Below are 56,878 nucleotides of genomic sequence, written 5' to 3' on the forward strand. Positions count from 1 at the left end.
CCCCTGCAGCCGCACCGCCCAGCATCGTTCTGCTCGTTTTCACCCGAAGCTGATCTGCTGCGAAAAACCACATTTTTTATCTTGTCATGGGTAGCTCGTCGAAGTATGGAGGACAGGCCTCTGCACACGAGTCTTCGACAGGCTCAGACTGACAGTCCCTCTTTGTCATCTCACCTTCATAGTTCATGGATTTAATCACTCAGCATGACGGCGTAGATGCGTCATTTCACCTTCAAGCATTTATAATTTGCTATATCAAACAACCTCAATGGTCACGGTACCTCCTGCCTTAAGGGCCTCAAAAATCTTTGTGTTGAGTTTAGCTGTAGCCATTGTACTATGCAGAACAGCATCAACGCCTTTATCTTCACCAGGGAGAAGGCAGCCGTCGGTGTCCCTGGCAAAATTGCCCACATGGATCTCAATTCCGGCAAAACCGGGTACATTCTCTAATAATGGCAGGTTTTCGTTGTGTTTGGGGCTGAAAAATTTGACTACATTATAAGTTCCTGTAGGAATGGCTGTTTGCGTTTTAATTTTTATTGATGCAATTTGAGCAAGGCTCATACCGCTATTTAGCCCTCTATCTACGTCCTCCAGGATAAAACATTCGAAGGCGCCATTTATTGATAGTTCGCCAATGGTTGATTGTTTGGTTTTGATTTTTCTTTCGAGTTTTAAGTTTAGGTTCATGATACCGGTTTTTAATTGCTAATATTAGCAATTAAAAATCTAATTATCAATAGATTATATCGATAAAAGTAAATTTATCTTTGAAGATTATTCTTCCTTTGATTTATAGAACCTGTTATCGAAATTAACCAAAAACAGTTCGGTAGTGGCTCGGGTAAGAGCTGTATAAAACCACCGCAGAAAATCCATATTGATCATTTCATCGGTTACATACCCCTGATCAACAAAAACTGCATCCCATTGGCCGCCCTGGGCTTTATGGCAGGTAATGGCATAGGCAAATTTAATTTGCAAGGCATTGTAATAAGGATTGAGCTTCAGCTCATTGTGCATGGCCCTTTTATTAGGTAAATGTTCATAATCCTTCATTACTTCCTGGTAAAACCGTTTCTGATCGTCCTGACTTAACGCGGGCGAATCAGCATAGAGCGTATCAAGCAAAACCTTACAATCGAGGGTTGGGTCTTCGGCATAGTCAATAAATTCCAGCTGCACATCGGCAAAACGAAAACCATACATCTCTTCGGTGCGGCGTACTTTTACTATGCGGGCAATATCGCCGTTGGCAATAAACGCGGTACTATTTTCATCTTTATCCTGCAGCCAAAAGTAATTGTTCTTTACTATCATGATCTGATCGCCGCCGGTAAGCTCCTCCTCCCGGTATAAAATGCGGTTTCGAATTTGTCCGTTATACAAATTGGCATTTTTGTTTGAGCGGCAAATGATAAGTGTGCGGTCATAGCCGTATTTACGGTAAGCGTACTCTAACCCTTCAGGCAATCGCTCACCGGTCATCCTGAAAACATCCTTAAAACCTTTGGTTACAATTTTAGGGATCTCTATCATCTCCTCACGGATCAGATCGCGGATATTGGTGGCATTATATAAGATACCCGAATTCTTTTGCTGGCGCAAAACCTCGGTAAGTTCATAACTGAATATCGACAGCCCAAATTTATCACCCATAAGCTGCACGTCGAGCGCAGGACTGTCGTCGGCACCTACAGGCGGTAACTGGGCGGTATCGCCTACCAGTATCAGCTTGCAGTTTTTATCGTTATAAACGTATCTAAGTAAGTCAAATAATAAAGAGACGTGATTGCTGCCCATTGCTTCATCCGAAATCATGGAGGCCTCATCAACAATAAAAAGGGTATCGCTGGCCAGGTTATCGGCAAGGGCAAAACCATCATCGATAGTTAAGGCCGATTTTTTACGGTAGATGCGCTTATGAATTGTAAAAGCTTTGCGCCCGGAGTAGTTGGTAATGACCTTGGCGGCGCGGCCTGTTGGGGCCAGCAGCACTGCTTTATAATTATAATGCCTCAACGCTTTTACCAGCGCGCCCACAATGGTTGTTTTACCGGTGCCGGCATAGCCTTTCAGAATAAAGCATTCGTCGCCTTCGGTACTTTTTAAAAAGGCATGCAGCTTGCTAAAAAGTTCCGTTTGCTGGCCTGTTGGCTCATGCGGAAATGACTGGCGGATATGATCGGGACTTAACACCCTGCAAAAATGATGATAAGTAATTTAATTCAGTAAGATTAGTTTTACATTTGGGCCATGGAATTTGACGAAAACAAAGAGGACGAAAAATACAGCGAAGATGATTATGTAGATATTTACTCCAAAAGGGCGATATTTTGGTTTTCGTTTTTTAACCTGATATTTGGCGGGGTGCTGCTGGTTATCAATTTATACAATGCAGGTTACAGAAAGGCAGTTCCGGCGGTGCTGGCCTTTGTATTATTTTTTTCCTATCTCTCCTACTTTGTTATCATGCATTCTGGCGTCAACCTGCAACAGGTTGTTGATGCTATGAATGTAACGGCCAAAGGCGGCCAGCCAACACCAGCGCAGGTTACAGCAATGCTTTCGGTAGCAGGCCTTAACATAGGTTTTGGGCTGATTGGTGCTTTGATTCTAAGCCAGTTTTTTTTCAGGAGATATTTTCCGGATAATGATTATTATCCTAAGCCTGTAGGGTTGCCGATTTTGATATTTATCATCCTGATGATATTAACCCGTATTTTATAACAGCATACCAATTTGGACCGCGGTAATTACTGTATCTGCCAAAAAATATTACTTTTGTTAAAACCGGTATGAACGAACACAATTATACTTACCACGATGATAACTTTAGTTTAGATAAAACTGAGGATTATACTTTATTAATACAGGTTGAAGACAAATCGTTTTCGTACGCCATAAGTAATAACGGCAAGCTAATAGCCTGGGCCGAAAATTATCCGTTTGATGAGCTAAGCGATCCGCAGGAATTGCTTGACCTTCTGTCGGCCAAGTACGGGCAAATAATTATCGGTTTACCTGCTCACAGCTTTACGCTGGTGCCGGCAGAATTGTTTAGCGGTGAGCGCCTGCCGAACCTGGCCCGCTTCCTTAATGTAAAAGACGACGGCAAAGTTATAGCCCAGGTATTAGACAAAGAAAATGTCATCGTATACAATACCAGCGAAACAATTGTGAGTGCCGCAGAAGAATTTGGCATCCATAATACCGTTTTTACATCAAAAGGCTGGTTAACTGCCATTGCCCAAAACAATCCCGGCAACGACTGCCTCTACCTCAATATCGAAAAAGAAAAGGTGGAGATAGCTCATTTTGCGTCCGGCAAACTGCGTTTCTATAACTCATTTGATTTTATTGGCGATGATGAACTGGTTTACTTTACCGTGCTGGTTGCTAATGAACTTAACCTCGAAGCTAAATATACCAACTTATATGTAAGCGGTAACATTGATGTCGACAGTAAAGGACTAAGTCGCCTGGCCGAATTTTTCAAAGTGGCCGAAGTCAATAATTTACAGGTGTTACAATTACCCGCGGAGGTTGTAGCTCACAGGGTGTTATCAATAGCGGCTCTTTCATTATGCGCATTATCGGAGGCAGTTTAAAAGGCTTAAGGCTTAATCCGCCAAAAAATCTTCCTGTTCGTCCTACAACCGATTTGGCAAAAGAAGCTTTATTTAATATCCTGCTTAACCAAATTGAGTTTGAAGGCATTAAAGTGCTTGACCTGTTCAGCGGCACCGGCAACATCTCGCTTGAATTTGCTTCACGCGGAGCTTCAGAAGTTATATCTGTCGACAGGAGTATTCATTGCGTTAATTATCTTAAAGATACCTCGCGGCAGCATAAGCTTACACAAATTAAAACTTACCGCGAAGATGTATTTAAATACCTGAATATTGAAACGGAACAATACGATCTGATATTTGCCGACCCGCCCTATGACCTGAACAGGATCCCCGATTTGCCAAAAGTTATTTTTGAAAAGAACCTGCTTAAACCTGATGGCCTGTTGATTGTTGAACACCAGTCCCTGCAAAATTTGAGTAATCATCCTGCTTTTGTTGAACAAAGAAAATACGGACATTCGTCATTTTCGTTTTTCAGACCGGTTTAGATATCCGTCTTTAAAATAACTATCCCGCTTTTTTTAAATCCCTTTAACCGCTCAGGATCTGCATCGGTAATGATCGCGTTGATGATATCTAAGCCTGCAAAATTAAGGTAGGTTTCCTTGCTTATTTTACTGGCATCACACAGAATGTAGGTAAATGCGCTGTTTGCAGCGAAGGCTGTTGTAATGGATGCTTCATGTTCACTATTGGCGAACAATCCTGCTTCCGAAATACCGTCAACGCCCAAAAAAGCTTTGGTTGCACGGTATTTTTGAATATGCTCAATGGCAGTGGTGCCATGTACAGCCTGTCGCTCTTTATCCAGCTCCCCTCCTATTATATTAACACTAACAGCGCTATCCTGAAGCTCATATACTACAGGTAATGAATTTGTTATCACCTTTATCTTCTTGTTTTTAATGAACTGGCATAACCTGAAAACAGTACTCCCACAATCCATAAAAATAATATCCCCATCGGTAATTTGTGATGCGGCCCTGCGGCAAATGGCATCTTTAACGGATGCGTTTTGAGCGCTTTTATTAACAAAGCTATGTGGCTTTTCGTGGGGATTAACTTTTGTTGCTCCTCCATGAGTACGGTAAAGCAATCCATCGGCTGCTAACTGGTTCAGGTCGCGGCGTGCTGTAATTTCTGAAATGTTCAGTTCGGCAGCCAATTGCTTTATATCAACCTCTCCACTTAGACTGAGCTGCTCAATTATTTTTTGTTTTCTTTTTGGAAAGTTCATTTTATTAATCCTATTTTCGTTCAAAAATAATCATTATTAATCATAAATGATCAAATAAAAATGAATCAAATCAAAATACTTAATACCGATATTTTATCAGATAACTGGTACGTCCTTAAAAAAGTAACTTACGAGGTTACGGAAAAAGACGGTAATACCGCTGTGCAAAGCCGTGAAGCTTATGACCGCGGCAACGGCGCAACCATTTTGCTTTATAATAAAGCACAGTCATCTGTAATATTAACCAGGCAATTCAGGCTGCCAACCTATATCAACGGAAACCCCGACGGAATGCTGATTGAATGTTGTGCCGGTTTGCTTGATAAGGATAATCCGGAAGATTGCATCCGTAAGGAAACAGAGGAAGAAACCGGCTATAAAATAACCGATGTTAAAAAGGTTTTTGAAGCCTATATGTCGCCGGGATCTGTTACCGAAATTCTTTACTTTTTTGTTGCCGAATATGCCAAAGAAATGAAAGTTAGCGATGGCGGGGGGCTCGCCTACGAAAATGAAAATATTGAAGTTTTAGAGCTGCCATTCAGCGAAGCCCTGCAAATGGTAAAGACCGGGGAAATAAAAGATGGCAAGACAATTATGCTTTTGCAGTATGCTCAGTTGGCTTCGCTGGTTTAGTGTTGATTTTGTTGATGAGGTGAATGGCGCATTTTGTCAGATATAAAGTCGCGCATCAAAAAATGCTGATAAAAGGCAAAAAACAATCGTTCATTTAAACAATCCAATCAACTATTCATTAATTTTACTGCATGAAGACAGCCCTTTTTCCAGGTTCATTTGATCCGCTCACTAAAGCTCATGTTGATATTGTGAAACGATCTGTCGAGCTTTTTGATAAGCTTTACATAGGTATCGGCGTGAACAGCAGCAAAAAGGGGTTGCTGAGTGTTGAACAGCGCGAACAAATGATCAGGGCCGTTTTCGCGCATGATGAACGGATCCATGTGATAGCCTATGAAGGCCTTACTGTCGATTTTTGCAAAAGCATAGGCGCCGCTTACATGATCAGGGGCATCCGTACCGTATCAGACTTTGAGTATGAAAAAGCGATTGCCCAGATGAACCATTCGCTGGCACCCGACATCGAAAGCATATTTATCGTAAGCAAACCCGGCTATTCATCCATCAGTTCAACCATTGTGCGCGAAATCATCCGCTATAATGGCGATGTAAGCCAGTTTATTCCGAAAGAGGCATTACCTTATTTGTAACCAGCTTTTCCTTGTGCAACACATCCATAATAGATGGAAAGGTGTTTTCAATTATCGGTTCAATATGGTGATGTTCAAACCAGCGCACATCGGTAATACCCTCTTCTTTTTGAGGTTTCAGCTTTTCTTTATTCTTACTTGTCATGGCAAACCAATGCGTTTTCTTAAGCACTACCTCGCCGCGGTTTACATATACATGATATGTTTTACAAATTTTTTCTCCCAGTTCGCTCACTTTTATACCGCACTCCTCCTCTACCTCGCGCACTGCCGCTTCTTTTACCTTTTCGTCTTTTTCTATTTTGCCTTTGGGCAGATCCCATTTATCATTACGATAAATGAATAAATATTGCCCCTTAGTGTTCATAACCAGGCCGCCTGCCGCTTCAATAAGTGTAATATTCTTTTTAACAGCTTTAAAATACACCTTAGCATTGGCTGTTTTTATGTAGAACAATTTATTGGGATTAGCGAGGATCCAGGTATATATAATTTTCAGGTCAAAGGTCTCTGCATCAAGCCTTTCAAAATTATCTGCATGCTTCGGTTCAGATTCTGTGAGCAGGATAACCTTTTCGTTAATATAAATTCTGTATTTTTGAGCCATGTTTACTAATAATGAGATCGAACAACAAGTAGCCGAATTCCTGCTGCAAATTAAAGCAATTAAATTACAACCCAATAATCCTTTTACATGGGCATCGGGCTGGAAATCTCCAATTTACTGCGATAACCGCGTTACACTTTCTCATCCAACTATCCGCACTTACATCAGGCAGCAATTAGTGGCAGCCATACAGGATAAATTCGGGTCGGTTGGCTGCATTGCAGGTGTAGCAACTGCAGGTATACCGCAAGGTGCATTAGTAGCCCAGGAATTAGGCCTTCCATTTATTTATGTACGTTCAAAACCTAAAGAGCATGGCACAGGCAGCATGATTGAAGGCGATGCCGCTACTACTTCAGGCAAGCGGGTTGTGGTTATCGAAGATCTGCTTTCAACCGGTAAAAGCAGCCTGCAGGCTGTTGAAGCGCTCCGTACAGCAGGTTATGATGTTGCGGGCCTGGCAGCTATATTTACTTATGGCTTTGATATTGCTGACGAAAACTTTAAGCAGGCCAACTGCCCATACGTAACCCTGTCAAACTATAACGCGCTTATTAAATACGCGGAAGAACATCAATTCATTAATGAAAAAGATGTAAACCTGCTCAAGCAGTGGCGCGAAAACCCATCAACCTGGGGCGAAATGGCTGCAAGTTAAACTGCTGAGTTTTTGATTTCGATGAAAGAGCTGATTGATGATTGGCTATAATTCATCTCAAATCTCAAATCTAATATCTCACATCTGTAATGAATATATTTACCAGTACCATAAGTATTAACAAGTCTTTAACGGAGGTTTACGATTTCCTGGCCGATTTTAATAATCACCGGCAACTGATGCCCGATAATATCCAGGAATGGACATCCACCCGGGATGAAGCCCGTTTCAGTATCCAGAATATGGCCAGGCTTGCTTTGAAAATTGAGGAGCGTGTGCCCGGTCAGCTGATAAGGATCATACCTGCTGAGAAACCGCCGTTTAACCTGGAACTAAAATGGTCGTTATCTTTCAATAACGACCATACTGATATTTTATTCACCATTGGCGCAGAGCTTAGCATGATGATGAAAATGCTGGCATCAGGTCCGCTTCAAAAATTGGCCGACCATGAAACCCAAAGCTTATTTAATATTTTAAACTAAGCATAGGGCGTTGCCCTAAAACTTATATATTAATATATTTTTAATATACTTTGCGCTTTTGTGTATTGTTGATGGCTATTACCACATTGATGATAATTAAACCTATAATTAATGCTCCCATGACCATTGTTAAATAATTTAAATAAATTGTTATACTGTATGTTAGTCAAAGGCTGTACCATTATATTATAACTGGTTAGATATAGCAATTAAACGTATTAAATATACTTTTAGTTTACCGTCCATTATCATTTCTGTGTAATTGTATACCCATGGATTTAATTTATGGGGAAAAATTGCTGCTCAAAAAATCCCCATCCATAATATCAGCACCATATATCGTTAAAATGAAGATTTTACCGTACTTTTGCGCCAAATTAGAGGTGCAGCATGATCACGGTATCCAATCTTTCTTTACGTTATGGTAAGCGTACTTTGTTTGAAGACGTAAACCTGAAATTTACACAGGGCAACTGTTATGGTATTATTGGCGCCAATGGCGCGGGTAAGTCCACATTCCTGAAAATTCTTTCGGGCGATATTGACCCAACCAGCGGCTCGGTGAGCTTTACTCCCGGCGAACGTATGGCTGTTTTGAGCCAGAACCATTATGCTTTTGACGAATTCACAGTTCTTGAAACCGTAATGATGGGCCATAAGGAAATGTATGCCATTATGAAGGAGAAAGATGCCATTTATCTTAAAGAAGATTTTAGCGATGCCGACGGCGAACGTGCCGGTGAATTGGAAAACCTTTTTGCCGAAATGGACGGCTGGAATGCCGAAAGCAATGCCGCTACCCTGCTCAGCAACCTTGGCATTAAAGAAGAATTTCACTATCAACTGGTTAAAGACCTTGATAACACCCAAAAAGTACGTGTTTTATTAGCCCAGGCACTTTTTGGCAAACCAGATATCCTGCTGCTGGATGAGCCTACCAACGATTTGGACATCCATACCATTAGCTGGCTGGAAGATTTCCTTGCGTCATATGAAGCTATTGTACTGGTAGTATCTCACGACAGGCACTTCCTGGATACTGTATGTACCCACGTAGTAGATATTGATTTCGGTAAAATGACCATTTATACCGGTAACTATACCTTCTGGTACGAATCGAGCCAATTGGCCCTTAAACAACGTGCCGAACAAAACAAGAAAGCCGAAGATAAAGTTAAAGAGCTTCAGGAGTTTATCCGCAGGTTTAGTGCTAACGCGTCCAAATCAAAACAGGCAACCAGCCGTAAAAAAGCATTGGATAAAATCAACCTGGATGAAATTCAGCCATCAAACCGCAAATATCCGGGTATTATATTCAATAACCTGGGCCGTGAAGCCGGCGATCAGATCCTGACCGTTGAAAACCTGGGCAAAACCCTTAATGGTGAGGTGCTGTTCAACAACATCACCTTCACTGTAAACAAAGGCGATAAAATTTCCATCCTGTCGCAAAACAGTTTGGCAACTACCGCTTTCTATAATATTTTAACAGGCCGCGATAAAGATTTTACAGGCACCTTTAAATGGGGTGTAACCATTAACGCGGCTGATATCCCTAACGACAGCAGCGAATACTTCGATGGCAAAAGCGACAACCTGATTGACTGGCTGCGCGAATATTCACCGGGCGAAAAAGACGATCAGTTTATCCGCGGCTTTTTAGGCCGGATGCTGTTTTCGGGCGAAGAAGTTATGAAAAAATGCAGTGTACTATCGGGTGGTGAAAAAATGCGCTGCATGTTTAGCCGTATGATGCTGCAGCAAGCCAACCTGCTGATGTTTGATGAACCAACTAACCACCTCGACCTGGAATCGATCACAGCGCTTAACAATGGTATGAAAGATTTCCGTGGCACCATCCTGTTCACCTCACGGGATCATGAACTGGTTGAAACGGTAGCCAATCGGATTATTGAGTTAACACCAGGTGGTTACATTGACAAACTCATGACCTACGATGAATACATCAACAGTCCCGTAGTGCAAAAACAACAGGAAGATTTATACGCCGCTGTATAATAGCGGGCAAGGAGTATATGAAGCCTGGTAGTATAATACTACCGGGCCTTTATATTTATAACTTATAATAAGTTAAACCCGGAGGCCTGCGTTTCAAGCTGATTAATAGTAGATTCGTCGCTAAATAGATAAAAATGATCTTTAGTGTACGAATATTGAACATTTAAGCCGTTTTGGGCAATAAAATCTTTAACAACGCTTTCATACAGCAGCTTGTTAATTTTGAGTAATTTTCTTTTTTTCATGAGAGATAGATATTAAGTTTTACAATTTAAGCAGCTTTTGTTAAAATTCAAACAAAAAAATCAACATTTTGTTATGAAGTTGCTATAATTGACTTTTTTTACCCGAGCCTGGGGATGAAATGAACACCAGGAAGATGAAAAGGAGGTTATTACTCTAACCGTTAAGTTTACATAAGCAGATTAAAATAATTGATAACTATGAATAATTCAGCCTGCTGAAAAAGAAAATAATTTGCATATTTGCAACCCGGCAAAAGCTGGTACATATGACTCCGTAGCTCAGCTGGTAGAGCAAATGACTCTTAATCATTGGGTCGAGAGTTCGAATCTCTCCGGGGTCATCTTTTTAGGCAAGTTGTCAATTTTATTGGCAACTTTTTTTATGGCTTCACAACCGATAAACATGTTGGTTTAGCTTAAAGAAATATTTTACATGAGCCCTGACTTTAATCAATAACCCATTGAATTTGTATCAATATTTTCTTAGGTTTGAGAAAGCGATAAACTACCTAAACTCACTTGATGCCCTTTACACTCCATTTTACATTTTATTACATTGCGTTTTTAGGTGCTGTATTTATCAGCTTAACGCTATCACTATTTTTATGGATATCCCCAAAGGAGAACCAGTCTGCAAACCGTTGGTTGGCAATTTTAATGTTCGCTGTTGCTTTATGGATAATCCGGATTTTAACAATTGATGTTGGCCTTGTGACGTGCATTCCATTATGGAACCGTCTGAACATTTGGCTGCCAATTACTTTTGGCCCTTTGATCTACTTTTACGTGCGTCAGATAACCCGGCCCAGGTATATCTTCAAACGCAGGGATTTGCTGCACTTCATCCCCTTGGTGCCTGAATTGGGTGCTCAGGTATTTGCTGCAATACAAAACATTGAGACGGGTAACGTTATTTACAACAACGTTAACTCAATCTTACAATTATTGGCATTCCTGTCAATTACTGTCTATTTATTTCTCTGTTATGTACAAATTGATTGTTTTTACAAGGAAAAACAATTTCAAACGGGAGACCGCTACCGCAATGAGTTACGCTGGTTGGATCGCTCACTTGCCGGAGTCCTTATCTTATGGTTATTATGGATACCGTTTACAGCTGTTAACTATTTTTATTACCGTTATGAGCTAAGCATACACTATTACTATTCCCTATACCTGCTTTTAATATCCATTATCATTTGGATTGCAGGCAAGAGTCATTTAAAAGCAGAAATTATTGATGCAAATGATCATCAAGCAAAACCATTATTACCGGCAGATCTGAAACAAAAAGGTTCCTGGTTAAAAATGGAAGTTAAGGAGAAAGGATATTACCGTGACGCAGAATTAAGTCTGAGCTCGCTTGCTGAAAAGCTCGGCTTGCATACGCATGAATTATCCCGGATCATTAATACGGTCTTCAAAAAAAGCTTCAACGATTTTATTAATGAATACCGTGTCCGCGAGGTTGCGCTTAAAATGCAGGATTCCTCATATGACCATATCACCCTGCTCGGCCTCGCCTACGGGTCGGGCTTTAATTCACAAAGCAGTTTCCATCGTGTTTTTAAGCAATTTACCGGTAAAACCCCTCTGGAGTATAAAAATCACCTTCAAAAAGTTATGCCAACTTATAACTTGGGAGGTTTTACCCGAACTATGCCGTTAATATTGAACCACCTAAGCCCTTCGGGGTGGGCGCGTGAAACATTAACCAGCAGTCATATGATAAAAAACTATTTTAGAATTGCATTCCGCGGATTTCGGAGACATAAGCTATTTACACTGATAAATATTGTTGGTTTATCCATCGGTATAAGCGCTTTCCTGGCCATTTACTTTATTGTACACTACGATTTTACGTTTGATAAATTTCACAAAAACAGTGACCGGATTTACCGCGTTGTGATGAACATGTCATTTCAGGGGCATAAAAACTATTCGAGTGGTGTACCTGGCCCGTTGGCCGAGGCGATTAAGAGCCAGGCTGCAGGAATAGAAAATATAACGCCACTTTATACTCTGTGGCCTCATTTTGTTTATATCGACAAAGATAAAAATACACAAAAGCGGTTTAAAGACCCGGACAGGATAACACTTGCCGATCAGCAATATTTTAAAATTTTTAATTATGTATGGCTTGCCGGATCATCGCAACACGCGCTTGATGCGCCCGGCCAGGTAGTATTAACATCCCAGCAAGCCAGGCTTTACTTCCCGTCGTTGTCATATCATGAGATGATTGGTAAAGTAGTTACCTATGATACCCTTAAGATAACCGTTAGCGGGATAGTTGAAACGTTTACTAAAAATAGCGACTTCATCTTTCATGACTTTATTTCTTTTAGTACCGTCACAACTAATAGACATTTAGGTGATGATCTGCATATAAACAATTGGGGTAGGATATCTTCGGCATCGGAGATTTTTATAAAGCTGGCACCTGGCGTTCCTGTACCTGGGGTTGCAAAACAGATCACTACTATTTTCAGAAAAAACAATCTGCCGCGTGCCGAACAAAAAATGCCTGCCCCCATCATTGATCTGGCCTTGCAGCCATTGGACGATATTCACTTCAATTCCGACTATAATATTTTTAATTTCTCGTCGCCAGCCAGCAAAACAACACTTTACGGATTATTGGCCAGCGCTATCTTTTTGTTATTGCTGGCCTGTATCAATTATGTGAATTTAACTACCGCCCAGGCCGCCCAAAGGGCAAAAGAAATTGGGATCCGCAAAACTTTAGGTAGCAGCCGGATGCAATTAGTAATTCAGTTTTTAAGCGAAACTTTTTTTATAACATTCTTTGCGGTTTGCATATCAGTGTTGCTTGCGCCAATTATTTTAAAAATGTTTGCCGACGTTATATCCCCCGATATTCATGCAAATATTCTGCAGCCGGATGTCATACTCTTCCTGCTGATTTTAACTATTGTGATCAGTATTTTGTCGGGTTTTTATCCCGCAATGGTGTTATCAGGTTACAAGCCTGTATCGGTGCTAAAAAACCAGGTGCAGGATAACAGCAATAAAACACGAAACGCGTGGCTCCGTAAGTCGCTTACAGTTTCACAGTTTGTTGTAGCCCAATTTTTCATAATGGCTACCATTTTGGTAAGCCAACAAATTTATTACGCCCTACATAAAAACCTCGGGTTTAAAAAGGATGCTATCCTCATTATTAATACACCCTGGAATACCAGTAAGGCCAGCACCAACCAGGTACTGCTGAACGAATTCAGGCTGATGCCGCAGGTTGCCCTTGCGGGTTTAGGTAATGACCCACCTTCGGCTGATGCATTTAACAGGACGCGCATGACTTATGACGACGGAAAAAAACAAATTACAACAGAAGAAATAATAGTTAAGTCTGGCGATGAAAACTACCTCAAAATATACCAGCTGAAATTGCTTGCCGGCAGAAACATAACCGAAGCAGACACCGGGAAAGCTATTATCATTAACAATACTTACGCTACATTATTAGGATTTAATAACCCGAATGATGCTATCGGCAAGCAATTGAATTGGTTTGATGGTCGAAATATTAGTATCATTGGCGTAGTCGCCGATTTTAATCAGCGGTCACTGCATTCTGCCATTTATCCATCAATCATAACATCAGGCAGTCCAATCCCCCGCCCAATGATGACGTTACATATTAGTTTGAAACCTGAAACCGCCGGAGGTAACGAGTGGAAAACCGCCATTACAAATATGGGAAAAGCCTGGAAGAGAGCTTATCCCGATGATGATTTTGATTGCCATTTTTATGATGACACGATAGCCAGATTTTACGACGAAGAACAACACACCTCAATCCTGCTCAACTGGGCAACAGGTGTCTCGATATTGATCAGTTGCCTCGGGTTGTTAGGTCTTGCCGTTTACACCACCAATCAACGAACAAAGGAAATTGGTATACGAAAAGTATTTGGTGCCAGTGTTGCGCAAATAGTAATCCTCCTATCAACCGAACTGGTATCGCTTATTTTACTCGCTTTTATCGTCGTAACGCCGATTGCATGGTACGCAGTTAATAAATGGATGGAAGGCTTTGCCGACCATGTAGCTATCAGCTGGTGGGTATTTGTTATCAGCGGTGCTGGAATGCTGCTAATAGGATTATTTACCTTAAGTTTCCGAACCATTAGGGCTGGCATGGTGCCTCCGGTGAAGAGTTTGCGAAATGAATAACAGCATATCACTGCTTTCATTTAACAAGTTGCAAAAAAAAACATTATATATTATCTGGCGAAGGTGCCCGAATATTATAGTTACTTTGGGGTTATAAGTCTTAATCCGCAAATAAACGTAAATCAAATAGAAAATAGTTCGAGATTTATAAAGTAGGGATGACTTTTTTAAGCAAGTTGTCAATTTTATTGGCGACTTTTTTTTATTTTCATAACCCTGATTGAAGCTGTTTACTTCGGTACTTTATTTACTTCCAAAGGAGACTAAAATATCTCTATAGAGCTTGTCTGCTAATGCATTAATCTCTTTACAATCTTTACTATATCCACCTATGTTTTGTTTTTATCATAAACATCAACAAGGATAATAACAGTTCTTGTTTGATTATTATTGAGGTCTGCTTCGCATTTTAAGTTATATTCGATATCTTCTACTTCAATATTCATATAGATAGCAAAGCATCTTTTCCATTACCTGTAATATCTTTAATTTTAAATTTTACACTATTATCGATTATTTCTGATTACGTTGATTTCGCTGATTTTTATTGCGAGGTTTTACCGATTATTTCTTGATTTCATCGATTTTGATTAGAAGCACATCTTATCATTAAACCAATTTGCCCGTTTTAACGGCATCTTGCAGGTTACGTACTTTAAATTTGGGGGTGTAACAGTATTGGGCCAGTTGTTTAACCCATGTTGTATTATAGCCAAACATCAGTTTAATAACTTTTACCCGGGTTGAGCCTTTGGGATAGCCATATTTATACCAACTGAATTTAGATGGATCTATATTGAACTGTTCGGCAAAATCGGCGAGAAAAAGGTCTATCTCAATGTCAAAAATATCCAGATCAAGATCGATACTGGTATCGAGGCTCAGGCTGAGCGGATCAACCTTATGTATCTTATACCTGTTGCAATAATCAACTATAAATTCTTTTAAGGGTGGCAGTATCTCTTCCATTTAAACGAATGTTAATTTGACCATTTAAGTTATGAGACGTAGCTTTTGAAATAAGGTTGCATACAAATTTACTTTATTTTTAAATCGTTTAAATTGAACCTGATAGTTAATAAATGTTAAATATTTATTACTGGATAACGGTGCCTTATACTACTAAAATCAACCTGATGTATTATTATTGTACCAGGTAAACCAGATACTCAAATGAACTTAAAAGTAATTGCCTTTGATGCCGACGACACCCTTTGGGTAAATGAACCTTACTTTCAAGCCACCGAAGAAAGGTTTTGCAGCCTGCTCGAAAATTTTTCGCCACAGCACACTATTTCCAAAGAGCTTTTCAAGGTTGAGGTTGATAACCTCCCGCTTTATGGCTACGGGATAAAAGGCTATATCCTCAGCATGATAGAAGCAGCATTGAGCATTTCTGAAAAAAATATCAGCGTTGATGTAGTGGAAACCATAATACAATATGGTAAGGATATGCTTAATCAACCGATAGAGTTACTGAACGAGGTAGAAGATGTTTTATCCTCATTAAAAGATCATTACAGGCTGGTGGTAGCTACCAAAGGCGATCTGCTTGACCAGGAGCGGAAGCTCAAAAAATCAGGGCTCGCACATTACTTTCACCATATCGAAATTATGAGTGATAAAAAGGAGGATGACTATATCAAGCTGATCAAACATCTTGACATCAATCCCGATGAGTTTATGATGATCGGCAATTCCTTAAAATCAGATGTAATGCCCGTGATCAACATTGGCGGGCATGCTGTTCACGTACCCTATCATACAACATGGGCACACGAACATGTCGAAACCGTTTTAACGCACAAAAACTTTAAACAGGCGGATAAGATCAGTGAGGTGTTGGAATTTGTGAAGTTCTAAGTCCTAAATCTTGAATCCTAAGTCGATTATACCAATTTAACTTTTGACTTAGGACTTAAACGCTCTTCTCCATTACAATCAGCTCAATATGCTGCTTGGCATCCCCAAAACGGCCATGTGCATGAAAAGGCTGAATTTCGCCGGTTGGCTTGTAGCCGCGGCGCTCATACCAGCTTATCAGTTCGGAGCGGATGCTGATTACCGTCATAGTCAAAGTATTGCAGTTATATTTACGCGCGTAAACTTCAGCTTCTTCTATCAGCGCGCGGCCCACACCTTTATTCTGCAAAAATGGCGATACACTAAACATGCCAACATACAACTTTGGAGTTCTGACTTCAAGATAAACAGTACCTGTAATATTGCCTTCCTCATCAGTATGCTTTAAAATGATGATATTTTCATCATTCATATACCCCGTCAGAGTTTCTTCATCAATGCGGGCACCACCAATTAAGTCGGCCTCAGTTGTCCAACCCCGTTTGGAGCTTTCACCACGGTAAGCGCTGTTTACTAAAACATTAAGTTCGGGTACGTCGGTAAGGGTAGCTTGGGTTATTACAGGCATATGATTAATTTAAGGAGGCCAAAGGTAGTATTTGCGAACTTTAAATAAAAGGTTATAAGCCATATTTTTAAAGTCTGCGCACTATTATCAAATGACATTAAAAAAGCCATAAGTTTTAAAACCAAGCTGTATATTTAGTAGTTAATAACACATCTGTTTATATTAAATCCCGCCATGGCTTTTATAGATTACTACAAAGTATTAGAGCTCGATAAAAATGCATCCGAAAAGGATATTAAAAATGCTTACCGTAAACTGGCCCGCAAATATCACCCCGATCTTAACCCTAACGACGAAGATGCCCACAAAAAATTCCAGCAGCTAAACGAAGCAAATGAAGTATTAAGTGACCCGGAAAAGCGAAAGAAATACGACAAATATGGCGAGAACTGGCAGCATGGCGAAGCATACGAACAACAGGCGCGCCAACAGGCTGGCGCACAGGGAGGTTTTGGTGGGTATGGGGGCTTTACCGGAGCCGAAGGATTTGGCAGTGCCGAAGGGTTTGGAAGTGACGATTTTTCAGATTTCTTTCAATCGATGTTTGGCGGTGCAGGAGGCGCGCGTAGCGGCAGGCAGGCAAAATACCGCGGGCAGGACTATAACGCCTCGTTAAGTTTAAACCTTCAAGACGTTCTTGAAACACATAAGCAAACCTTGACTGTCAATGGCAAAAACATCCGGATAACCATACCCGCAGGTATTGAAAACGGGCAAACTATCAAAATAGCCGGGCATGGAGCCCCGGGTGTAAACGGCGGTCCCGCCGGAGATCTGTATATTCAGTTTAATGTTGCACCTGATACAAATTTTAAGCGTGATGGTAATAATTTGTACACCACCTTGAAACTTGACCTGTACACTGCAGTTTTAGGTGGAGAAATAACTGCCGATACATTAAACGGCAAAGTTAAGGTGAAAGTAAAACCCGAAACTCAAAACGGCACTAAAGTAAAGCTCAAAGGCAAAGGTATGCCCGTTTACAAAAAAGAAAATGAATTTGGCGATCTGTACCTGACCTATGATATCCAAACTCCTACCAACCTCACCGAAAAACAGAAACAATTATTTGAAGAACTGGCAAAATCCTCAACCTAAATTAAAATCATTATGAAAACAGCAGAATTAATAGCAGCAAACGATTTTTGTGTATATCATAATGTTGAATACACGTTCATTACATCTTTACATGAAGCGGGCCTGGTTGAGGTAACCATCATTAATGAAATCGTCTTCATCCCTCAAACTGAGCTTCAAAAGTTGGAAAAACTGGTGAGCCTGTACGAATTGGATATTAACGTAGCCGGCATTGAAGCTATCTCCCACTTGCTTGACCGGGTGGAAAAATTACAGGAAGATATGCGGTATTTAAAAAACAGGTTGAGCTTATATGAATAAGAAAGCTATCTTTTCAGTAATGCTTAAACCAAATATTTATTCATCATCCGCTCGCTTACAATATTAGCTTCATCGATAACACGTTCTGGATATCCCATGGATTTGAGTATGGCGATTCCGTTAGTGTTTTTAAGCAGGCCTTGCTTCAGGATATAGTCAAATACCAGTATGCGCCCATCTTTTGATTCTGAAAAGGAATATACAACAAAATCTTCGTCGAGCAGTTCGGCCAGCTCAAGGTCATGGGTTGATACAAAAACAAAATTTTGGTTAGCGGTAATGTACGAAAGCACAGACTTAGCCGCCGCTATACGTTCGATGGTATTGGTACCCCTGAAAATCTCATCGATGATCACCAGGCTTTTTACATCTTCTTTCTGAGAACTGCCATCGATGATATTTAAAATAGCTAAGGCCTGTGCCTGGAAATAACTCTTGTGCTCATCTATGTTATCGCTGGTTTTGATGCTGGTTTGTATTTTGAGAAAAGGAGCCTTATAGGCCTTTGCACAACTTGTAAATATGGTTTGCGACAGTAGCGTATTTAATGCCAGCGCTTTAATAAATGTAGTTTTGCCAGACATGTTTGACCCAGTGATCAATGCCCCCCTGTCCGCATCAGTTGTATAAAGGGAATTGGTTACACAGTTAGCTACCAATGGGTGAAAAAGTTCGGTAATCTCTATTTTGCCATCAGCACCCGTAAACGCGGGCTTTGAAAAAAAAGGCATACCGTCGCGTACCGATTGTATGGCTATCAGCGTATCGGCCCGGCCAATAAATTTATACACTTCTTTAATATCGTCGCGGTATTTACTGACTTGTTTTAATGATGATATATAAGTATTGGGCTCAATCACAAAAAGCAGTTTAAACAAATGGAAGACTGCGTAAGCAATATCACTTTTACTGTTCACGAAGCCACTTTCTATATTTACAAACTTAAGCGCTCGTTTTAAACCCCTTAGGCTGGTCAGAGACTGCTTTACCTCGGGTACCTGACCAAATTTTCCGCTTTTAACTAACGCCACTGCAACTTTATGCATAACCAGCAATTGTGGTAACGACTTGGTACACCCTGAAATAGCCTTGCGGTTGCTGAAGTAAATAACAATGTTGTACGCAAACAACAATAGCAAAAAGATAAAGCTGAAAATGTTAGGAATAACAATCAGCGATAATAACGCAGCTAGGATCAGAAAAGGTGAAACCTTTATATAAAAATTAATTACCGATGCAAATACTGGTGCGTGTGTCTTGAGAAAAAGATCGGCTATAAAATAAGCATCGGGGTGGTTAAGTTTTGACAATTCCACTTCAAGCAGTTCGCGGCCGGGTATATCCATATTAAGATCCTCAATATCATTATCAAGGTCATGCAAAACATCAAGATCGGTTGTGGGGTGATGTACTAAATTAAACAGGTATTGTTTGCCGGGCTTACTGTTTGTTCTGTCGATATAATTGAAAACACTTATCAGGTCAAGATCGTCAGCTGTTTGAGCCGAAAGCTTGTTTTTACTATCTGCCGAATCCAGGTAAATCTTTATTAAGTCAAAGTTTCGGCGGGCGTTAACAGGTTGGCCCCACTTCTCCTGTATTTTTATCAGCCGACTTTTTGCCCAGCGTAATTTATCATAATATGACTTAATATAAAGCACTCCGGCTATGATAATGATAACTATAGCAGAAAAAACAAAGTAATACATGTTTAAAAATATAAAATTTTAATTAAACCAACTCAACCATCGCCAGTCATAATTATGTATTACAATTGAGGTATTAACTAAAATTTATGACCATGAAATTTATCCGATTTTCAATAATAGCGTTTGTGGTGATGTTTTCATTTCAACTTGCAAAAGCTCAAAGCATAAGTATAAGCGCACATTTTGGCCGTCCTTATCATAGGGTAGTTTACACAAGCGGATATTACGGAACTCCTGTTTACTATGGCAGAGACGTCTATTATGACCGTCCTGTTTATTATGGTCGTCCGCGCTATTACGCAACAAGATATTATGACGCGCCAGTATACTATCAAAGGCACTACCGTGTTCATCGTTACTGCAGGCACTGGTAAAGTATAAAGCCTCCGTATTGCCGGAGGCTTTCTTATAATAAGAAGTAACTATGCCAGTATAAAATAGCCACATGGTTTAACCAATACTATTCAAATGCACAATGTTAAAACCCGCTAAAAATGACAAGTAGCTGATGTATTGTGTGAAAATGCCGGAAATCATTGCTCAAATGTTACTTTGATCTATCCTTAAAAAAAGAATGTAATGCCTGTTGCGTAAATTCCGATAAAACCAATTCACCGCTTATAGCCGCACGTTGTTTAAGCAAATCATCCCAATTAGCAGTTCCTTCCCAAAGCACTTGTTTTAAGCCTGCAAGTGCTGCCGGGTTATATGAAGCTAATTTTTGAGTAAGCTCATATACAGCGGCATCAAGGCTTGGGGTATCTTCATAAACCTCATTATACAAGCCATTTTGTTTTGCCCATTGGGCAGTTTGAAAATCTGAAGCCCTGATCGTGAGTTGGGAAAATGCCGATAACCCTATTTTACGGATCACAGCGGGGGCTATCACAAAGGGGCCAATACCTATGGTAAGCTCGCTTAACTTTATTGATGCCGCCTCGCTGGCCAGGCAATAATCAGCAGCGGCGGCAAGTCCAACCCCTCCTCCAACTGCTTTACCCTGCACCCTCGCAATTATTATTTTAGGACATTTGCGGCAGGCACTAATCACGTTGGAAAACCCTTCAAAAAATAAAGCCCCGGCTTCCCTATCCTTAATTTGCAACAGTTCGTCAAAGCTTGCACCTGCGCAAAAAGTACGATCTCCCGCGCTCTTTAAAACAATGACTTTTGTTTCCGGGTTATTACCGGCACTGAATACCGCATTGGTAAGTTGTTTTAACAGCGCCGAGGGCAGGGAGTTTTGTGCCGGATGATAAAAACAAATGGTGGTTACACCATCAGGCTCATTTGTAAGGGATATATTTTCGTTTTCGGCAGACATATTTATTTTTCTATATAAGATGGCTTTCTAACCAATATCAGAAGTATTTATGTCAACTGCAATTTTGAACCGAAATTAACAATGTTTAATTTTCAAGCAAATGCAGTTCAAAATAAAAAGTAGCGCCTTTGCCAAGCTCGCTTTCAACCCCTATAGCACCGTTATGATTATTAATGATCTCAGCCGAGATATAAAGCCCCATGCCAAGGCCGCTCGTCATAAACTTTTTATCCTCTACACGATAAAACCGCTCAAAAATATGCTCGATCTGTGCGGCCGACAATCCGATGCCAAAGTCCGTTACTGATACACGCACTTTTCCGTTTATATTCCGGGTTTCAATAATGATATTTTTATTCTCGGTTGAATATTTTACAGAGTTGTTAATGAAATTTACGAGTACCTGTTCCAGTCGCCCGGCATTTCCCTCTATAAAAAAATCATTTTCCGATTTATTGATAAAATTAAATTCAGGGTATAGGTGGATGGCGTTTTCTAAAGTTGACGCTACCAGGTCACGAAGATTTACTTTCGCCATGGCATATTCAAGCCCTCCCGCATGAATCTTGCTTACATCAAGCAAATCGTTAACCAAACGCTGAAGCTTATTTAAAGCAGTCCCGGCCTTTTCAATATATTGTTTTACTATTGAGGGTACTTCCTCTTTTTTATAAGCCGAAATAAGCTGCAAATAACCTTTTAAACTGGTTAAAGGTGTTTTAAGTTCATGGCTGGCCACACCAATAAACTCATCCTTCAAATCAAGCTGCTTTTTTTGTTCTTCGATATCTGTCGCGGTACCTACCCAAAAAAGAATTTCTCCGTTATCATCTCTTAGCGGCACTGCCCGGTTAAGGTGCCAGCGATAAGTATTATCCCATCGGAGATACCTATTTTCCAGTTCAAAAATACTCCCGCTTTGCAAAGATTCGAGGTAAGCACTCATTGTTTTTTGCAGATCATCGGGGTGTACAATCTGTTGCCAGCCCCAGCCTGCTGTTTCTCCATATCGCCTGCCCGTATAATCAAACCAGCGCTGATTATAAAAATCAACTTCGCCACCCGGCAAATTTGTCCAGGTCATTTGAGTAATGTTATTAGCCAGCAGCTTAAAATGTTCCCGGCTGATAAGCAGATCATTGGTACGCTCCCTTACAGTATCTTCCAGATCATTATTCAGCCTTTCGGCAATATTCTGGGCTTCTTCCAGCTGATCATTTTTAATCTTCAGTTCCCACTCGGTTTCCTTTTGAGCAGTCAAATCGGTCAGGATCAAACTCAACGCCGTTCCTTCATCAAGGTCAAGCGTGGTACATGATAATAAACACGGCGTTAGTTTACCATCCCGATTTGATAACAAAACCTCGCCCTTGCAATCGGCATTCCAGCCATCCCTGATTATCTGCTTATACTTCTCAACGGAAACTTCGGCTACAAAAATTTCAAAATTCAGGCCGATCACTTTTTCCAACGGTTCATCAACCATAGCCGCAAAGCTCGAATTGCTATATAATATAGTACCCTCACCATTCAACGTAACCGCTCCTTCGTTCATTTTTTCAATGAAAACGCGGTAGGTTTGATCGGCCGTTTTCAGTGTATAAAGCTGGTGGCCTTCATCATCTTTAACTATAAAGGCATCAACCTGACCATTACGAATAGCAGAAATGGTGTCGGTAGCTTCTTCTAACTGATAACGAAGCTTATTGTTTTCCGCAAGCAACTGCTCATATGTAAGTTTGTCCGGCTCCATAATTAGCTTTCTGTAAGTATTCCCAGTCCTTTTAAAACTTTGTCTGTGTTTGACATATCTCCGATAAGCTTGCGTTCGATGCCGGGAGATTTTTTAATAAGTAAAGGCAATGCTATGATCTGTTCTTTTTCGGCAATAAGTGGTTGCTGATAAACGTCGATTATCTCCAACTCGTAATTAGGCTTAAGATATTGCTCACAAATAATTTTTAAGTTGGCTATTGCCCTGACAGAATTGGGCGACGCCCCAATTACAAATAAACGCAATCGAAAAAACTGGTTTTCTCCTTGATCTAAAGGCAATTGGCTTTGCTCGGTCATGTAACTATTTACTTACTGGTATTATATTCAATCCAACCAAAACTTTTTCCTCGTTGCTCAAGTCGCCTATTATTTTGCGAATCGGTTCAGGTACTTTTCTTACCAGCGTGGGAATTGCAAATATTTGATCCCCTTCGGCCAGTTGAGGCTGCTGCAGCAAGTCAATTACTTCAATAACATACTGACCTTTTAAATGTTCTTCACAATATTTTTTTAGGTTGGTGAGCGCGGTAACTGATTTAGCAGTTTTGCCCGCCACATACAGCCTTAACTCATATTTTATAACTTCATCCAGTTCCATTATTTTTTACTTTTTGATTTACTTTTAAGCGTATCCGCATTTCCTCGGCGGATGTCGGTTATCTCCTGGCGGTTTCTTTCTATAATATTCTGTTTCAACTCTTCTTCCAGGTATATTTTGTTCAATTCCTCCTCTGTCGATTCAAATTCGGCCTGCAAGCTTGCAATTTTTGATTCAAGCATCATACGCCGGCGCAATATCTCTTTATCTTTACGGGATATAGCAAACTCTCTTAGTGCCACGCCTGTTTTTTCCCTTAATTTTTGTGCTTCCCTTGCCGATCCTGTGAGCACGCCATCGGGGCCAAGATAAACATCAACCAGGCTTAGCCCCTTATCGGTAATGGTAAACTCGCGTACCTGGTTTGAATGACTCATCCCACGCGACTTCATAATGTATAACCCCCGGTTACGTTCACCATTCGATTCGATATCCCTTACGAGCAGCCAGGTATCAACTAAAGATGATACACCTTCGTCGGTTTGTTCGCTTACCACTGTATTTAAACTAAGGGCGGTAAACATAACCGTGATCTGTTCGTCCTGTAAAAAATCTATCAGCCTGATCAGCATCGATTTTACTTCACTTACCGAACCCACCGTAATGAGGTTTGTAATCGGGTCGAGGATAACCGCTGCGGGCTTAAATCTTTTAATGATCTTGTAAATAGCAACGAGGTGCATTTCAATACCGTAAAGCGTAGGACGCGAGGCATGAAACTCAAGCAAGCCGTTGTCAATGTGTTTTTGCAGGTCGAGATTGATTGATTTCATGTTGCGAAGTATCTGCTTAGGTGCCTCCTCGAACGCAAAATAAAGGCACCTCTTTTTGTTGCCGCAAACCTCATTGGCAAAGCTGGCCGCAATGCTTGTTTTACCGGTACCCGCCGTGCCCGAAACGAGGATACTGCTGCCCTGAAAAAAACCTTTGCCTCCAAACATGCTGTCAAGAGAGGGTATCCCCGATGAAATTCGTTCGGATGAGACTTCTTTTTCCAGGCTTAAAGATGTGACCGGAAGTACAGAAATGCCATCTTCATCAATTAAAAAGGGATATTCGTTGGTACCATGCTGTGTGCCGCGATATTTTACCACGCGCAAACGACGGGTTGAGATCTGATTTATAACCCTGTGATCAAGCAGAATCACACAATCTGAAACGTATTCTTCAAGCCCCTGCCGGGTTAATGAAGAGCCGTCACCTTTTTCGCCGGTTATAATAGCAGTTACACCTTTTTCCTTTAAAAAAGCAAAAAGCCTTCTAAGCTCGGCCCTCAATATAGTTTGGTTTGATAAACCCGAAAAAAGATTTTCAAGAGTATCCAGTACTACTCTTTTTGCCCCGATGCTATCAATAGCAAAGCCTAAGCGAATAAACAAACCTTCCAGGTCATATTCGCCCGTCTCCTCAATCTCGCTTCGATCTATATGCACATGATCAAGTCTTAATTTCTTATCATCCTGGAGTTTAAGTAAATCAAAGCCCAGCGATGCTACGTTTGAAGCCAGTTCATCTGCTTTTTCTTCAAAAGCCATAAATACACCGGGCTCATTAAACTCAGTAGCGCCCCTCACGATAAACTCAAGGGACATAAGTGTTTTACCGCAACCCGCTTCACCACATATCAGCGTTGGTCTTCCATTAGGTAAACCACCGCCTGTTATTTCATCTAAACCGGTAATACCGGTAGGAGTTTTGGGCAATTGCTCAAACGTTATAAGCTGCTGTTTTTTATGCAATTTGGTCATAATAAATCCAATCTGTTTAAACTACCCGTATACCACAACCATCAAGTATACAGGATTTTGTTTTATTGGTATGGTAATAGTAATACTTATAAAATTGTTTTGGTATAATTGATTTTGTGAAGTAAAAAAAACAAAAAACGTGGTGAAATTACCGCACTATTAATACAAGTAACTCTCCTGATTATACAAACCATTGAATTCCATACCATCAAATTCTCCAAAAACAGATTTAAACATTTATACAGGTATCACTGTTTAAAAAAACAGGTATACGCTTCCGTAACCCCTTTTTATCAATAACTGCAGCTATATTAATATAACGGCATACTTCATTAATTGAAAATTATGAGGTATGAATTGAGATTTTGATCTTAATTATTATAGCCTATATTTATAAATATTATTTATATAATGAATAACGACGCCGGCATTCATCAACAATTAAACGAAGATATTTTTCGTATGCTGATCAGGGAATCTCCTACCCCGGTAGCATTATATATTGGCGAAACAATGGAGATCAGGATTGCTAATAAAGCCATGATAGATATATGGGGGAAGGGCGATGATGTTATTGGGCATCATTACTTTGACCTGCTTCCCGAATTCAAAGAGCCGGGTTTTCATGCAATATTATCAAATGTATACTATAACGGTACGGCTTATAAGTGGAAAGAGCAAAAGGTTGACGTTATGGTTGACGATAAACTTGAAGAATTTTACTTCGACTTTACTTTTAAACCATTACAGAATGCCGAGGGTGAAATTTGGGGCGTGTTGAATACAGCAACAGATGTTACCGAGCTGGTTAACACCCGTAAAAAGCTGGTTGAAAGTGAACAGCGTGCTCAATTTGCCTTGCAAGCTGCCGAACTGGGTACCTGGGATTTAAACCCCAGATTACAAACCGCAACATGGGACGACCGCTGTAAAGAACTTTGCGGTTTTCGAAAAGACGATGAAATAAAGTATGATGATCTGTTGAAATTTGTCCACCCGGAAGATGAGCAACGCTTGCGAACGGCAGTAATGCAGGCTTATGATCCTGTAAGCAAGGGTAATTATGATATAATCGTCCGCACTGTTGATGACACAGGACACTTGAAATATTGGATCCACCTGAAAGGTAAGGCTTACTTTAACGATAATCATGAACCTATCCGCTTTGCCGGCACCGTACAGGATATAACCCATGAAATATTAGATAAACAGGAACAACAAAAACTGATTGCGCTGATTGATAAAACAGCCGACGTGGTTGCAGTAGGCAGCATGGATGGTTCTGTAACCTATATCAATAAAACAGCATATACTATATTAGGCATCAGGAGTACAAAAGAGGCTTTAAAACCCGGCGTTGAATATTTTGCAGATCATGAAGCAGACAAAGTAAATAATGAGATAAACCCCGCTGTACAGCAATACGGTAAGTGGGAAGGTGAAATGCACTACCGGCATTTTAAAACAGGAGAAAATATTCCGGTTTACGTTAACTGTTTCAGAATTGATGATCCGTTAAATGGCTTGCCCATTGGTATGGCATCCGTGGCCCGAGACCTGCGCCCCGAAAAAGCGGCAAGAAATGAACAGTATAAATTATTGTCGCTTATTAACCATAGCTCAGATTTTGTAAGCCTATCCAACCTTGACGGTAATGTAACCTATGTAAATACCGCCGGGCGAAAAATGTTGGGTATCAAAGGCGCTAATGAGCACAGGAGGCACAACAGCGAATATTTAATGCCTGATGAGCTTGATAAGCTGAAGAACAAAGTAAATCCAATTTTAATGAAGCATGGCAAATGGAGCGGTGAAGTACTTTACCGTCATTTCCAAACCGGCGAAGCCATACCTGTGTACGGCACCACCATGCTGGTTTACGACGCTGTAACCGGCTTACCACAGGGCCGGGCTTCAATTGCGAGGGATCTGCGAAGGGAAATTGCTGATAAAAAAGCCCTTACTGATAGTGAACGATTGCTTAAAAGCATTACTAATGCATCGCCAACAGTACTTTGGATGGCCGATGCTGAAGGTAATATCACTTACGTAAATCAAACCTGGACTGATTGGACCGGCATTAAATATGAGGATAATATGGGCGCAGGGTGGATCAACGCGCTTTTAGAAGAAGACAGAACGAGGGCGGGTGAAAAGTTCTTAGCCGATTTAAATGCCCGCCGGTTCTATGAAGTTGATTTTAGGATCACACGCCGGGATGGTGAAATAAGATGGTGTATAGCCACCGGCAATCCGCAATATAATGAGCATGGGGAATTTACCGGGTACATAGGTGCCTGTACCGATGTCACCGATAAAACACTTGCCGAAAGCGAAGTGAAATTACGTAACAGGGAATTGAATAACCAGATCAGGCAGTTTGAGTTTGTTACTGGTTTTATGCCGGTGCAACTTTGGACGGCCCGAACGGATGGTCAGGTCGACTACTTTAATCAACGTGCTGTAGATTATTTTGGTGCCCAGGCAAATGAAATAGCAGCATCCTGGCTCAATGCTATTCATCCTGATGATAGGGATGCTTGTGTTGAGGCTTGGAATTATGCAGTGAACACGGGTAATGTTTATCAATGTGAATTTAGATTAAAAGATAAAGATCAAAATTACAAGTGGCATTTGTCCAGGGCTTTACCCTTTACCATTGACGGTAAGATCATTAAATGGTTTGGCACTAATACAGATATTGATGAGCAGAAACAACTTCAGCGTCAAAAAGACGATTTTTTAGGTATTGCAAGTCATGAATTGAAAACTCCTGTTACCAGCATAAAAGCATATGCCCAGGTATTGGGCGCGATGCTTGCCAAAGAAGGAGAACATAAAAAGGCCGAAATGGTGCTTAGAATGGATGCCCAGATCAACCGGCTAACAAACCTCATAGGTGATTTGCTTGATGTTACCAAGATTAACTCGGGCAGGCTACAGTTCAATAAAACATGGTTCGATTTTAATGAAACCCTGCAGGAAACTGTTGAAGACCTGCAGCACACTACTCAAAAACATAAGCTTATCCAAAACTTTACCCCAACTGGCCGTATTTATTCAGACAAAGATCGTGTAAGCCAGGTTATTACCAACCTTATTACAAATGCTATCAAATATTCGCCTCATACCGATACCATCATCATCAACACTCGCCGCGAAAACAATGAGGTGATTGTTTGTGTGCAGGATTTTGGCATCGGGATACCCGAAGACGAGAAGGACCGGGTATTTGAGCAATTTTACCGCGTAAGTGGGAACAAGCAGCATACTTTCCCCGGTTTGGGGTTGGGATTATACATCTCGTCAGAAATTATCAAGCGTGAAGGCGGCAGAATGTGGGTAAACAGCATTGAAGGCAAAGGGTCTACTTTTTGCTTTGCATTACCTGTAGATGATGCTAACAGTTAATCATTTGTTAGATAGTTTACAATTCAGGTAAGTTTATCACAGCTAATTTCAGAGGGTTTAACCAAGCCCTTACGCCTAAGATGGATACAAAGAACAAGAAAATCATGATTGCAGATGATGACCCCGGCATTGTTGATGCTATGGAAATGCTGCTTGAATTTGAAGGCTACGAGGTAACCTCAACCGTAGATGGTACAACAGTACTTGATATGAAAGACGAACTCCCCGACTTGCTACTGTTAGATATCTGGATGAGCGGCGAAGACGGTCGCGATATCTGCAAGAAGCTAAAGCAAGACAAGCTAACTAAAGATATACCTGTTATCATGATATCGGCAAGTCGCGATATACGTGATTCTGCAATGATGGCGGGTGCCGACGACTTTTTAGCCAAGCCTTTTGATATGAATGAGTTACTAAAAAAAGTGGCCCATTTTGTTCAAAAACCTTAATAATCAATATCAATCAACTAAATAACAATTACCCCTCTTCGGACAGAACCTTATGGCGACCGTCTCACCTGGTTGCCGGTTCTTCCCGTTGCTTAAACGCACCTTTAAAATCAATAAAAGTAACATGCTGAAATGCTGTTACCCCTCCTCGGGAAGAGCCCTGACTGTGCTGTGTATCCAGTCACCGATTCATGTAGCTCAATGACTATTTAGCAAGTAAGCATCTAATTAAAATACAAAAACATTAACCCATATGATATGTTATTTATTTAAACAAAATAACAAAGCCATGGGAGTTTTACAGCACGTGCAACACCAGATCTCAGCGTTAAATGATCTGATCAAAATAAATAACGATAGAATAGCCGGATATCAAAAAGCAACCGAAGCAACAGATGAAGCCGGATTGAATTTACTTTTCAATGAATATATTGATCAAAGCAAAAACTACGTTAGTGAAATACGCGATTACATCCACGTATTAGGAGGAGATCCTGCCGACGGTACTACCCTCGCGGGAAAATTTTATCACGCCTGGATGGATGTAAAATCGGTTTTTGTCAGTAAAGACAGTCGCTCGATACTTTCGAATTGCGAATATGGCGAGGATATAGCAAAAAAAGCTTATCGCGCCGCGCTTGATGATAAGGAGCTGATATGGGAAGATGAGCAGGTTGTAACCCTGCTTAATAACCATTTAGAAGGTTTAAAAAAAGCGCATGATACCATTAAATCGTTAAGAGATACGGTTAATGCCTGATCATAATTTTTGTTATATTGAGCAAATGAACAATTCAAATCAATCATTTTTTTCGGCATGCCGCATACCTGGTCAATACGCTAAGGTTGCCTGCACACAGGATAAGGTAATTTACACGCTGTCTCAATTAAAACATGCAACAGTAGCTGATATTGCATTGAAGCTAAAGGAATACGAACCTGCGGTAAATACTTTTACACACGAGAAAAACACGATTGAAGTACTTGATTATCTTTTTGACCGGGGATTGGTAAAGATCACCAAACAAAACGGCGAGTTAAACTACAACCTGGTTAAGGCTTAAGCAGGTTGTAGTTAATGCATTTTATTTTATTACATACCTGGCGCAAGTGGTTTGGCCGAAACTACGCTGTCAACTACAAAAACGCTCACCCCTCTCCATGGCAGCGTGTGCAGGTATTCTTTATAGTGAAGTTCTAAAAATGAGCCTGCGTTGCTGCTCAGTTCTTTTGCTACTTTTTCGTCGGTTACCGAAAATATAAATTCATTTGAGCCAATTGTGCCCCCTGTAACCTGTGTGCGGAGTCCGCTTTGAATTAGTCGGCCTTCATAAGTTTTAAATACGTAACCTTTCTTTACAAAATAGTTCATGGTACCGGCTTTGGTTCCCTCGCCAAAAACAAAATAATATCGATAGTAAAAAAAGCCCACTATAATCAGTAGTAATATGAGGCTGATAATCACCTTGGTTTTTGTTTTCATCGGAGATTTTATTTGCTAAACTAAGCTACAAAAACTTAGCAGGTAAGCAAACATTTATATCATGACCATCGCCTGTTTAGTTTGCCGGCTTCTCACCTTCTTTAATTTTCGTGAGGTTTACTTTTTTAAAGGACTCCACTAAGAAGGTAACCAAACCGGTTAGGCTAAAAGGTGGATCATTGGTAGTTAGCGTAAGTTTGTCCTTATTGTTTTCAAAATCGATATCCAGGTAATAATTAGGTGCATCTGTAACCTGACTGCTCTGTTTCCAATCGTACATTTTTTTTAACTCGCTCCGTTTTAGCCAATAGTTCAGACTATCAAGTTGCTGGTTAGTGAGCTTCCCGGCATAATCACCTTTGTAGGGATCCGCAAATTCGCCCCCTTTTAAACGATACGTACCATCAGCCCAAATGTTGATCAGTAATTGAGGGCAATTGCCATAACAGGTTGAGGATAGGAAACGAAGTTTTGAAAATTTGATCCCGTTATCGAAACTGGATTTATAGTTTTTAAACTGCAAGGGAGGGCGACCAGCTAATTTTATGGCATTATCATTAACAGCTTTGATTGTAAGTTTTTTACCATCGAAATAGTTGATGATAAACTTAGAAACATCAATATGCTGTTGCTTAAAATTATCTGCACTGGTAGTATATGTATCAATTATTTTAAGCGTATCATGCTCTATTTTGTATTTGTTTTCGTGTTTCTTATATCCATCCAAATTAAAATAAACCTTGCCGCTATTAAAATAAAGATAACCGAGATCTTCGGTTATCCACTGTTCTGATTCAACAGTAGCATGCTGGCCCATTACCGGGCCGCACAGGATAGTCAGAAATAAGATAAGCAGTGATACGCTTTTCATGTAAACTAAACTTACAAACTCAAATAATATTGGGTAAGCGATTCAAAATCGTCAAACTTATGATCATAGTCATTGGTATTACCAAAGCCGTAACTAACAAACACAAATGGTATGCCGGCAAGGCGTGTTTGTTCGGCATCGCTATTAGTATCGCCTATGTAAACCGGGTTCTGCAAATTGTGTTTGTTCATGAGCAGATGCATATTGTGATTTTTAGGCATCTGGTTGGTGTCATAAGCCATGCTATCTGTAATAACCTCATTAATGCCTGCCCATGTTAAAAACAGCGGAATAATACCAACAGCACAGTTACTTAATACAAATAATTTGTATTTGCCTGCCAATTGTACCAGGCCTTCAGTAACTCCGTTATACACAATGCCACCGCTGGTTGGTAATATTTCGCGCCTTACCTGGTTTACCGCATTATAGATCTCCATCCCCTTTTCCTCATCAAATTCGGGCAGCATTACCCGGGTAAGCTTTTTACCATCCATACCTATCACGTGCAATAGTTCATCTCGTTTAATAGTCCTTTGAATGTCAAGCTTTTGAAATATCAGGTTCCATGATTCGGCGTAGGTGTCAACGGCATCCCAAAGGGTTCCGTCCATATCAAAAATGAGGCTATCGGGTTTATGCATTAGCTAAAAGTATGTTTTTCGCTAAGATGAAAAATTAACGGCAATTAATGTTCATGTTTTCTTCATTATTAATCCTCACCTTAGCATTGTGATAAGGTTAACGCGGGTCGGCTTAGCAGGAGGCTGAGCCCGCAAAGAACCCCCGCCTCTCGGCGGGGGTTTCTTTTTTTAATGGGTTGCCTTTTTAGTCGTAAATCTAAAGTTCTGGGTCATGATTTTCCTCCAAGACTTCCTATTTAGAACTTAAGGCTTAAGACTTCAAATTAAAGGCTTATCCCATCCCCTACTTTATAAATTTCATGAAACTTGATTCCTTGCTTGTCAAAATGTTTTTTGTACGCGGCATAGCGCTGAAGTATAAAGAAATCTTTTGCATAGCCGTCATGTACAGGAAATATCTGTTTAGGATGTAACTCATCAGCAAAAGCAGAAATTGTTGGTTCGTTGGCAAATGGCGCCATGGTAACCATAATTAATAATTCAATTCCTTTAAAATTCAACAGTTTATCCTCCATCGAATCAACCGGGTGCAGCACTTTATTATTGATCAGGAAACCCGTCATTTGTGGCAGTGGGTTATCCATAATAAGCTCATGTCTCACCGGGAAAGCCTGGAGTTTAAATGGCCCTGCCCGATGGGTGCCTTCTTCAAGAAGTATATATTTTAAATTGATCTTATCCAATTCCCTTCCTACCTGTGAATTTGTAATAATCACCGCCCCGCTTAATTCAACTATATTTTTTAAAATGTCGACATCGAAATGATCGGGGTGGATATGTGTAATCACTATACTTTGTACATCGCCAAACATTTGCGTTGTAACTAACCCCTCGGCAAAAGAAAACTTTCCCGGATCAAATAATAACTGGTAACCATCCAACTCAAAAAGCAGGCACGAATGCAGATATTTTGATATTTTCATAAGCAGATAGGAGTTTATTTCCTAAAGATACAGAGGAAAGGATTATGAAGTTTGAAAAAAGTTAAACCCGATGGAAAAGCGGATATCACGCTCGGTGTTTGCACTCCAGGAATAGAGAGCGAATTATAAAAGCGTAAGCCTTACGAGGTTTTAAAACTTCGTAAGGCTGGTTGGCTCTACAACAGCTCCGTTGCCAAATTGGCCAGCTCGCTCCTTTCCCCTTTTTGCAGGGTGATGTGTGCATAAAGCGGATGCCCTTTAGCTTTATCTATCAGGTAAGAGAGTCCATTACTTTCGGCATCGAGATATGGAGTATCTATCTGGTAAATATCACCTGTAAATACAAATTTGCTGTTTTCACCGGCCCTGGATATGATAGTTTTCACCTCGTGCGGGGTGAGGTTTTGCGCTTCATCAACAATAAAAAAAATCTTACTAAGTGTACGCCCTCGGATAAATGCCAGCGGGGCGATCGAGATTTTATCATTATTAACCAACTCATCAATTTTGGCCTGCATTTTTTCGTCATCAGCAAATTGATCCTTTATAAATTTCAGGTTATCCCATATCGGGGCCATATAAGGATCAATCTTCGATTTGATATCACCAGGTAAAAAGCCTATATCTTTATTGCTTAAAGGAACAATAGGGCGGGTAACAAAGATTTGGCGATAATATTTACGTTGCTCAAGTGCGCTGGCCAAAGCTAATAGCGTTTTACCCGTGCCGGCGTTTCCTTGTATAGTTACCAATTTAATATCCGGGTGCAATAACGCATGAATAGCAAAAGACTGCTCGATATTACGAGGGTGAATATTTAAAACAGGCTGCTCGGTAACTTTTTCAAGCTGCTTAGTTTGTGAATTGTAAAAACCTACAGTATCTCCTTTTTTCCCTTTTAATACATAAAAGTGATTGTTGGTGTAAGAGCCTATCTTTAAATTTTCGGCCGGTACGTTTTCGTTTTTATTCAGGGTAGTAATGAGCTTTTCAGTCACCTTATCTACATCCGTTTTACCTGTATAAAGTTCCTCCAGGTTTTTGATCTTGCCCGTTTCATAATCTTCGGCATGCAAATTAAGGGCTTTGGCTTTAAGGCGAAGGCAAATATCTTTTGATACCAACACTACTTTTTTGCCAGGATTTTCCTCCTGCAAGCCGAGGGCCGCGTTGAGGATGCGGTGATCCGTTTTATCTGAACCAAAAATCTGCTCGGCATCCTGGCCGGTAGTTTTAGTATCCATGGCAACTTTAAAGCTGCCTTTGGTTTTTCCGTTAAGGGGGATCCATTCATTGATCAGCCCATTGTGCGATAGCTCATCCATGAGCCGGATAAAGCTTCGGGCCTCGAAGTTTCGGGTATCGTTACCGTTCTTTTTATTATCGAGCTCCTCCAATACCTGGATGGGTATGGCAACATCGTGCTCCTGAAAGTTTTGAAATGCGTTGTGATCATACAGGATCACAGAAGTATCTAAAACAAATATTTTCTTCTGATTACGCCGGCCGTCCTTCATATCCGCCTAAAATAACGATTTTAAGGTTTGAAGAAAAATTTCTCCTCAAACAAAAAACCTGTAAAAGCGAAAACGGGAGTCATCTCTTGCGATTTGAACTCCCGTTTCCAAACTGTTGTTTAACCGTAGTTGCCCAACAGTATCAAGTTTTGTGTATCTATAACCGACATGATCTTCGTCCGTTGCTCTCACGAGCGGTCGACTATCCTCAATGTCACCGGTTTCTGTTGTTTCCCTCCGTAGAGTTCTTCTTCTTAATTCCGGTACCTCCTTTAATCACTTTCTTTTTTCTAAAGACTCTCGCCTTTTTCATTTTTTCTTGTGACTCAGGGACTTCTCTTGATCTTTAGTTCCCCCGAAGGTTCACCCGATTCAATTTCTGTTTTCCTGAAAGGCTGTCAAAGTACGTCGTTCTTGATAATTTCAATATCGGGACATTACCTTGATTTGACAAATGTTTTTGATTGTTTTTATTAACAGGTTATTAACAACAAATCAACACTTATTAACATTGGCTTTTAGTCCCATTTAAGTATAAATAAGGTGCTTTATTGAAGTACATACTACATTATTAACATTGCCTATTATTAACAAAAGGCATGAAAAACCAGTTCTATCGAAAAAGAAAAAATGCGTAAAATCGCCAAAACGTTAAATTTTCTCTGTTAAATGCCGCCAGTATCGTCTGGGAATATGACGCACATGAAGCCTGGTATTTTTACGCGAAACAATATTTACGCTATTAAAATAATTCTTCCAAAGGTTTTGATAAACACACTCATCTTCGCTATATGCCGCAATAACATCAACAGGTTTGTACATTTCATCGAAACCCATTTCAATAAATTGGGTATCATGAAGATCATAATATAGCCCGTACTTCCGTTTAATATCATAGATCATCCATTTTTGGTCAGCGTAACGGCTTTTAAAATGCTTTGTTAACAACGGCAATACATTAAAATCAGGCTCAATTGCAGCATAAAAAGTTCCGTCATTCAGTTTTTGAAACCTAACAAAAGCCTCCATCCTGTGTTTTTCGCGCCGTACCATTTTTAAAATTTCCGACAGGCGCATCACATATTTATTGCTATAATCTTCTTCAATATTTTGGTCGCTGTCAAAAACATGGCGGATAAAACCAAGCACGTTGCAGTCTTCGCCGGCAATTTCGGCCATGTGGCTAATGTAAAGACGCTGTACCCCGGCTGCTGAAAGCTTTTTGCGCAACCCTCTTAATACCCGGTTGGCCCGTACTTCGTTAGTAACGATGGGAATAACCTCTTCAAACAAGGCACTGTTACGCCACTCCCCTTTCAATAACTTTACAGGATACAGTTTACGCTCGTAAATTTCAAACACAGCTGTAAGCAGCCCCTCAAACGTTCCGTCGTAAATCAGTGTATTCATTGTCAAAACAGTTTAAGTTGGGTTTGTGTATTTTGAATGTACTTGCTTTGCGATTGGGCCATAATAAACTGCTTAATGTTTTGCCCCGTTAAATCCCGCCGTTCAAATTCGTTGCTTTTGCAGGTAATAAAGTATCGCGCCCGGTTAATGGCCACTCCTATTTTTTTTAGCTGTTGCCAGCCCAGCCCTGCAAATTTACGTGCAGCCACAATTTTTTGTGCCGATAACAAACCGATACCAGGCACCCGGAGGATCAGTTGCAAATCGGCCTTGTTGATATCAATAGGAAAAGCCTGCATATTGCGGATTGCCCAGCTGAGTTTGGGATCAATATCCAGGTCAAGTAATGGATTTTGACTATTGACGATCTCGTTTACATGGAAACCATAAAAACGCATAAGCCAATCGGCTTGGTAAAGACGATTTTCGCGCACCAGCGGCACCGCGGTATTAAGAGCAGGTAGCCGCTTATCGGCCAGCACAGGTACATAACCCGAATAATATACCCGCTTTAAGTTAAAATTTCTGTAGAAATAATTAGCCGATTGCAGCACCTGCTGATCGCTTTCGGGTGTGGCGCCAACAATTACCTGGGTACTTTGCCCTGCAGGTGCAAACATGGGGGCATTTTTAAAAAGCTTTTTCTCTTCTGTATTCCGGATGATCTCCTTGTTCAAAAAATGCATCGGGTCGATCATGTCCTGCCGGTTTTTATCAGGTGCCAGCAGCTTTAATCCGGCTTCAGTTGGCATTTCTAAATTCACACTGAGCCTGTCGGCATATAATCCAGCCTCTCGCATCAGCTCTGCACTTGCACCGGGAATGGATTTTAAGTGAATGTATCCGTTAAAATTATGCTCGGTTCGCAGTTTTTTTGCTACGTGCACTAATCGCTCCATGGTATAATCGGCATCTTTAAAAATACCCGAACTTAAAAACAAGCCTTCGATATAATTGCGGCGATAAAAATTGATGGTGAGATCAACCACCTCCTGTACTGTGAATGCAGCGCGTTTGATATCATTATTTTTGCGGGATACGCAATAAGCGCAGTCAAATATGCAGTGATTGGTAAGCAGAATCTTCAATAACGAAACACAACGCCCATCTTCCGTATAGCTATGGCAAATTCCGTTACTGGCATTTCCCAAACCCTTGTCTTTATTTTTCCTCTCACTGCCGCTCGATGCACATGATACATCATATTTAGCCGCATCGGCCAAAATATTAAGCTTTTCCGTTATCCTATCTTCATTCATACCAAATCAAAAATACTAATATTTTTAGTAATTAATGAAAGTGCGGGATAAATAAAAGGGGAAGACCCTTTTGTTATTTTCGCTGTATGCAATAATTATAAAAGCAGAATGGAATTCAACGACTGGTAAGGCTTGAAATATTCAGTTTTCATCATCGGTAAACTGAACCTTAAAAATCCTCCGGTTCTTAATTTCCGCTTTAGCAACGCTACGATTAATCAGACCATTTCCTTGAGTGCTTATAAAGGATAGTGTCAGAGTGTTTGCATCGATATTACTATCCTTCATTTCACTTCAAAAATTAAATTAAAATAATCGTCGAACTCTTTTAACGAAATATAACAAAAACGCTATCCAAACGGCAAAGCCAATTATAAATAATGGTAGCTTGTTTTGTGCTGACAAAGCTGACATGAATGCGCCTGTACCAATGATACATGTTAGGCAAAATAAAATGAATGTTCTCATATGGTTAAAATCATTATGCACTTACGAGGGACATAGTTTTACGTTGATCAATCGGGTTATTTATTTCCTTGGCTGGAGTTGGTTTTGGTTTGCCGGGCTTAGGTTTATTCAGCTCTCTGAAAAATTTCATAACAGCACCCTGCACCTTATCAACGATTCCCCAGTCTTTTTCGATGTATATATCAGTGATTTTATGGTCGCCGTCAACGTGATTTAGCGCTTCAGCAATATTATCCTTGTCCATTTGGCACTTGTTTCTGGCAATTGTAGCGAAGGAATGTCGTGCCCAATAAAAAGTTATATCTTCAATACTGATGATTTCGCGTAATTTCCGCATACCCTTGCTCAGTGGGGTGTCGAGCCCATTGTAGGTGCTTTATCTAATTTGGGTGATAGATCGCCGATGGTTTTGCGATAATCTGTTAAAATTTCGTCCAATGACTTCAAGATGCGCTTATCCTTAATTTTTTTGTCCGAATCGAGTTGACGTTCGGTTCCATAATGGTTTGTTTCAATAAATCGACGAACGTCTTTGTGAAACACGTTAATTTGAACATGGTAAGTGCCATCTTCTTCTCGATAAAATTGGTCATAAACCACAGCTTTTACAGTTGCCATAATTCTGTTCTTTTAAGCCAGGTAAAACGCCATGACGGAATGGTGACGGTTTTACGTGTAATTCAATAAATAATTATGCAAGTCCTGACGTTTTGTAGTTTTTACGGTGTCAGCGCCGTGGAAAAAAATCCGACTCAAAAATATTAAAAAAAGGCCGTTTCCGCTGTAGAAACGACCTTTTTACCGGATAAAAGCAGGGCCATTTCTGTCTGCTTCTTAAGTGCGCCCACCTGGCTTAGGTAGGCATCTCTGTATGCTATTGATAATCAATATCTTCTGAAGGATACTACCGGCTATGATAGCCAGTATGGTCTCCGAGCCCTTGGGGCTTACACAAAAATAATAAAAAACTCTGAAAGACAGAAAATTAAAAAAAGTGGGTTCCAGGTTCGAGCCCAACCAGGCGCACCAACATCCTTCATTAGATTGGCTAGAAGCCGCATATCAGCTAAAAAATGGTGCGTAAGTTGCACATTATGGAGCCAAAGTTTGACATTTAAAGCAAAGCCGGAACCGGCGGGGAAAGATTTCTTCGCCGGTTTTTTTATTCATACCACCTAAGTTGTAAAGTGTTCCAAAGCCTCCATTGCTCTGGTTTATTTCTCACTAATAGCTCTGTTGATATATTCATTTTAATAAATAAATTTTCAATGCTTGATGTCTCACTTTGAATATCTTTTATTATATCATGAAATTCAATAGTTATTACTATTTTATTATTCTTTGAGTGCTTTGTTATGGAAAATGGAATTATCGTTGACTTCGTAGCTTTGATAAGTCGAACTAATGTTTCGGAAAAATTGACTGGTTTTCCAAACAAAAATCCTTTTTGAGCACGCGATTCGGGATATAAAAAATCGCTGTATAGGCCAACAATCTTTTTATTTTTTAGTGCATAGAATAATTTTTTTCCTCCATTTTGATCTGCGTCAATAAGATTTACTTTGTTATAAAAACATCCTATTAGAGGAGACTTTGATAGTTCTGTGTTGGGTTTCCTGATAATATAAATTTCGTTATGTTCTATTAATTTCGGAATTAAAAATCCAATGTGATTTTTATAAACGCCCATCAATATTATTCCATTTTTGTCTTTTTGCTGAACCAATAACTCAAAGTTTTTATAATTTATTTCGTATTGGTTTAAAAGGTCGTATGCGGATTCAGGATTCTTAAACGCTATAACGTCATTTAGGGTCGTAAATAACCACTTACAGTGGTCGTTAATCAATTTATCAACGTTATCGAGTTGGCCGGTTTGTTCAATATATCGCAATGATTTTAACAATTCACTCCTGTAACCACCGACGTCGTTTTGATACACATATTCTCCAAGATTTTCTAATTTAATATGCCTTTCCATAATCGGAATCCCTCCAAAAAAATCACAGAATTTTTGATCAAATGCCAACTTGGATAAAGTTGTCGGAAAATCCATGTAAGATTCTATATTGTTTAAAACCTCACATTTCTCAAGTATGTATTGTTCGAAAGAATTACTAAACATACTTTAATAAATTATTCGACTTACTCAGTGAAGAAAATATTGAGTTAAATACATTAATGGATAACATACATTCTGTTGCATCAACTTTACTTACCTCCCCCGCCTTTGCTAAACATGTCCCTCCGCAAAAAAGTCTCCAGTCACACTTCTGACATTGGTAAAGATTATATACGTTACGACTTCTGATGTTTTTTGCCGCATCCGATTGTAGCCCAACCTTAATCGAATCGATGGAAGTTATCCGACCTAGATTATAACTCTTATTGGTTATGCAATCGCAAGCTTCTATTTCTCCGTTAACCGATATCGAAATTAAGTCATTTGCCGCGCCGCAGCTATTTCGAAGGCACATACTTACGCGCCGATTAGATGCAATGTTACTTATGTAAGTTTTTAGACTTTGAATATTGAAACCATCAAAAATACCAGATTCTATACCGTCTAATAGTTTTAGATATTCTATAACAACGTCTTCGGGATTTGGAGTGAATTTATCTTCATTGTCGACTGTCCTTCCTCCTCCGTCCTGATACAAAATAGTTTTCCACGTTTTAAACCCTAGTTTTTTTAATTCTAAAGCTATTTCAAACAGGTATTTTACGTTTGTTTTTGTTACAGTAGTTAAGACGCCTACTCTTTCTTTAACTTCCGGGTATTTATTGATACAATCGAGAATGTCTTTATACGATCCCTTCCCGTTATGGTAATATCTATTTATATCGTTAGTTGAACCAACTCCGTCAAGAGAAAGACCAATCTTAAACTCATGCTTAAAAAAAAAGTCTACCCACTCATCATTTAACAACGTCCCATTGGTTTGTATTGAGTAACTTATAGATTTATTTTCTTTTATTTTTTTTTGATTGACATATTCCACAACCTTAAAAATCACATCTTTTGCCATCATCGGCTCTCCCCCGTGAAACAGTATATTAAGTGTTTCACCGGCCGTTTCCCAAACCCCGTCAATTGCTAACTTCGCATTTTCAAATGATAACTTTAATTTGTATCGTTCTTCATCAAAATCGTAGCAATAACTACAAGCCAAATTACAGTAACCAACCATCTTCAATATAATAGTATTTACTTTATTTTTTGAATGGTCGAGTTTATTCGATGCCCAAGAAAATTTACCATCTTTAGATGCTAGCCCATTTTTATAAAGAATTTCTAACAAGGTGATTGCATTTGAGTCTAATTCTCGCTCTTTGAAATCCTCCAATAAACATTTTATAATTCTAATTCTTTCTTTTGTAATGTCCGAAACAAATGCCCAGGAACCAGTGAAAGGATCAAAAATTAAATGCTTGGAATCATAGCTTTTAAATCTAATGTTTTTGCTTAAGGCATACATATCGGCTGCGGTTGAAATAAAATAACAGCGTAACTATTATTCAAATAGCTACGCTGGTTCATTTTAACATGATCTTTCCCAGGCTGGAGCTGAAGCAGCTCCTTCAGAATCAGCAGTACTTTTAACAACCACGTGAGTAACACCTGGATTTTCAACGTTGCTAAACATTGAACTTACAATTTCTTCGAGATTTTCATTGTTCAAGCTTGCTTTTGACAACATCTCGCTTTCGGGAATTTGGATGATTAATTTTTTTTCTGACATGGCTTTGGATTTAAGTTGTAGTAAATATAAATATATATACCTGATTTATAATTAAGTGCGAAAAAATAAATATCAACTTTTGTTAATATTGCCTTGAAAATTAAATAAAAATAAGTGTTTATTTAATCGACCAATCCTTAATTAATTATGGTGCAGATACAGCCCACCAGGGTTCATCAAAATCCCTTAGCAAATTAGCAAGAAGCCGCACATCATCTAAAAAATGGTGCGAAAGTTGCACATTAAGGCGCACCGTATTAAATACATGAATATCGGTGTGATTTTAATTAGTTATTTTTGATATACTTTGTGAGAAATCAACCTTGTAACCTCAATAACTAGATAAGTGTCGGAAACGCTATATATCATCGGCAATGGATTCGATCTGCATCATGGCATAGCTTCAAAATACTCCGATTTTAAGACTTATTTGGCAAAGCATGATCGCGATCTGCTTTACGCTTTAGAGCATCTATATGATTGCGAAAATATATGGGGGGACTTTGAAACAAATCTATTGACCATTTCCAGGGAAACCTTCATCGATTATATCAGCCCTTTCTTTCCATCGAATGAAGTAGATGATGATGATTTTACATATGCGGAACTATTCTTTTCTCAAGATCATGCAGGAAACTTAGTTGATGAACTGACAGAAAGCTTAAGGAAATGTTTTCATCAATGGATCAGGACATTGAATATGCCCCAAGGATATCAACAGCAACTCATCAAACTTGATCCTAACGCTCTTTACCTGTCCTTTAATTATACTGATTTTGTAGAAACAGCATACGGAGCCATGCCTGATCAAATCTGCTATCTACATGGCAAAAAGTCGGATAAACTGGGAAGCATTATTTTAGGGCACGGAGAAAGTCCGGAAAACAGTTTAGAAAATTGGCAAAAAGCAAACGAAAATGAGCGCAGGTTTCAACTCCGATTGAAGAATAAAAGAAATAAATACTACAACAATTCAAACCCCACTTATCTCGCCTATTTTCTGGAAGACGAGACGAAAGGCAACTGGCGTTCGGAAGCCGGGTATCATGCAATCAACTTCGCAGTGGAAAGAATAGAAGATTATTACGAAGAATCATCTAAGAATTTTAAAAAAGTCCTGCAAACGCATGAGAGGTTTATTTCATCTTTGAATAAAATAAAAAAAATTGCAGTAATAGGGCATTCGCTATCTAAAGTTGACATGCCCTACTTCGAGAAGATTTTAGAGGTAAACACCAATCCAAAGCATATCGAATGGGAGATCAGTTTCCATTCAGAAGCTAACTTAGATAGGATAAATGACTTTGCCCAGGAATTAAATATTGACTCGAATTATATTAAACCATTCCGATTAAATGAACGCCTATTAACTCAAATTAAGTAGAAGCTATGTCCGATAAAAACGAGATTGACTGGAAAGAATATGAAGCTATCACGCAATACATCTATGGAGCATTAGGTGCACATGAAGGTATTAAGATCAAAGGGTATGGGCGCAACTGCAAGGTAATAGGAAAATCCAGCGTGGAACATCAAATCGATGTGCTGACCGAGCAGTTCGATGGTGAGCTGCAATTGCTTACAGCAATCGAATGCAAATACTGGAATAAAAAGGTAGACAAAGACGTCGTTATGAAGCTCGCCCAGATCATGAGCGATTCAGATATAGCGAGCGGCGTTATTGTCTGTAAAGCAGGGTTTACACCGGATACGCTAACCTATGCAGCTCACTTGGGGATAAAGCTTGTTGAACTGAGGGAAGCCGGGAAAAATGACGCAGAGTTTAACAAAATAGTGGAGCTTGGTATTCTGAACTTAAATTTCAATGCGATAGTTTCGCGTGGAGTTATTACTAGCATCGACTTTGACGATAAAACTCTTGCTGTTGCTGATGAGGAAGAAATGATCGCCCTACAGTATGTCAAATTCCATGATGCTAATGGAAATACGATTTCGCTAAGTGAATTTACAGGAGAATTTTCTAAAGAAGTACAAAGAAGAGGTGAGCTTTTAAAGACAACAACGATAACATATCCACTCAACCGCAAATTGTTCTGGAGACAATCGAACGGCGAAATAGCTTTCGAAAAAATAGTGATTACCGGCTTCTTTGCAAAAATTGATAAGAGCTCTAAAAAAACGTTTACCTTGACCGATCAGGTATGGATGATCATGGATGAACTTTTCGACAAGAGAAAGCTTACCTTGTCAAAGAGTGGATTGCTTTGGAATCTACCGCAAGACCCTTGAGGTTGTCTTGAAGCTTGAAAAAGCGTTTACAGCATATTGGTATTTCTAAAACTATCTTTCTTATACTTGTTGAAGTTCCCACATATCCGCGGGGACCAGCTCTTTTAATTGCACATACATTGCCGTCCTGAACAGCGTGGTTACCGGATACGGTTTGAACGCTACAGAGCGGTATTTGATCTTACCCTCGTCGTCGTCCACGATCAGCTCAAAACTGACCAGCTTATGGCCGTCTATGGTACCTTCCCAGATCAGAATAGTTTCATTACCCTCCTTGAATTCATGGGTGAACTTACCATCGCGAACAGTGGCAGATGTCAGCATGATCTTCGCCACCAGGTCTCTGCCGATCACCTCGCGACTGAATATCGGACTTGAAAATATCACGTCGTCTGCCAACAGCGCCTTCAATCCTTCCGGCTCGCGCCGACTGTTTCTTTAAATTCTCTTAACGGATGTTTTTTCATATTAGATGTTAATTTTTGCTCACCCACGCAATGATCTCAATTGATTGTTCGTTGATCTCGCGTTTCAAAATGTTGACGAGCATTTTCATTTGTCTAATATCCTGCGATACCCTGGCCACCAGGATGCCCCCCTCAACCATGGCATAGGCTTTCATAGCAAATTCCTTATAATCCCAATCCGGATTAAAAACACCCGTCCTCACTCCTTCAGCAAGAAGATCGACCATATTTTGCTGAACCGTGCATATGGTATTATATACTTTGTTTCGGATAACCGGGTTGGTATCATCCGCCTCCATTCCGAAATTCATCATGGGGCAGCCGCCTTGTACCGGCGGGTTGAGGGGATCACTCAGGTAATCCAGCATACCGCAGAATTTAGCTTTGGGACCTTCGAACTTTTCAGCTTCAGCAGAGACTTTGTTGATGAATTCATTCAAGTTCCAATCAACCGCACAATAAGTCAGGTCTTCTTTATTTTCAAAATGGACGTACAAGCTTCCTTTGGCCATTTGAGTGGCTTCCATGATATCACTTACAGCTGTTGCGGCAACTCCCTTGGTATTAAAAAGCGGAGCTGTCTTCTCAATAATGTACTGCCTGGTCTTTTCTGATTTGTTCATAGTTTGTCTTAATTGTATTGACAAAAATACAATGAACATTCGTTCATTTTTGTCAATACAACGTAAACATACACTAGCGCACTTTAAAATGAACAATCGTTCATTCTATATTTGTCCCGTCATTATGGCTGTAATAAATTAAACAATTATTAATTCAATCTCAAGGGACCGCGTCTGATCAACCGGTCCGGCATTAAGATCAATAAAATGGACAGAAAAGATTTTTTAAAATTAGGCTCAATCGCAACTGCCGGTTTCGCCTTGTTGCCTAAAGGCAACTTACTCGCTTCCGCAGCAACCGGCGTGGCGGCAAAAACAGCATCTACAGCGTACGTCACGGTAGATGGTGTGAAATTCGCATACCGAAGGTTCGGAAGAAAAACAGGTATACCAATGGTCTTTACCAATTACCTGACCGGTACTATGGATAACTGGGACCCAATCGTCATGGACGGACTGGCAAGAGACCGTGAAGTGATCATCTTTGATAATAGAGGTGTTGCCGCTTCAGGCGGTAAAACGCCCGACACCATTGGCGCAATGGCCAAAGATGCTGCCGCATTCATCGATGCTTTGGGGTTGAAAAAAATCGACCTTTTCGGATTTTCGATAGGCGGCATGGTTGCCCAGCAACTTACTTTGGACCATCCCGAACTTATCCGTAAACTGATCCTTGTTGGGACAGGACCGCGAGGCGGCGAAAGAATGACAGATTATTCGCCCCAGGTGTGGGCGTTGTTCAAAAAGCAATATCCCCATGCCGATGAACTATTGCTGGACACCTTCTTTACGCCTACAGCAAAAAGCCAGAAAGCAGGATGGGCATATTTAACACGGATCCGTGCACGGGTTGGCAAAGAACCGGCATTGACAGATAGTGTTGTCCCTGCTCAACTGGCTGCTATTTTTGGTTGGGGCAAACTTCAGGAAAACAGCTTTGATTACCTGAAAGACATCAAACAGCCGATTCTGGTCGTTCACGGAGACCAGGACATCATTTGCCCGACCATTAATTCAGTTACGCTGAAAGAACACCTGCCAAATGCATCACTTATTATTTACCCTGATGCAAACCATGCCCCCCATTATCAATATCCCGAATTGTTCCTTAATCAAATTGGTCAATTCTTAGATGAAGCTTAAACAGTAATCGATTTTCAACATCTTAAATACAAAATAAAATGAGTTCATATACCACTTTAACCGTCCCTACACAGTTTGCGGATGTGAGAGGCACTAAATTTGCTTACCGTCGTTTTGGTAAGCCTGGCAAATTGCCTTTAGTTTTATTCCAATATTTCACCGGCACCATGGACAACTGGGACCCAGCCGTGCTGGACCCATTATCCCAGGAGCGAGAGATCATCATTTTTGATAACCGAGGCATAGCCGGTTCAGGGGGTGAACCGCCACATACCATCGCCGAGATCGCCAATGACGCGCAAGATTTTATTGCAACGCTCGGTCTGGACAAGATAGACATCCTGGGTTTTTCAATGGGTAGTTTTGTTGCGCAGCAAGTTGTTCTGGATCAACCAGATTTAGTGAACCGTGTTATTTTGGTCGGTTCAGGTCCAAGAGGCGGTGAAGGACTGGAAACCTTCAGCCCTGAAGTTTGGGCTCTGTTTGACAAACCTTATGATCAACCGGATGAATTATTGCTGGACACTTTCTTTGCGCCGACAGAAAGCAGCCAGGCAGCGGGCTGGGCTTATTTAGAGCGTACCAGGTCCCGCAAAGAGGGCCGCGATGCCGCATTAAGTGACTTGGTCGTACCATCTCAATTAGCAGCGATCTCTCAATGGGGTAAAAAAAGAGCGAGATCTTTTGAGTATCTTAAAGAGATCAAACATCCGGTGTTGCTGGTAAACGGCAAGGGCGATGTTATATTCCCGACGGTTAACGCTTACACCCTTCAACAGGAACTGCCCAATGCGCAACTGATCCTTTATCCGGATTCGAGCCATGGGAGCCAGTTCCAGTTCCACGAGAACTTTGTCTGCCAGGTCCGCCTGTTCCTGAACGGAACTATCTAAGAGATCATTTTTTTCTGACAATATGAAAATTACCTATTATGGCCATTCCTGCTTCACAGTGGTTGCGGGAGGCAAAACACTTTTGTTCGACCCGTTCATTACCGGCAATGAGCTTGCTAAAGACATTGATACTGAAAGGATAGCGGCAGATTACATTCTGGTATCACATGGCCATTTTGATTATATGCTTGACGCGGTGAGTATCGCGAAACGCACAGGTGCCAAGATCATCGGTGCATGGGAATTATACGATCATTTCACTAAACAGGGAATAGAGAACGCTCACCCCCTTAATCCAGGTGGACAGTTTGCATTTAACTTCGGTACGGTAAAGTCTGTTACAGCACAGCATTCCAGCAGTTTCTCCGGCGGATCTTACGCCGGTGCAACTGCTGGGTTTATTGTGAAAACCACTGAAGGTAATTTTTATTATAGCGGCGATACGGCTTTAACGCTCGATATGACGCTGGTCCCAAAATGGGCAGAACTTGATTTCGCGGTCTTTCCGATAGGCGAGAATCTGACGATGGGAACCGACGATGCGATTGAGGCGGCCAATATGGTAGGCGTCGGCCAGGTAATCGGGGTCCATTACGACACTTTTGGTTTTATACAGATCGATAAGACGGCCAGTGCTGAAAAGTTTGCCCGGGCAGGCATCAAACTGCACTTACCGGAGATCGGTGAAACCTTTGTGTTGTAATGATTTGTTTTGATGGCAGGGGCGGGTGATCTGCCCCTGTTCTTTTATTAATTCGCTATTACTAGACAAATAATGGGGAAACGGTCAGAAGCACTTAAAGAATAACAGGAAATATAGAAGAAAAGTTAAAGCGGTTAGAAGAAATCACCAGGCAGATCTCCGGGATGCCTGCTGAGGACTTTGCCTTGTCAAAAAAATTCTGGCAGGAAAAGAACTACAAAAAAGGAGAGTTTTACAATGAATATAAAAATGTTTGCAAGTATTTCGGTTTTGTGATCAGCGGCGTTTTCCGGATCTATAAATACCATGAACCTACTGGAACGGAACGCAACGTACTGTTTTTTACCAATAACCAGTTCATGAGTTCTTTTAAGAGTTTCCTGACTCAAACGAGTTGTGAGTATTATACGGAGGCCATGTCCAATTCGGAGACGCTTTATATTCATTATGACCATTTACATCACTTGTATGATATCTCGCCTGCATGGGAGCGATTCGGACGTATCTATGCCGAATCTTCGCTGAATGAGCTTATGACCAATACAGAGGGATTTCTATTCAGAACACCCGAGGACCGTTATCTGGAGATGCTAAAGCTGCATCCCGATATCATGCAAAGCGTCCCCCTGTATCATGTCGCCTCTTATCTGGGTATTGAAGGCCCGTCCCTGAGCCGCATCCGCAAACGAATGATGCACCCGGCGTCCGGAAAAGAAAAGACACCAGCCCTGAAGTGACGATTTTAACCCGGGTTAAAATTTCCGGATTTTTTCATCCATAGTTTTGGCATGTCTGTACAATCAGGCAATTAATAAAGATGAAAAAGCTAATATTTCCACTACTGTTCTTAGTCTTCCTTACAGTAGCGCTCTCCGGCTGTTCAAAAGATAATAATGTGCAGGCAAAATCGTCAACTTTTGTTCTGGTCCATGGTGCATGGCAAGCTCCCTATGTCTGGGATAATGTAAAAGCGGCACTGGAAAAAAATGGCGACCATGCCATTGTTATAGAACTTTCCGGCCATGGCGCCGATCAGACTGCTCCACAGACGTTGAGTATTGATGTCTACAGAGACAAAGTGATCGATGCGATCAATAAAGTGGATGGAAAAGTCGTACTCGTTGGACACAGCCTTGGCGGCGTGATCATATCAGCAGTAGCTGAAAAAGTGCCCTCCAAGATCCAAAAACTCGTTTATATCGGTGCTTATTTACCGGCCAGCGGTCAATCGCTCCTGGACCTGGCTAACACCGATGCAGACGCACTTTTGGGCCCCTCACTCAGGCCATCAGCAGACCAGTTAACCCTGGATGTGGTCCATGAAAACATTACCAACATCTTCATCCAGGACGGCACCGATGCGATCAAAAACCTGGTATTGAAGAACTTTCGTGTGGAACCATCCATTCCATTCACTAACAAAGTGGTATTAACTGTCGCTAATTACGGGTCAATTGATAAGGTTTACATTAAAACCTTGCAAGATCACGTGATCTCACTTTCCCTGCAAAACCGCATGATCGCAGCTGCAGACATCAAAACAACTTATCAGTTAAATACAAGCCATTCCCCTTTTTTGTCCAAGCCGGATTCTGTCAGTATTCTGCTGACAAAAATTGGTCATTGATCAGTTGCACTTGCCTGACATCGGTACATTGGACCGGTGTCGGGCTTATAGCTTATTATTACGCAGATAATTACTTTTACCCGCGTATCGGTCTATCAATGGGCATGTTTGTGGCGCCAAGGAGGTCTAAGCTCTAGTTAAACCATAGCTGCTACCAATTCCACTATATCGGCCTTGATATGCTGGTAATTGAGCAATATTTCATTAGTTCCCATCTGACGGACATTGGCTATCGACTGGTATTTGTATTCTTCCGCCTGGATCGCTTCATGATTATTTTGTATCTGGCAATGAAAGGTTTTAAGTTCTATTTTCTTGGCGGGGTCATCGGCAACCATACCAACGAATTCACCCGAAGACAGGCCGGCAATTTTAGAGGCGGGAATGGCATAATCCAATTGCGTTGAACGGCTGACAGAGGTATCACTGCTATTAATGGATACACTTTCTTTAACCTGGTTGATCTTGCCGAACCGTTCGGCCAATTGCTTGGCGGTATCGCCGGTAACCTGCCCGCAAATAATATTACCAACGATGTTCATAATGACTTCTGCCTTTAACATTCGATTTTCTAGCCGCCGGACGTTTGGGTTCCGGTTTCAATTTTTCCTTCAGCACGCTCATATCCTCGCTGATCTTTTTGAGCAGCACACGGGCATAGATCTGCGTTGTGGCGATCTTGGTATGTCCCATCATCTTGCTGACCGTTTCAATAGGGACGTTATTGGCTAAAGTGATCGTTGTGGCAAACGTGTGGCGGGCCACACCAAAGGTGAGGGTCTTTTTGATGCCTAAGATCTTAGCGACCTCTTTAAGGTGCATATTAACCTTCTGATTGGTGAGGGTTGGAAAGATCCTGCCGTGGTAAACTGCCCTGGGATCGTCTTCATACTTCTTCATCAGGGCAAGTGCCGGTGCCAGCAAAGGGATATTGGTTGCTTCATTGCTTTTTTGCCGGAACAACTTCAGCCATTTCCCACCGTCTTCGCCGTCGACCACATTGCGTTCCGTCAGATTCATCAGGTCGACGAACGAAAGGCCGGTATAACAGGCATATACAAAAAGGTCGCGGATCATGACGAGCGACTCGGAAGCGAACTCATGCTCCTGAATGAGTTTCAGTTCTGAATTGGAAAGGAAAGCGGTCTCTACCTTCTTATACCGGAACTTGTAATTTTTGAATGGGTCTTTATTGATCCATTGCAGCTTGAAAGCCAGCGTGGTCATTTTGCGGAGACGGATCAAATGTTTCATCACACCATTGTTGTTGATCGGCTGAGGGTGGTCAGCAGGCTTGTGATTGCGCAGATACGTTTCAAAATCGACGATAAATTTGTAATCGATCTCATGAATGCGGATATCGGTGGTCTTGCGTTTCTCTTTCAGGAACTTTTCCAGGTAGCGCCGGGTCACTGCGTAGTGCTTGAGGGTGCTCCAGGTCAATGCCGCAGAAGCGACCTCATAATGATAATCCATCAGCCTGCTGAGCGAGTAGGTTTCCTCAGTTACTTCGCCGAGAAAGCAGGCTTTAAGTAAAGCCGGGGTGATCTCTTTTCCGGCGATCTGCAATTGCCGGTAGTAGGTGGTAATCGTGAATTTGACCTGCTCCAGGTAGGTGTTGGATTCTTTGGCTTCCGGCAGCCTGACCTTGACACAGCCGCGCCCTTTGTCCCAGCTTTCAACGTTCACGTAATGCGGCAGGGCGATGATTACTTTTTCTTTGTTAATGGTGATCGAGGCGTAAACCTTGGTTTTACCATCTTCTTTTTCTCTTCCTTTCTTGATGCTGAAATGCACGCCAAACGACTGCGATGTTTTCATTTTTGTAACAGTTTGTTTATGAATAAATGATTAATTACATCCTGAAACCGTCATTTTCAGGCCGCTTTTGTCCGCCGGATTGCGATTTTTACCAGTCTTTTTGAGTGCATTTGAGTCCTTATTTCAAGAACTTAAATACCTGTATCACAATCTTTTACGTCATAAAAACGGACAAATCTAAAAAACGATTTTTGTCCGCCGGATTGTCCACCAAAACGGTGCATTCGAAAGGATTGAAAGGGATTGGAATAAAATAAAAAACCCTGTAAATCAACGATTTACAGGGTTTTTAAACTGGCGGTTTCGCCATTTCGTGCGCCCACCTGGGCTCGAACCAGGGACCAAAAGATTATGAGTCTTCTACTCTAACCGACTGAGCTATAGGCGCGGTTATTTTGTTTTTGTTTGCGGGTGCAATTTTACATATTTGCCGCCATATCTCAAACTCTTTTTATGGAAAATATTAAAAATATCATCTTCGATTATGGTAACGTTATTTTCAGTATCGACTTTCTCCGCGTTCAACAATCATGGAATCAGTTAGGTATAAGCAATCCCGAAACGTTTTTTGGCCACAAAACCCAGGATGAAATTTTTGATAAATTTGATCGCGGCGAAGTTACAGCAGCACAATTCAGGGATTACGTAAGGGAAAAAACCAACGACTCTTCTATTACAGATGATCAGATTGATGCTGCCTGGAACAGTATTCTGGTCGGAATTGCGGAAGGGAATCACGAATTACTGTTGAAGTTGAAAGACAAATACCGTACTTTTTTGCTCAGCAATATTAACGCTATCCATTATGATTATATCATGAACTATCTTAAAACCGAATTCGGATTTGAAGGTAACGATCACCTGTTCGAAAAAACATATTATTCGCACCTTACGGGTAAGCGCAAGCCAGAGCCTGCCATTTTTGAACAGGTACTTAAGGAAAATAATTTAAAACCCCAAGAAACCTTATTTATTGACGATAGTCCGCAGCATTTGGAGGCCGCAAAAAAGTTGGGCATCCAGACCTTTCTAATGACGGCTCCGGATACTATACAGTTCTTTGCAAAAAGGGAGCATTTAATTTAATAAATGCCCCCTTTTGTATGGTGGTTTTATAAGTTAAGCGCTTCGACGCTTTCTTTCTTTTGTAATTAAGCTTAGCTCGCGGCTCATTTGCCCGGCTATTGCCGTATTTTCCTGTGCCCGGCGAAATAAATATGGCAGTACAGCCTTTACCGGTCCATAGGGCACATATTTGGCTACATTATAATCGGCATGAGCGAGGTTAAAGCTTAAGTTATCACTCATGCCAAGCAATTGCGAAAAATAAACATGCGGATGTTTATGATCGATGCCTTTATTATCCAGCAACTCGGCCAGCAAACGGCAGCTTTCTTCATTATGCGTACCTGCAATAAAAGCTATTTCATTGATATGACTGGTGCAATAGTCAAGCGCCGAATCGTAATCAAGATCAGTAGATTTTTTATCGGGTTGAATCGGCGATGAGTAGCCCTTTTCTTCGGCACGTTTACGTTCCTTTTCCATGTATGCACCGCGCACTATTTTCGCTCCCAATATAAAGCCTTCGCTTTGGGCAATAGTATGATCGTTTAACATCGAGGCCAGTTTATCATGCCTGTACATTTGATAGGTATTATATACTATCGGCTTTTGCTTGTTAAACTGTGTCATCATGGTAAGCGCCAAAAGATCAATAGTATCCTGGATCCAGCTTTCTTCAGCATCTATCATTACAGGTACATTGTTTTTAAAGGCCTTATCGCAGATACCTAGCACGCGGTTTTGTACCCTTCTCCACTCCTCTTCTTCAGTATCGTTCAATTTAATACGGGCATCAATTTTTTCAAGCAGACCAAAGCGGCCTACACCAGTTACTTTAAATACGGTAAGGGGGATCGCTTTATCTTTCGCGGCACGCTCAATGGTACGGATAATCTCATCACGGGTATTATCAAATACGGTTTCTTCGTCCTCTCCCTCTACCGAATAATCCAGGATAGTACCTACCCTGCCGCTGTAAAGATTTTTGATAGTATTATCACATTCGGCAATGGTTTCACCGCCGCAAAAATGTTTAAATATGGTAGCTTTGATAATATTCTTTATCGGCAAACCAATCTTCATGGCAAAATTGGTAACCGGTGGGCCTATCTTTACCAAAAAGTTAACATTGATCATCCTGAACAGCCAGTAGGCCCGGTTAAGATCGGCATTGGATGAATGGCGAAAAGCTATTTCTGTATTTTCGAACGAGGGCGTATTTCGTCCTTGATTATTGTTAGTTTCAAAAGAGGTCATCCGCAAAATTATAAAATGATAACTCATAATTGCATGAATAGTTTATTTTTGCCATCCCATGATCGAATTTAAGTTAGAAGGGGACTTTATCCCAATGATCCAGCTACTCAAGGCTGCGAACTTAGTGCAAACCGGCGGCGAGGCGCAAATAGTTGTAACTGAAGGCCTCGTGAAGTATAACGGTGTAGTTGACTACAGAAAACGCCTCAAAGTAAAAAGAGGCGACACGGTAGAGTTCGATGGAAATAAAATTATAGTCATATAATAATGAACACTATTTTAAGCGATAATTACTCGGTTTATTTCGATAATAGCCTTGATGAATTAGTTGATTTTGTTAAAAAAGGCAACTATTCAAAATTCTTTATTTTAACTGACGAAAATACAGGCGAACACTGCCTTCCGTTACTTACCAGCAAACTTACAGATTTTAATAATTACGACTTGATCGAGGTTTCGTCGGGCGAGGAAAGCAAAAACATTGATTTTTGTGTGGGCGTTTGGAAAATGCTGATTGATTTTGGTGCCGATCGTAAAAGCCTTATGATCAACTTAGGTGGTGGTGTTATTACAGACATGGGGGGCTTTGCAGCTTCTACCTATAAAAGAGGGATAGATTTTGTACAGGTACCCACTACCCTGCTTTCACAGGTTGATGCCTCTGTGGGCGGCAAAACAGGTATCGATGTTGATGGCATAAAAAATATTATCGGAACATTTACTATGCCTAAAGCTGTGTTTATAGCGCACGAGTTTTTACAAAGCCTTCCGCCTCGCCAGATCCTCTCAGGCTTGGCCGAAATGCTTAAACATGGTTTAATTGTCGATGCCAATTATTGGAATCAACTTAAAAACAGCGACCTGAAAAATCCTTCGGTTGAATTGGTTCATCGCTCTGTAGAAATCAAGAATGAAATCACCATCGAGGATCCGCACGAAAAAGGTATCCGCAAAGCTTTAAACTTTGGGCACACTATCGGCCACGCTGTCGAAACATATTCATTATTGCATGACGAGGACAGCCTTTCGCACGGTGAAGCAGTAGCTATCGGCATGATCTGCGAATCATACCTCGCCCACAAAAAAACAGGGTTGCGTTCAGAAGAACTTCATGAAATTGTAAAGGTATTGACCGACCTTTATCCCAGGTATACCATCAACGAAGATAGCTTTGATGAACTGCTGCTGAATATGAAAAAGGACAAAAAGAACGTTGGTGACGAAATTAATTGCACCCTGTTAACACATATAGGTAAGTTTAGTATTGATAATGTGTGCACTGCCCACGAACTTTGTGAAAGTTTAAGATATTACATTAACTTGTAACATGCTTCAGCATTTAGATCCGCGAAATCAGGCGGCCCTTGTTTTAATGGGCTTATTGGTTGTTTTAACGCTTGTTGAAATGGCTTTGAGCTATTGGGAAGATCGCAAATACTATGAAACCCGCGATACACTAACCAATATTTATCTTACATCGCTGGCTGTTGTTACTAATCTCTGCGTTAAGGTATTTACCTTTTTTATACTTGATTATACCTACCAGCATTACAGGCTTTTTCAAATTCAGAATATTTTTTGGTATTGGTTTGTGTTGGTTGTTGTACAGGACTTTTTATATTGGGTGCTGCATTATACCGGGCATTACTGCCGTATGTTTTGGGCCATGCACGTTACCCATCACTCATCCGAACATTTCAATTTCACAACCGGCTTCAGATCCACGGTTTTTGAACCGCTTTACCGGGTATTCTTTTACCTCCCGCTGGCTTTAATGGGCTTTACCGCTTTAGATATCCTGTACGCATACCTTATTACCCAGCTTTATGGCAATCTGGTGCATACTCAATACAAAATTCCCTTGCCAAAATGGTATGGGTGGATTTTTGTAACACCCGCGCATCACCGTGTTCACCATGCTTCAAACATCCCTTATCTTGACAAAAATATGGGAATGGTGCTTATCATCTGGGATAGGCTATTCGGCACTTTTCGTGATGAAGATTTGCCCGAGCCCGTTAAATATGGCTTAACCAAACAACCTGAAGACATGGGCCCGGTTAATGTATTATTCCACGAGTGGAAAGCATTACTACAGGATGCCAGGAATGCCCCCAATCTTAAATCAAAGATCGGTTATTTCATAAATCCACCGGGTTGGAGCCATGACGGTAGTACTCAAACTGCACGCGTACTGCAACGCGAATATGCGGCAATGGAAGACGCGCATAAAAAACACGAAACAGCCGCTTAACAATATTATATTTGGATGCGGCACTTTTATGCCGCACTAACCTGCAACTTCAACTTCTTCTTTATTAACTTCATTAGGCCGGCCATTTTTGAAAGCTTTGCGCGGCGATAAACCAAGCAATTCAAACATAGCCATATCGGTATCAAATGATGGGTTTGGCGTGGTAAGCAGTTTTTCGCCGGCAAAAATTGAATTAGCTCCTGCCATAAAACAGAAAGCCTGCTCAACCGTACTCATCTCTGTACGCCCGGCAGATAAACGGACTACGGTTTTAGGCATAATGATCCTTGTTGTAGCCACCATCCTAACCATGTCCCAAACAGAAACACGGGGCTGATCAGCTAACGGAGTTCCTGCTACCGGAACTAAAGCGTTAATAGGCACTGATTCCGGGTGTTTGGGCAGGTTCGACAATGTTTTGAGCATGGATACCCTGTCCTCCACCGTTTCACCCAGGCCAATGATGCCGCCGCTGCATACGGTGATCTTAGCTTTGCGCACATGCTCTAGCGTTTTAAGGCGCTCATCATAGGTACGGGTGGTGATGATCCGTTTGTAATCTTCTTCGGATGTATCAAGGTTATGATTATAGGCATACAAACCCGCATCTGCCAAACGTAGTGCCTGGCTTTCGGTAAGCATGCCAAGGGTACAGCACACTTCCATATCAAGGCTGTTCACCGCTTTAACCATATCAATTACCTTATCAAAATCGCGGTTATCACGAACCTCGCGCCAGGCCGCCCCCATACACAAACGTGATGCACCTCCGGCTTTTGCCTTTTCGGCAGCAGCAATTACTTCATCTTTCGGCATTATGGCATGTACATTTACACCCGTATTATAACGGGCAGCCTGCGGGCAGTAAGCACAATCTTCAGAACATCCGCCTGTTTTTATCGAGATCAAAGAACTGATTTGCACTTCTGCATAATCTTTATTCTCGCGGTGGATTGTAGCGGCCTTGTATACAAGATCAAGCAATGGTGTATGGTATATTTCGGCTATTTCTTCTTTAGTCCAGTTATGTCTAACTTCTGTCATCAGTTTCAGATTAAATTCGTCCCAACAATGTTATTAAGTTATTGTAAACACGCAAATATTCAAAGATTATTTATAAATATAACATTTTGTCGGCCCTCAAAAAGAAACTTACTATATAACAAGGTTTTAAATATTTGTCAGCTTAGTGCTTCCGGGGTTCGTAACTACGCTATCTCCTTATGAGTTGCTGTGGGGACAGGCGTAACCGGCGGGATATATTACTTCAACAAAAGCTTGGTAGCCAACCA

60 protein-coding genes and 2 tRNA genes (1 of these 62 cut by a window edge) are annotated in these 56,878 nt (G+C 40.7%); 29 read left to right on the top strand and 33 right to left on the bottom strand.

Features of this window, described 5'->3' with window-relative positions; genetic code table 11:
- Window positions 1-255: 255 nt before the first annotated feature.
- A complete protein-coding gene (locus tag ABIC84_RS03745) occupies window positions 256-693 on the bottom strand; it encodes a DUF5675 family protein (protein WP_429262714.1) in 438 nt (145 codons plus the stop codon).
- 87 nt (window positions 694-780) lie between these two features.
- A complete protein-coding gene (locus ABIC84_RS03750; protein ID WP_429262715.1) occupies window positions 781-2,202 on the bottom strand; it encodes an ATP-dependent DNA helicase in 1,422 nt (473 codons plus the stop codon).
- Window positions 2,203-2,259: 57 nt separating this feature from the next.
- Here ABIC84_RS03750 and ABIC84_RS03755 point away from each other — a divergent pair, with 57 nt between their 5' ends.
- The 3 genes from ABIC84_RS03755 to rsmD all read left to right on the top strand — a co-directional run bounded on the left by ABIC84_RS03755 (window position 2,260) and on the right by rsmD (window position 4,126).
- Window positions 2,260-2,733, top strand: coding sequence for a hypothetical protein (locus tag ABIC84_RS03755; protein WP_373613637.1), 474 nt, complete (start codon window positions 2,260-2,262; stop codon window positions 2,731-2,733).
- Window positions 2,734-2,801: 68 nt separating this feature from the next.
- Window positions 2,802-3,614, top strand: a complete 813-nt coding sequence (locus tag ABIC84_RS03760) for a DUF3822 family protein (protein WP_429262716.1) — start codon at window positions 2,802-2,804, stop codon at window positions 3,612-3,614.
- Window positions 3,590-4,126, top strand: coding sequence for a 16S rRNA (guanine(966)-N(2))-methyltransferase RsmD (rsmD, locus tag ABIC84_RS03765; RefSeq protein ID WP_090525937.1), 537 nt, complete (start codon window positions 3,590-3,592; stop codon window positions 4,124-4,126). Before ABIC84_RS03760 ends, rsmD begins: the two co-directional genes overlap by 25 nt.
- On the opposite strand, the gene ABIC84_RS03770 is transcribed toward rsmD, so the two are convergent.
- Complete coding sequence (locus ABIC84_RS03770) at window positions 4,123-4,875, bottom strand: DeoR/GlpR family DNA-binding transcription regulator (protein WP_429262717.1); 753 nt, start codon at window positions 4,873-4,875, stop codon at window positions 4,123-4,125. The two genes, rsmD and ABIC84_RS03770, sit on opposite strands and share 4 nt — an antisense overlap.
- A 60-nt stretch (window positions 4,876-4,935) precedes the next feature.
- Between ABIC84_RS03770 and nudK the strand changes: the two genes are divergently transcribed.
- Window positions 4,936-5,511 (top strand): GDP-mannose pyrophosphatase NudK, encoded by a 576-nt coding sequence (gene nudK / locus ABIC84_RS03775; protein WP_429262718.1) that lies wholly within the window; start codon window positions 4,936-4,938, stop codon window positions 5,509-5,511.
- A 131-nt stretch (window positions 5,512-5,642) separates the two neighbouring features.
- The gene (coaD, locus tag ABIC84_RS03780) at window positions 5,643-6,104 is read left to right on the top strand and encodes a pantetheine-phosphate adenylyltransferase (protein ID WP_090525940.1); all 462 of its coding nucleotides are present in this window, start codon (window positions 5,643-5,645) and stop codon (window positions 6,102-6,104) included.
- Here the strand turns inward: coaD and ABIC84_RS03785 are convergent.
- Complete coding sequence (locus ABIC84_RS03785; protein WP_429262719.1) at window positions 6,073-6,711, bottom strand: NUDIX hydrolase; 639 nt, start codon at window positions 6,709-6,711, stop codon at window positions 6,073-6,075. The genes coaD and ABIC84_RS03785 overlap by 32 nt on opposite strands.
- Here ABIC84_RS03785 and pyrE point away from each other — a divergent pair.
- The 3 genes from pyrE to ABIC84_RS03800 all read left to right on the top strand — a co-directional run bounded on the left by pyrE (window position 6,710) and on the right by ABIC84_RS03800 (window position 9,873).
- Entirely contained in the window at window positions 6,710-7,369 is a 660-nt protein-coding gene (gene pyrE / locus ABIC84_RS03790) for an orotate phosphoribosyltransferase (protein ID WP_429262720.1), read from the top strand. The two genes, ABIC84_RS03785 and pyrE, sit on opposite strands and share 2 nt — an antisense overlap.
- Window positions 7,370-7,458: 89 nt before the next feature.
- On the top strand, window positions 7,459-7,854 hold the full coding sequence (locus ABIC84_RS03795) for an SRPBCC family protein (protein ID WP_426587816.1): 396 nt from the start codon (window positions 7,459-7,461) through the stop codon (window positions 7,852-7,854).
- A gap of 390 nt (window positions 7,855-8,244) precedes the next feature.
- Window positions 8,245-9,873, top strand: coding sequence for an ABC-F family ATP-binding cassette domain-containing protein (locus ABIC84_RS03800; RefSeq protein WP_429262721.1), 1,629 nt, complete (start codon window positions 8,245-8,247; stop codon window positions 9,871-9,873).
- Between the two features lie 62 nt (window positions 9,874-9,935).
- Here the strand turns inward: ABIC84_RS03800 and ABIC84_RS03805 are convergent, their stop codons facing one another.
- Window positions 9,936-10,118 (bottom strand): hypothetical protein, encoded by a 183-nt coding sequence (locus ABIC84_RS03805; RefSeq protein ID WP_091164514.1) that lies wholly within the window; start codon window positions 10,116-10,118, stop codon window positions 9,936-9,938.
- A 268-nt stretch (window positions 10,119-10,386) separates the two neighbouring features.
- Here ABIC84_RS03805 and ABIC84_RS03810 point away from each other — a divergent pair.
- A tRNA-Lys gene (locus ABIC84_RS03810) sits at window positions 10,387-10,459 on the top strand.
- A 430-nt stretch (window positions 10,460-10,889) separates the two neighbouring features.
- Window positions 10,890-14,318 carry an ABC transporter permease gene (locus tag ABIC84_RS03815; RefSeq protein ID WP_429262722.1) on the top strand — a complete coding sequence of 1,143 codons (3,429 nt, stop codon included), beginning with the start codon at window positions 10,890-10,892 and terminating at the stop codon, window positions 14,316-14,318.
- 609 nt (window positions 14,319-14,927) lie between these two features.
- Here the strand turns inward: ABIC84_RS03815 and ABIC84_RS03820 are convergent.
- Entirely contained in the window at window positions 14,928-15,287 is a 360-nt protein-coding gene (locus ABIC84_RS03820; RefSeq protein ID WP_426587824.1) for a DUF1493 family protein, read from the bottom strand.
- A gap of 204 nt (window positions 15,288-15,491) precedes the next feature.
- Here ABIC84_RS03820 and ABIC84_RS03825 point away from each other — a divergent pair, with 204 nt between their 5' ends.
- Window positions 15,492-16,181 (top strand): HAD family hydrolase, encoded by a 690-nt coding sequence (locus tag ABIC84_RS03825; RefSeq protein ID WP_426587826.1) that lies wholly within the window; start codon window positions 15,492-15,494, stop codon window positions 16,179-16,181.
- Window positions 16,182-16,236: 55 nt separating this feature from the next.
- On the opposite strand, the gene ABIC84_RS03830 is transcribed toward ABIC84_RS03825, so the two are convergent.
- Window positions 16,237-16,749: a GNAT family N-acetyltransferase gene (locus ABIC84_RS03830; RefSeq protein WP_426587828.1), complete on the bottom strand. Its 513-nt coding sequence runs from the start codon at window positions 16,747-16,749 to the stop codon at window positions 16,237-16,239.
- Between the two features lie 174 nt (window positions 16,750-16,923).
- On the opposite strand from ABIC84_RS03830, the gene ABIC84_RS03835 reads away from it, so the two are divergent.
- Window positions 16,924-17,847, top strand: a complete 924-nt coding sequence (locus tag ABIC84_RS03835) for a DnaJ C-terminal domain-containing protein (RefSeq protein WP_426587830.1) — start codon at window positions 16,924-16,926, stop codon at window positions 17,845-17,847.
- A 12-nt stretch (window positions 17,848-17,859) separates the two neighbouring features.
- A complete protein-coding gene (locus tag ABIC84_RS03840; RefSeq protein WP_090526009.1) occupies window positions 17,860-18,147 on the top strand; it encodes a chaperone modulator CbpM in 288 nt (95 codons plus the stop codon).
- Between the two features lie 23 nt (window positions 18,148-18,170).
- Here ABIC84_RS03840 and ABIC84_RS03845 read toward each other — a convergent pair whose 3' ends face one another.
- The gene (locus ABIC84_RS03845) at window positions 18,171-19,856 is read right to left on the bottom strand and encodes a MutS-related protein (RefSeq protein ID WP_426587833.1); all 1,686 of its coding nucleotides are present in this window, start codon (window positions 19,854-19,856) and stop codon (window positions 18,171-18,173) included.
- 92 nt (window positions 19,857-19,948) lie between these two features.
- On the opposite strand from ABIC84_RS03845, the gene ABIC84_RS03850 reads away from it, so the two are divergent.
- Window positions 19,949-20,230 (top strand): hypothetical protein, encoded by a 282-nt coding sequence (locus ABIC84_RS03850; RefSeq protein ID WP_426587835.1) that lies wholly within the window; start codon window positions 19,949-19,951, stop codon window positions 20,228-20,230.
- A gap of 173 nt (window positions 20,231-20,403) precedes the next feature.
- Here ABIC84_RS03850 and ABIC84_RS03855 read toward each other — a convergent pair whose 3' ends face one another.
- From ABIC84_RS03855 to kaiC, 5 genes are all read right to left on the bottom strand, one after another.
- A complete protein-coding gene (locus ABIC84_RS03855) occupies window positions 20,404-21,180 on the bottom strand; it encodes an enoyl-CoA hydratase/isomerase family protein (protein WP_426587837.1) in 777 nt (258 codons plus the stop codon).
- 85 nt (window positions 21,181-21,265) lie between these two features.
- Window positions 21,266-22,933: a PAS domain-containing sensor histidine kinase gene (locus tag ABIC84_RS03860; RefSeq protein WP_426587839.1), complete on the bottom strand. Its 1,668-nt coding sequence runs from the start codon at window positions 22,931-22,933 to the stop codon at window positions 21,266-21,268.
- 2 nt (window positions 22,934-22,935) lie between these two features.
- Window positions 22,936-23,253, bottom strand: coding sequence for a circadian clock KaiB family protein (locus tag ABIC84_RS03865; RefSeq protein ID WP_354483383.1), 318 nt, complete (start codon window positions 23,251-23,253; stop codon window positions 22,936-22,938).
- 4 nt (window positions 23,254-23,257) lie between these two features.
- Window positions 23,258-23,554: a circadian clock KaiB family protein gene (locus ABIC84_RS03870; RefSeq protein ID WP_090526014.1), complete on the bottom strand. Its 297-nt coding sequence runs from the start codon at window positions 23,552-23,554 to the stop codon at window positions 23,258-23,260.
- Window positions 23,554-25,302 (bottom strand): circadian clock protein KaiC, encoded by a 1,749-nt coding sequence (gene kaiC, locus ABIC84_RS03875; RefSeq protein WP_429262723.1) that lies wholly within the window; start codon window positions 25,300-25,302, stop codon window positions 23,554-23,556. The genes ABIC84_RS03870 and kaiC overlap by 1 nt, the downstream gene beginning before the upstream one ends.
- Window positions 25,303-25,713: 411 nt before the next feature.
- Between kaiC and ABIC84_RS03880 the strand changes: the two genes are divergently transcribed.
- The 4 genes from ABIC84_RS03880 (at window position 25,714) to ABIC84_RS03895 (ending at window position 30,229) form a co-directional block, all read left to right on the top strand.
- Window positions 25,714-28,713 (top strand): PAS domain-containing sensor histidine kinase, encoded by a 3,000-nt coding sequence (locus ABIC84_RS03880; protein ID WP_429262724.1) that lies wholly within the window; start codon window positions 25,714-25,716, stop codon window positions 28,711-28,713.
- Window positions 28,714-28,793: 80 nt separating this feature from the next.
- Window positions 28,794-29,165 carry a response regulator gene (locus ABIC84_RS03885; RefSeq protein WP_429262725.1) on the top strand — a complete coding sequence of 124 codons (372 nt, stop codon included), beginning with the start codon at window positions 28,794-28,796 and terminating at the stop codon, window positions 29,163-29,165.
- Window positions 29,166-29,454: 289 nt separating this feature from the next.
- On the top strand, window positions 29,455-29,925 hold the full coding sequence (locus ABIC84_RS03890; RefSeq protein WP_426587848.1) for a ferritin-like domain-containing protein: 471 nt from the start codon (window positions 29,455-29,457) through the stop codon (window positions 29,923-29,925).
- Window positions 29,926-29,950: 25 nt separating this feature from the next.
- Complete coding sequence (locus ABIC84_RS03895; RefSeq protein WP_426587850.1) at window positions 29,951-30,229, top strand: hypothetical protein; 279 nt, start codon at window positions 29,951-29,953, stop codon at window positions 30,227-30,229.
- 29 nt (window positions 30,230-30,258) lie between these two features.
- Here the strand turns inward: ABIC84_RS03895 and ABIC84_RS03900 are convergent, their stop codons facing one another.
- The 12 genes from ABIC84_RS03900 to ABIC84_RS03955 form a co-directional block, all read right to left on the bottom strand.
- The gene (locus tag ABIC84_RS03900; protein ID WP_426587852.1) at window positions 30,259-30,648 is read right to left on the bottom strand and encodes a hypothetical protein; all 390 of its coding nucleotides are present in this window, start codon (window positions 30,646-30,648) and stop codon (window positions 30,259-30,261) included.
- Window positions 30,649-30,724: 76 nt separating this feature from the next.
- Window positions 30,725-31,519 carry a DUF6438 domain-containing protein gene (locus ABIC84_RS03905; protein WP_426587854.1) on the bottom strand — a complete coding sequence of 265 codons (795 nt, stop codon included), beginning with the start codon at window positions 31,517-31,519 and terminating at the stop codon, window positions 30,725-30,727.
- Window positions 31,520-31,530: 11 nt separating this feature from the next.
- Entirely contained in the window at window positions 31,531-32,163 is a 633-nt protein-coding gene (locus tag ABIC84_RS03910; RefSeq protein WP_429262726.1) for an HAD family hydrolase, read from the bottom strand.
- A gap of 263 nt (window positions 32,164-32,426) precedes the next feature.
- The gene (locus ABIC84_RS03915) at window positions 32,427-33,086 is read right to left on the bottom strand and encodes an MBL fold metallo-hydrolase (protein WP_429262727.1); all 660 of its coding nucleotides are present in this window, start codon (window positions 33,084-33,086) and stop codon (window positions 32,427-32,429) included.
- Between the two features lie 176 nt (window positions 33,087-33,262).
- Entirely contained in the window at window positions 33,263-34,603 is a 1,341-nt protein-coding gene (locus ABIC84_RS03920; RefSeq protein WP_429262728.1) for a PhoH family protein, read from the bottom strand.
- Between the two features lie 651 nt (window positions 34,604-35,254).
- Window positions 35,255-36,013 (bottom strand): TIGR03915 family putative DNA repair protein, encoded by a 759-nt coding sequence (locus ABIC84_RS03925; RefSeq protein WP_429262729.1) that lies wholly within the window; start codon window positions 36,011-36,013, stop codon window positions 35,255-35,257.
- 2 nt (window positions 36,014-36,015) lie between these two features.
- Window positions 36,016-37,272, bottom strand: coding sequence for a putative DNA modification/repair radical SAM protein (locus tag ABIC84_RS03930; protein WP_429262730.1), 1,257 nt, complete (start codon window positions 37,270-37,272; stop codon window positions 36,016-36,018).
- Between the two features lie 481 nt (window positions 37,273-37,753).
- On the bottom strand, window positions 37,754-37,984 hold the full coding sequence (locus ABIC84_RS03935; RefSeq protein ID WP_429262731.1) for a hypothetical protein: 231 nt from the start codon (window positions 37,982-37,984) through the stop codon (window positions 37,754-37,756).
- Window positions 37,985-38,085: 101 nt separating this feature from the next.
- Window positions 38,086-38,358 (bottom strand): hypothetical protein, encoded by a 273-nt coding sequence (locus tag ABIC84_RS03940; protein WP_426587867.1) that lies wholly within the window; start codon window positions 38,356-38,358, stop codon window positions 38,086-38,088.
- 544 nt (window positions 38,359-38,902) lie between these two features.
- Window positions 38,903-39,796 (bottom strand): hypothetical protein, encoded by an 894-nt coding sequence (locus ABIC84_RS03945; protein WP_429262732.1) that lies wholly within the window; start codon window positions 39,794-39,796, stop codon window positions 38,903-38,905.
- Between the two features lie 61 nt (window positions 39,797-39,857).
- Window positions 39,858-41,219 (bottom strand): radical SAM protein, encoded by a 1,362-nt coding sequence (locus tag ABIC84_RS03950; RefSeq protein WP_426587871.1) that lies wholly within the window; start codon window positions 41,217-41,219, stop codon window positions 39,858-39,860.
- Between the two features lie 63 nt (window positions 41,220-41,282).
- Window positions 41,283-41,483, bottom strand: coding sequence for a hypothetical protein (locus ABIC84_RS03955; RefSeq protein WP_426587873.1), 201 nt, complete (start codon window positions 41,481-41,483; stop codon window positions 41,283-41,285).
- Window positions 41,484-41,829: 346 nt separating this feature from the next.
- On the opposite strand from ABIC84_RS03955, the gene ABIC84_RS03960 reads away from it, so the two are divergent.
- Window positions 41,830-42,867 (top strand): bacteriophage abortive infection AbiH family protein, encoded by a 1,038-nt coding sequence (locus tag ABIC84_RS03960; RefSeq protein WP_426587875.1) that lies wholly within the window; start codon window positions 41,830-41,832, stop codon window positions 42,865-42,867.
- A gap of 5 nt (window positions 42,868-42,872) precedes the next feature.
- Window positions 42,873-43,733 (top strand): restriction endonuclease, encoded by an 861-nt coding sequence (locus ABIC84_RS03965; RefSeq protein WP_426587877.1) that lies wholly within the window; start codon window positions 42,873-42,875, stop codon window positions 43,731-43,733.
- Window positions 43,734-43,793: 60 nt separating this feature from the next.
- Here ABIC84_RS03965 and ABIC84_RS03970 read toward each other — a convergent pair whose 3' ends face one another.
- Window positions 43,794-44,132 carry a hypothetical protein gene (locus ABIC84_RS03970; protein WP_426587879.1) on the bottom strand — a complete coding sequence of 113 codons (339 nt, stop codon included), beginning with the start codon at window positions 44,130-44,132 and terminating at the stop codon, window positions 43,794-43,796.
- Between the two features lie 76 nt (window positions 44,133-44,208).
- On the bottom strand, window positions 44,209-44,823 hold the full coding sequence (locus ABIC84_RS03975; protein WP_429262733.1) for a TetR/AcrR family transcriptional regulator: 615 nt from the start codon (window positions 44,821-44,823) through the stop codon (window positions 44,209-44,211).
- A 207-nt stretch (window positions 44,824-45,030) separates the two neighbouring features.
- Between ABIC84_RS03975 and ABIC84_RS03980 the strand changes: the two genes are divergently transcribed.
- From ABIC84_RS03980 to ABIC84_RS04000, 5 genes are all read left to right on the top strand, one after another.
- Window positions 45,031-45,966, top strand: coding sequence for an alpha/beta fold hydrolase (locus ABIC84_RS03980; RefSeq protein ID WP_426587883.1), 936 nt, complete (start codon window positions 45,031-45,033; stop codon window positions 45,964-45,966).
- A 38-nt stretch (window positions 45,967-46,004) separates the two neighbouring features.
- The gene (locus tag ABIC84_RS03985) at window positions 46,005-46,859 is read left to right on the top strand and encodes an alpha/beta fold hydrolase (protein WP_426587885.1); all 855 of its coding nucleotides are present in this window, start codon (window positions 46,005-46,007) and stop codon (window positions 46,857-46,859) included.
- Between the two features lie 22 nt (window positions 46,860-46,881).
- On the top strand, window positions 46,882-47,562 hold the full coding sequence (locus tag ABIC84_RS03990; protein ID WP_426587887.1) for a metal-dependent hydrolase: 681 nt from the start codon (window positions 46,882-46,884) through the stop codon (window positions 47,560-47,562).
- Window positions 47,563-47,747: 185 nt separating this feature from the next.
- Window positions 47,748-48,299: a Crp/Fnr family transcriptional regulator gene (locus tag ABIC84_RS03995; RefSeq protein ID WP_429262734.1), complete on the top strand. Its 552-nt coding sequence runs from the start codon at window positions 47,748-47,750 to the stop codon at window positions 48,297-48,299.
- A gap of 80 nt (window positions 48,300-48,379) precedes the next feature.
- Window positions 48,380-49,189, top strand: coding sequence for an alpha/beta fold hydrolase (locus ABIC84_RS04000; RefSeq protein WP_426587891.1), 810 nt, complete (start codon window positions 48,380-48,382; stop codon window positions 49,187-49,189).
- A gap of 137 nt (window positions 49,190-49,326) precedes the next feature.
- On the opposite strand, the gene ABIC84_RS04005 is transcribed toward ABIC84_RS04000, so the two are convergent.
- The 3 genes from ABIC84_RS04005 to ABIC84_RS04015 form a co-directional block, all read right to left on the bottom strand.
- On the bottom strand, window positions 49,327-49,752 hold the full coding sequence (locus ABIC84_RS04005; RefSeq protein WP_429262735.1) for a hypothetical protein: 426 nt from the start codon (window positions 49,750-49,752) through the stop codon (window positions 49,327-49,329).
- The gene (locus ABIC84_RS04010) at window positions 49,715-51,010 is read right to left on the bottom strand and encodes a site-specific integrase (RefSeq protein WP_429262736.1); all 1,296 of its coding nucleotides are present in this window, start codon (window positions 51,008-51,010) and stop codon (window positions 49,715-49,717) included. The genes ABIC84_RS04005 and ABIC84_RS04010 overlap by 38 nt, the downstream gene beginning before the upstream one ends.
- Window positions 51,011-51,324: 314 nt before the next feature.
- Window positions 51,325-51,398, bottom strand: a tRNA-Ile gene (locus ABIC84_RS04015).
- Window positions 51,399-51,463: 65 nt separating this feature from the next.
- Between ABIC84_RS04015 and ABIC84_RS04020 the strand changes: the two genes are divergently transcribed.
- Window positions 51,464-52,096, top strand: coding sequence for an HAD family hydrolase (locus ABIC84_RS04020; RefSeq protein ID WP_426588009.1), 633 nt, complete (start codon window positions 51,464-51,466; stop codon window positions 52,094-52,096).
- A 33-nt stretch (window positions 52,097-52,129) separates the two neighbouring features.
- On the opposite strand, the gene ABIC84_RS04025 is transcribed toward ABIC84_RS04020, so the two are convergent.
- Window positions 52,130-53,332, bottom strand: coding sequence for a proline dehydrogenase family protein (locus tag ABIC84_RS04025; protein ID WP_426588011.1), 1,203 nt, complete (start codon window positions 53,330-53,332; stop codon window positions 52,130-52,132).
- 58 nt (window positions 53,333-53,390) lie between these two features.
- Here ABIC84_RS04025 and ABIC84_RS04030 point away from each other — a divergent pair, with 58 nt between their 5' ends.
- The 3 genes from ABIC84_RS04030 to ABIC84_RS04040 are packed head-to-tail and all read left to right on the top strand — an operon-like array spanning window position 53,391 to window position 55,586.
- Complete coding sequence (locus ABIC84_RS04030; RefSeq protein ID WP_090525828.1) at window positions 53,391-53,597, top strand: RNA-binding S4 domain-containing protein; 207 nt, start codon at window positions 53,391-53,393, stop codon at window positions 53,595-53,597.
- Between the two features lie 2 nt (window positions 53,598-53,599).
- The gene (aroB, locus tag ABIC84_RS04035) at window positions 53,600-54,658 is read left to right on the top strand and encodes a 3-dehydroquinate synthase (protein WP_426588013.1); all 1,059 of its coding nucleotides are present in this window, start codon (window positions 53,600-53,602) and stop codon (window positions 54,656-54,658) included.
- 1 nt (window position 54,659) lies between these two features.
- Window positions 54,660-55,586, top strand: coding sequence for a sterol desaturase family protein (locus tag ABIC84_RS04040; protein ID WP_429262737.1), 927 nt, complete (start codon window positions 54,660-54,662; stop codon window positions 55,584-55,586).
- Window positions 55,587-55,622: 36 nt separating this feature from the next.
- Here ABIC84_RS04040 and bioB read toward each other — a convergent pair whose 3' ends face one another.
- The gene (gene bioB, locus ABIC84_RS04045; protein WP_426588017.1) at window positions 55,623-56,630 is read right to left on the bottom strand and encodes a biotin synthase BioB; all 1,008 of its coding nucleotides are present in this window, start codon (window positions 56,628-56,630) and stop codon (window positions 55,623-55,625) included.
- 218 nt (window positions 56,631-56,848) lie between these two features.
- Window positions 56,849-56,878, bottom strand: the 3' portion of a protein-coding gene (gene mgtE / locus ABIC84_RS04050; RefSeq protein WP_426588019.1) for a magnesium transporter. Its footprint extends 1,323 nt past the window's final position; only the last 30 of its 1,353 coding nucleotides appear in the window; its start codon lies off the right edge, out of view — the gene reads right to left on this strand; it ends in the stop codon at window positions 56,849-56,851.

Source organism: Mucilaginibacter sp. 3215 (assembly GCF_050433785.1).
Classification (GTDB): Bacteria; Bacteroidota; Bacteroidia; order Sphingobacteriales; family Sphingobacteriaceae; genus Mucilaginibacter.

Excerpts from the sequence above, each read along its gene's own strand:
- ABIC84_RS03895 (WP_426587850.1), top strand. The coding sequence starts at position 29,951 with ATGAACAATTCAAATCAATCATTTTTTTCGGCATGCCGCATACCTGGT.
- ABIC84_RS03910 (WP_429262726.1), bottom strand. The coding sequence starts at position 32,163 with ATGCATAAACCCGATAGCCTCATTTTTGATATGGACGGAACCCTTTGG.
- ABIC84_RS03850 (WP_426587835.1), top strand. The coding sequence starts at position 19,949 with ATGAAATTTATCCGATTTTCAATAATAGCGTTTGTGGTGATGTTTTCA.
- ABIC84_RS03885 (WP_429262725.1), top strand. The coding sequence starts at position 28,794 with ATGGATACAAAGAACAAGAAAATCATGATTGCAGATGATGACCCCGGC.
- ABIC84_RS03925 (WP_429262729.1), bottom strand. The coding sequence starts at position 36,013 with ATGAATACACTGATTTACGACGGAACGTTTGAGGGGCTGCTTACAGCT.
- ABIC84_RS03825 (WP_426587826.1), top strand. The coding sequence starts at position 15,492 with ATGAACTTAAAAGTAATTGCCTTTGATGCCGACGACACCCTTTGGGTA.
- ABIC84_RS03975 (WP_429262733.1), bottom strand. The coding sequence starts at position 44,823 with ATGAACAAATCAGAAAAGACCAGGCAGTACATTATTGAGAAGACAGCT.
- ABIC84_RS03800 (WP_429262721.1), top strand. The coding sequence starts at position 8,245 with ATGATCACGGTATCCAATCTTTCTTTACGTTATGGTAAGCGTACTTTG.
- aroB (WP_426588013.1), top strand. The coding sequence starts at position 53,600 with ATGAACACTATTTTAAGCGATAATTACTCGGTTTATTTCGATAATAGC.
- ABIC84_RS03905 (WP_426587854.1), bottom strand. The coding sequence starts at position 31,519 with ATGAAAAGCGTATCACTGCTTATCTTATTTCTGACTATCCTGTGCGGC.
- ABIC84_RS04005 (WP_429262735.1), bottom strand. The coding sequence starts at position 49,752 with ATGTTAAAGGCAGAAGTCATTATGAACATCGTTGGTAATATTATTTGC.
- ABIC84_RS03950 (WP_426587871.1), bottom strand. The coding sequence starts at position 41,219 with ATGTATGCCTTAAGCAAAAACATTAGATTTAAAAGCTATGATTCCAAG.
- ABIC84_RS04010 (WP_429262736.1), bottom strand. The coding sequence starts at position 51,010 with ATGAAAACATCGCAGTCGTTTGGCGTGCATTTCAGCATCAAGAAAGGA.
- coaD (WP_090525940.1), top strand. The coding sequence starts at position 5,643 with ATGAAGACAGCCCTTTTTCCAGGTTCATTTGATCCGCTCACTAAAGCT.
- ABIC84_RS04040 (WP_429262737.1), top strand. The coding sequence starts at position 54,660 with ATGCTTCAGCATTTAGATCCGCGAAATCAGGCGGCCCTTGTTTTAATG.
- ABIC84_RS03845 (WP_426587833.1), bottom strand. The coding sequence starts at position 19,856 with ATGTATTACTTTGTTTTTTCTGCTATAGTTATCATTATCATAGCCGGA.
- ABIC84_RS03955 (WP_426587873.1), bottom strand. The coding sequence starts at position 41,483 with ATGTCAGAAAAAAAATTAATCATCCAAATTCCCGAAAGCGAGATGTTG.
- ABIC84_RS03855 (WP_426587837.1), bottom strand. The coding sequence starts at position 21,180 with ATGTCTGCCGAAAACGAAAATATATCCCTTACAAATGAGCCTGATGGT.
- ABIC84_RS03915 (WP_429262727.1), bottom strand. The coding sequence starts at position 33,086 with ATGAAAATATCAAAATATCTGCATTCGTGCCTGCTTTTTGAGTTGGAT.
- ABIC84_RS04030 (WP_090525828.1), top strand. The coding sequence starts at position 53,391 with ATGATCGAATTTAAGTTAGAAGGGGACTTTATCCCAATGATCCAGCTA.
- ABIC84_RS03940 (WP_426587867.1), bottom strand. The coding sequence starts at position 38,358 with ATGGCAACTGTAAAAGCTGTGGTTTATGACCAATTTTATCGAGAAGAA.
- ABIC84_RS03755 (WP_373613637.1), top strand. The coding sequence starts at position 2,260 with ATGGAATTTGACGAAAACAAAGAGGACGAAAAATACAGCGAAGATGAT.
- ABIC84_RS03965 (WP_426587877.1), top strand. The coding sequence starts at position 42,873 with ATGTCCGATAAAAACGAGATTGACTGGAAAGAATATGAAGCTATCACG.
- ABIC84_RS03785 (WP_429262719.1), bottom strand. The coding sequence starts at position 6,711 with ATGGCTCAAAAATACAGAATTTATATTAACGAAAAGGTTATCCTGCTC.
- ABIC84_RS03920 (WP_429262728.1), bottom strand. The coding sequence starts at position 34,603 with ATGAAGGACGGCCGGCGTAATCAGAAGAAAATATTTGTTTTAGATACT.
- ABIC84_RS03860 (WP_426587839.1), bottom strand. The coding sequence starts at position 22,933 with ATGGAGCCGGACAAACTTACATATGAGCAGTTGCTTGCGGAAAACAAT.
- ABIC84_RS04020 (WP_426588009.1), top strand. The coding sequence starts at position 51,464 with ATGGAAAATATTAAAAATATCATCTTCGATTATGGTAACGTTATTTTC.
- ABIC84_RS03890 (WP_426587848.1), top strand. The coding sequence starts at position 29,455 with ATGGGAGTTTTACAGCACGTGCAACACCAGATCTCAGCGTTAAATGAT.
- ABIC84_RS03985 (WP_426587885.1), top strand. The coding sequence starts at position 46,005 with ATGAGTTCATATACCACTTTAACCGTCCCTACACAGTTTGCGGATGTG.
- ABIC84_RS04000 (WP_426587891.1), top strand. The coding sequence starts at position 48,380 with ATGAAAAAGCTAATATTTCCACTACTGTTCTTAGTCTTCCTTACAGTA.
- ABIC84_RS03820 (WP_426587824.1), bottom strand. The coding sequence starts at position 15,287 with ATGGAAGAGATACTGCCACCCTTAAAAGAATTTATAGTTGATTATTGC.
- ABIC84_RS03795 (WP_426587816.1), top strand. The coding sequence starts at position 7,459 with ATGAATATATTTACCAGTACCATAAGTATTAACAAGTCTTTAACGGAG.
- ABIC84_RS03805 (WP_091164514.1), bottom strand. The coding sequence starts at position 10,118 with ATGAAAAAAAGAAAATTACTCAAAATTAACAAGCTGCTGTATGAAAGC.
- ABIC84_RS04025 (WP_426588011.1), bottom strand. The coding sequence starts at position 53,332 with ATGACCTCTTTTGAAACTAACAATAATCAAGGACGAAATACGCCCTCG.
- ABIC84_RS03835 (WP_426587830.1), top strand. The coding sequence starts at position 16,924 with ATGGCTTTTATAGATTACTACAAAGTATTAGAGCTCGATAAAAATGCA.
- ABIC84_RS03945 (WP_429262732.1), bottom strand. The coding sequence starts at position 39,796 with ATGGATTTTCCGACAACTTTATCCAAGTTGGCATTTGATCAAAAATTC.
- ABIC84_RS03900 (WP_426587852.1), bottom strand. The coding sequence starts at position 30,648 with ATGAAAACAAAAACCAAGGTGATTATCAGCCTCATATTACTACTGATT.
- ABIC84_RS03770 (WP_429262717.1), bottom strand. The coding sequence starts at position 4,875 with ATGAACTTTCCAAAAAGAAAACAAAAAATAATTGAGCAGCTCAGTCTA.
- ABIC84_RS03930 (WP_429262730.1), bottom strand. The coding sequence starts at position 37,272 with ATGAATGAAGATAGGATAACGGAAAAGCTTAATATTTTGGCCGATGCG.
- ABIC84_RS03760 (WP_429262716.1), top strand. The coding sequence starts at position 2,802 with ATGAACGAACACAATTATACTTACCACGATGATAACTTTAGTTTAGAT.
- ABIC84_RS03935 (WP_429262731.1), bottom strand. The coding sequence starts at position 37,984 with ATGGACAAGGATAATATTGCTGAAGCGCTAAATCACGTTGACGGCGAC.
- pyrE (WP_429262720.1), top strand. The coding sequence starts at position 6,710 with ATGTTTACTAATAATGAGATCGAACAACAAGTAGCCGAATTCCTGCTG.
- ABIC84_RS03840 (WP_090526009.1), top strand. The coding sequence starts at position 17,860 with ATGAAAACAGCAGAATTAATAGCAGCAAACGATTTTTGTGTATATCAT.
- ABIC84_RS03830 (WP_426587828.1), bottom strand. The coding sequence starts at position 16,749 with ATGCCTGTAATAACCCAAGCTACCCTTACCGACGTACCCGAACTTAAT.
- nudK (WP_429262718.1), top strand. The coding sequence starts at position 4,936 with ATGAATCAAATCAAAATACTTAATACCGATATTTTATCAGATAACTGG.
- ABIC84_RS03980 (WP_426587883.1), top strand. The coding sequence starts at position 45,031 with ATGGACAGAAAAGATTTTTTAAAATTAGGCTCAATCGCAACTGCCGGT.
- ABIC84_RS03990 (WP_426587887.1), top strand. The coding sequence starts at position 46,882 with ATGAAAATTACCTATTATGGCCATTCCTGCTTCACAGTGGTTGCGGGA.
- rsmD (WP_090525937.1), top strand. The coding sequence starts at position 3,590 with ATGCGCATTATCGGAGGCAGTTTAAAAGGCTTAAGGCTTAATCCGCCA.
- ABIC84_RS03880 (WP_429262724.1), top strand. The coding sequence starts at position 25,714 with ATGAATAACGACGCCGGCATTCATCAACAATTAAACGAAGATATTTTT.
- ABIC84_RS03870 (WP_090526014.1), bottom strand. The coding sequence starts at position 23,554 with ATGGAACTGGATGAAGTTATAAAATATGAGTTAAGGCTGTATGTGGCG.
- ABIC84_RS03865 (WP_354483383.1), bottom strand. The coding sequence starts at position 23,253 with ATGACCGAGCAAAGCCAATTGCCTTTAGATCAAGGAGAAAACCAGTTT.
- kaiC (WP_429262723.1), bottom strand. The coding sequence starts at position 25,302 with ATGACCAAATTGCATAAAAAACAGCAGCTTATAACGTTTGAGCAATTG.
- bioB (WP_426588017.1), bottom strand. The coding sequence starts at position 56,630 with ATGACAGAAGTTAGACATAACTGGACTAAAGAAGAAATAGCCGAAATA.
- ABIC84_RS03745 (WP_429262714.1), bottom strand. The coding sequence starts at position 693 with ATGAACCTAAACTTAAAACTCGAAAGAAAAATCAAAACCAAACAATCA.